The sequence below is a fragment of the Cohnella abietis genome (genome assembly GCF_004295585.1).
Classification (GTDB): Bacteria; Bacillota; Bacilli; order Paenibacillales; family Paenibacillaceae; genus Cohnella; species Cohnella abietis.
Genome location: NZ_AP019400.1, coordinates 2548330 through 2606000 on the forward strand (window position 1 = coordinate 2548330; position 57671 = coordinate 2606000).

Consider the following 57671-nt stretch of genomic DNA (forward strand, 5'->3'; position numbering starts at 1 on the left):
GAAGCAGCTATTGTTGACGGGGCGAGCCGTTGGCGGCAAATCTTTCATGTAACCTTGCCGGGGATGGCTCCCATAATCGTACTGCTAGCGACGCTCAGCATTGGTAGCGTTCTAAACGCAGGGTTTGAACAAGTCCTTGTGCTGACAAACAATAATTCTAATACGCTGGTTCTGAATAGTGGCGAAATTATTGATACCTTTGTCTACAGACTCGGAATTGCCAATGCCCAATACGGACTGGCTACTGCGGTGGGGTTATTCAAATCGTTTGTATCCTTTATTCTCGTTTCGCTGTCGTACTTCTTGGCTTATAAAGCGATCAACTACAGAATCTTCTGAAGAAGGAGGCGTGTGTATGGATGTTGGTCATTCAACTGGAAGGAAATTGTTCCTGATTGCAAATAATGTGTTTCTTCTTTTGCTGGCATTGAGCTGTTTACTTCCATTTATCCACATCTTGGCGGTCTCCTTCAGCTCGCCAGCAGCGTCGACTGCAGGAGAGGTTAAGCTGTGGCCGGTCGAATTCACGTGGAAAGCTTATGAATATGTCATCGCAAAGAAGGAGTATTTGCAATCCTTATCGGTGTCATTCAAAAGAGTCGTGCTCGGCACAGCTATTAATATGTTACTAACGGTACTTACAGCATATCCACTGTCCAAAACCATTAGGGCTTTCCCTATGAGAACGGTATTTGCATGGTTCTTTGTTTTTACGATCCTTTTCGGGGGCGGCCTCATTCCGTGGTATATCGTAGTTAAGTACACGGGACTAATGAATTCGCTATGGGCCTTGGTTGTACCTGGCGCTGTACAGGTGTACAGCATCATCATTCTCTTGAATTTTTTCAGGCAGCTGCCGCGAGAGCTAGAGGAATCCGCCTTCTTGGACGGTGCGGGACACATGAGCGTTTTATTACGCATCTATATTCCATTGTCTGGTCCAGCGCTTGCCACACTCTTGCTATTTTCCATAGTCGATCATTGGAACGCCTGGTTTGATGGTTTGATCCTGATGAACTCTCCCGCCAAGTATCCACTGCAATCTTACATGCAAACGATTGTCGTCAACATGTCTTCTCTCTTTCTGAATACAACCAATTCGGAAATGTTAAAAGAAATTAATGATCGAACGGTAAAGGCAGCACAGATTCTAGTTGGCGCACTTCCAGTACTGCTTGCCTATCCTTTTTTACAAAGACATTTTATTAAAGGAATCGTGTTAGGCAGCGTTAAGGAATAAGGCTTTTCATCGATTATTTATAACTCAACTAAGGAGAGATCATAAGATGGATCAACTTACAGCCGTTCTTATTGGGGCGGGTGGCAGAGGCTTTCACAGCTATGCTAGCTATGCGCTTGATTTCCCTCATGAATTGAAAATCGTAGCCGTTGCTGAGCCGAACGCTTCAAGAAGAGCAAGCTTCGCAGAAGCGCACGGTATTCCGGAACAAAGCTGCTATGAATCGTGGGAGCCACTGCTAGAGCAGTCGCCGGTGGCCGACATCGCCTTGATCTGTACGCAGGATCGCATGCACTTCGAGCCTGTAATGCTAGCGTTGAAACAAAAATATCATGTGTTACTAGAAAAGCCGATGTCGCCAAGCCCAATGGAATGTATTCAGATTGAACGTGCAGCGAAGGAGAATGGCCGTCTGTTAACTGTCTGCCATGTCATGCGATATGCCCCTTTATGGTCAGTAATCAAGAGATTTATAGACGAGGGCAAAATCGGACAGATCGTATCCATTCAATTAAACGAAAATGTCGGCTATTGGCATATTGCTCATAGCTTTGTCCGTGGACCATGGAACAATTCTGATACGTCAAGTCCGATGATTCTTGCCAAGTCATGCCATGACATGGACATGTTGGCTTGGTTAATGGACCAGCCTTGCACAAGGGTGAGCTCGTTCGGCTCCTTGATGCATTTTCATTCCGGCAACGCGCCGGAAGGATCGACGGATTTCTGCATTGACGGCTGTGCGGTAGAAGCGACCTGCCCATATTCTGCACCTCGGTTTTACTTGTCGGGGGAAGGCAAGTCATTTTACTCGAAGTATTTTACTAATGATTTCACTGGTGAACCTTCCCGCGACAAAATTGTTCAGGGGCTGCGAGAGTCCTCATACGGACGATGTGTGTACAAAAGCGACAACAACGTTGTTGATCATCAAGTGGTTAATATGGAATTCGCCAATGGGGCAACTGCGACATTCAGTATGTGTGGCTTCACGCTTGAGCCGCAGCGAGTCATTCAGATTATGGGGACAAAAGGTGAAATTCGGGGGCAAGACGACCAAATTGTGCTGCGTGATTTTCTAACACATGAGGAGACTCGGGTGGCGATTCCCCACCAAACCGGACACGATGGAGCTGACAAAGCGATCATGCGCAATTACCTTCATGAAGTACGACATTATCATGGTCAGGAAAGCCGATCCTCTGCATCTGCTTCCGTGCAAAGTCATATGATGGCTTTCGCTGCCGAGCAATCGCGTCTTCGCAAAGGAGCATCGATCGAGCTGGCAGAGTTCTATGATGAGATTGCGGAATCGTTTACTCAAGTTGGACGTTAATAGCAGAAGGGGGGAACGACAAATGGCAAATACACAAAAAACGTTGTCTTTATCGGTATGGACCGCATCGAGTCAGGAAAGAGTCAGACAGGACGATCCGGCGGGAGAAAGCTTAAATATAGAACTTTTCGCCGCAAGAGGTGAATATGAATCGTTTCAAGTTGCGCTCAAAGCGCCGGAGGGAGAACACCGCAATGTCCATTTTGTAGTCAGCGACCTGAAGGGGACCGGTGACTCCTTTATTTCTAAATCTAATCTTACCCTGTACAGGGAGCACTATGTCTATATCAGTGAATCCAGTCCGCAGAGGGGAACCGTATTACCAGAGGGACCTGGATGGTATCCCGATGCACTGATTCCTTTTATTGACCCGGCCACGAATGAACCTCCTTCTGGTGGCGAATTAATAGCCGTTCCTTTTGCGCTTGAGAATAATAGCAATCAAGTAATTTGGGTGGACATTCAAGTGCCGAGGGATGCCGAGGCAGGACACTATTCGGGTAGCTATATCGTTTCAAGCGAACATGGTGAGGTGACCGGCCAAATTTCCTTGACGGTGTGGAATTTCGAGCTTCCATTGAAACCTTCATTGAAATCTACCTTTTTAATCTGGAGCAGCAGAAAGAAAAGCACGGTAGAAGAGCTATTGAAGCATAAGCTCATGTGCCAGCAATGGAATTTGAGCGAGGAAGAGAAAGGTGCAGCTCCAACTAGTGAAGGGGAATGGATAGAGAAGTATGGAGTCAACTGCTCAGGACTCGGATTCTGGAGCAAGGCGGACACTTTCAACGGCGTTATGCCCCCGCCTCCGACTGTGGAAGAAATTCAAGCTGCCGCTAGCGCACATCCGTCGAACCTGTTTCTTTACAACTATACTGCCGACGAGATAGGACATTACACAAGCTTGTATGAGCCGATTAAAGCTTGGGCCAGAAATCTTCACGAGGCTGGGGTAGCTAACCTGATTACGATGGCGCCCGTTCCCGAGCTTTATGACGACGGTTCGGGAAGTGGCAGGTCTGCTGTTGATATTTGGGTCATCCTTCCTCTTCAGTACGATAAAGATCGCATACAAGAGGTGCTCGCCAAGGGGGATGAGGTATGGTCCTATAACTGCTGTGTTCAGGATGATTACTCTCCCAAATGGCAAATCGATTTTAATCCGATCGAATACCGGATTCAACCCGGGTTTATCAACCAAAGTCTTGGAATGACGGGTATTCTGTATTGGAGGGTCGACTTCTGGACGGAGGATCCCTGGCACGACGTTCTTACCTTAAGGGCGGACGGTATGGAGTTTAACGGCGAGGGGATGCTTGTTTATCCTGGAGAGCAGGTCGGCATTGACGGCGTCGTTCCGTCTATCAGGCTTAAAGCGATTAGAAAGGGAATCGAGGATTATGAATATATCGAGATTCTCAAAAACCTCGGACATGAACAATGGGCACTTGAAATATCTCAAAGTGTTGGCCCGGATTGGCACAATTGGACAAAGGATCATCACAAGCTTGAGTGGGCTAGAAAACAATTGGGGGAAAGAATCAACGATCTAATGACAAAGTGAAGGAAGCGAAGCGTATGCATGCATGGAGTTCATGGCGTCCGATGAATCGCGTTACATGACTGGCCATTGCTTGGTTGTTGATGGTGGGCAATTGATCAAACTATCCTGAAAAGTTGAAGGGAGTAGATGACAATGCGAATGATACCCACAACAAGACATTTTTCAAAAATGACGGCCCTTATATTAATCCTACAATTAATGATGACTACGATTTCAGTTCCCACGGGAGCTTGGGCGAAGGAGAATGAGCAAGCCTCGGTGTTAGGCAGCAATCCGAATCTTGTCCAGAATCCCGGCTTTGAAAATGATCTCAGCGATTGGGACGTTTCTTTTCCGGATTCCGTCGTGGAAGTCACATATGGAGCGCATAGTGGAAGCAAGGCGATCAGAGTTAACCAAAGCAGTCAAGAACAGACGGTGTCGGTTCAGTCAGGTAAAAGCTATAAATTAACTTTTTGGGCTAAAAGAGAAGGACCCACGGAGCTAAACGTGGTCGGCATCAATTTCTGGGATGTCCCAGGACTCGGACTTCAGGGAGCTCGTGTAACCGTTGATTCGAACGAATACAAAGAATACGAAATTTATTTCACTGCCCCGGTCGGTTTTTCAACATCGACGGTTGTCATCTGGAAAGAACCCGGAACCGGTTGGGTTTATGTAGATGATGTCATGCTGGTGGAGCTTCCTAATTACGTAGTAAACCCTGGCTTCGAGGATGGGCTTGCGGGTTGGGATTTGAGTTGGCCAGATACTGTTGAACAGCTCACCAGCGATGCTGCAAGTGGTAGTCAAGCTTTGAAGGTTAATGCTAGCAGCCGCGAGCAGACCGTCGATATAGAAGCGGGTCAAAGCTATAAGCTTACATTTAAGGGGAAAAGAGTCGGTCCGGCGGAGTTGAATGTGGTCGGAATTAACTTCTGGGATGTACCGGGGCTTGGATTGCAGGGCAGCCGCATAACGGTTGATTCCTCCAGCTATCAAGATTACACCGTATATTTCACTGCTCCGGTAGGCTTCTCGAAGGCGACAGTTGTCATTTGGAAAGAACCAGGAGCCGGTTGGGTCTTTGTGGATGACTTTACTGTTACGAAATGGAGTGCTCAGAGCACTGAAGAGGTTCCACAGCGAACGAATCGAACGATTTTGAACGAACCAACCAAAAAACAGCCCGATTTGTTGTTATTGGAGCATCCGGGTGCGGCTACCACATGGCCGGCTAAAGTGAAGGAAAATATTAATCATATCGAATCGTTGCCCTTCGATGGCATAACCATTACTCCAACATTCTCTTCCAAGCTTATGAGCCGGCAGTCAGTCTCTTATGAGACGATGTTTGAGGAGCTCAAGGTACTTAAAGGCTTATTTAAGAAGGTGAACAAAAACTACTTGGAGGTTTTCTCCAATCGCCCTTCTGATCCTGCGGATACGACTGGAAAATCAGGTGATCTATTTGACGACGAAGGCTGGGCGGTAGTCGAAAGCAACATGAAAAATTTCGCCCGTGCTGCTAAAAAGGTTGGAATTACACGCATTCTTTACGATAATGAGGAGTATTTCGGTAGATTCACTTCATATCCTCAAACGTCATTTTATAAGGAAAAGTCTCTGCAGGAATATCAAGATAAAGCCCGCGATAGAGGCAGGCAGATGATGAACGCCATAATGAGTGAAATACCCAATGCTTCCGTTCTGGTGCTGCATGGGCCGTATATTACAGACCCGAATAAGCCGGACTGGTTCGTTAAAAATGGGGTTGGAACAGTCAATCTGATGGGACCCTTTTTCATCGGGATGATGCAAGCGGCCGAAGCTTCCGTAAACCATCCGAAGGTGATTGACGGTGGCGAGCTCTATTTATTGCGTTCTCAGGGAGATTTTGAAGATGCATATCAATACCGTAAATATGAATTGGCTGACGAATACAGCAATAATACCTTTATTCCGGAGGATTTGAGAAGTAAATATGCCTCAAATTCCTATATCTCTTTTGGCGTATATAACGAGCATTGGATAAACAATTACCCGATGAACCCAACCATTATGAGAGACACTCTCGAGAATGCGCTCCGTTCAGCTGATGAAGTCGTCTGGTACTATAATGAACCTGCTGGCAGTGGTGACTGGATGATTCCTAATAGTGTAAGCAGTGTTTGGTTTGACGCTATCAATGGAGCAAAAGAAGCGGTGGCAGAGCTCAAAACAGGAACAAACCGGATATACAACGGAGGGTTTGAATTTGGCGATGTCAACTGGGAACGCTTTGGCAATGCTGAAGTAAAGCACGCTCTCGGCACAACGTTGGTGGCAAATTCCGATGCAAGTGCTCTTGTTCTTAGTCCTGATTCAGGAGGAGCACGGCAAACGATCACTGCTGAGTTAAACAAAGGAAGTGCCTATCAGCTTAGTGGATGGTCTAAGTCACTGACACAGGGGGATAACGCGGAAATCGGAATTGTGCTAAAGGGCGGAAGTGGCGAAGTGGTTGGACAGTATTCGTTTACGATGAACGATACCGCATATAGTAAAGGGAGCGTATCCTTCATTGTGCCTTCCAATTACAGTAGTGCACAGGTTTACGCAAAAAGGGAAGTCGGGAGCGATTCTGTTTTTGTAGATGATGTGGTTCTGCGGGAACTGATCAATGTGCCGACGCGTTTAGTACTTTCTGCGAACAAAACAGAAGTTAAATTAAACCAGAATGTGAAGCTGGACGTGAAGATTTTCAACGGTAAAGGAAAAAAAGTGCGTGTGAACGACGGGGCTGTCACCTATCTCAGTTCCAACCCTACCGTTGCGACGGTGAACACAGAGGGGAAGGTAACGATAGCGGGTATAGGGAATTCGACGATCACGGCTAGTGTAACCTTGAACGGCATCACTCTTAGTGACGCACTTGAGATTAAGGTGAGAGCTAAGGGGAATGGGCATTAATTGAGAGGCACTGCAGCTTGATAAGTAGGGGAGCCATGAAAATGGTTCCCCTACTTTATTGTGTCACGCATGGCGATTAAGGATTATGTTATGATTTAGGAACAAATAGCCGTAATTCATAGAAATAGTGTAATTGATAGGGGGTGCATGGGGGAATGAATCGCTATTTTAGTATTGGTGAGATGGCTAAGCTAAATAATATATCAGTGCAGACACTTAGGCTGTATGAAAAAATGGGTTTGTTTAAGCCTACCTACATCAATGCCAATAATAAATATCGTTATTATACTGAACAACAAATTATTTTTCTGAATGTGATCAAATACTTAAAAAATATCGGCACGCCGTTATTGGAAATCAAAAAAATTATAGAAGGCTCTTCAGAGAACATGTATGAATTCCTCCACAACCAAGAAGAGATTATTGATAACAAAATTAGAGAATTGGAAAAAGCAAAAACCCTCTTGCGACAACAAAAAATACAGCTAGGTGAACAATTGCAATTGAAGCAGCTAGATGTTGTCATAAAGCGCAGAATTACAGAAAGGCAAGTCATCGTGGTAAAATGCGAGGAGAAGCTTAGTCCCTACGATATGATAGATTTGTATATGAGGAAATTAGGTTCTGTTGTGGAAAGCAAAGGCGGTTTAATTCCCAGTCAATATGGTTGTATCTACGAGATGAAGGATTACGAGAAAACAGAGGACATTGAATATCGAGCTATGTTCTCACCTGTTGCTAAGAACAGTGTAATGCTGTCGGAAACAGATGAAATATCACATCTCACCATTCCCGAGGGTGAGTATATGACCATTGCCTTTCAATTTTCTCCTCGAAATTATATGAAACCCTATCACCAGTTATATCGCTATCTATTAGAGAATCAAATTAAAACGCAAGGAAAAATATATGAATTCTCTGCACCTAACCGGTTCAAATCCGAGGGTGAAGTGGATTTAATCGCAGAAATCCAAATTCTAATGGACTAGAATCAGAAGTCCAAGCGTTTGGATTTTTGTTTTTTCAATAGATGTATTGACTCTATACCTAGTATAGAGTTTATTCTGTATGTAGTTATAATTAACTCTTGTAGTTAGATTGGAGGTATAAAACCTTACATGTAATAATGTTTTAGGAATTGAAACAGGTACATTTTGTGGTTAGCTAACAAAATTCAGTTTCACTTGGGAGGTATAACAGATGGCGACACAAAAAATTGCTGTTATTTCAAAGGCCATCCTTATCATGGACATCCTCATGCCTCAAGGTAATGAAAAGGAGCTGGGTGTAACTGAAATAAGTAAAAAACTCCAAATGCCTGTTCAAAGTGTGTACCGCTTGTTAAGTACCTTGAGTGATCATGGGTTTGTATCACAAGATAAAAAAACAAAAAAATATAAGCTAGGCTTATCAGTAATGAAGTATGGATTTATGATGCATGACAGTTTGTATATGCGTTCGATTGCAAGGCCGTATATGGAACAATTGTACGATAAGACGAAGGTTACTATATATCTAGCTAAAGTGGAAAATGACGCGGGGGTGTATGTCGATCGAATTGATGCTTTGGAGAGTCTAATCATTTCCGAGCCCATCGGTTTAACGCTTCCTCTTATTGTTGGTGCCTCAAATCGTGCGATGTTAGCATTTTTGCCACAAAAGATACGGGAGGCCATTATCATTAATGGGGATAGAATGGTTGATCCGACATTAAAGACCCAAAGGCAGAGAGATCTATTGTTTGAAATAGAAGTCATTCGTAGTAAGGGTTATGCGGTATCTTACGGTGAAGTCACAAAGGGGACAATCGGGATCGGAGCTCCCATCTTTTCTTATGACAACTCGGTTATTGGATCTTTGAATTGTACATGTTCCTCTAATCTCGCTGCTACTTCAGTTGTTGAGAATTACGGTAGCTATGTGAAAAAATATGCAGAGCTCATTTCGAAGGAGTTAGGCTATAGAAATCGACATACAAACGTTCAATAAATCTTTGCTATAGGTAGTCTGGAATAAATTTGACTAGTGTTTAAGATAAATAGATTGAATATTCAATTAATATAAAGGGGGATTACTAGATGGGTAGAATTTGTACCAGAACCATTCCACCCGGAGGGAAATGGTCCGGCATAGTCGGGCAAGGGAAGCAGATTCGATTTACAGCGCTTGGTGAGGGGGCGAATGTTTCCATGCTGCTCTATAATGCGAACGATTTGGATGAACGCTATAACATGTCAGATACGATGAAGGCGCAGTTTATTTCCCGTTTTACCAAAGGTGATTTGCTTCTAGGAGATAACGGACGAGCTTTGGTGAGCTTCATTGATGACAGTGTTGGGTGGCATGATCCTATTGGTGGGTATACCAAACGGCAGAAAACAGAGATGAAGTATGGCGAAACTAATTTTCAAATACAGCGAAATGACAGGCTTCATAGCGGCGAAGAGAATTTGGGGATTGAGCTGGTAAGAAACGGCTTGGGTCAACGTGATTTAGGTCCAACCGTTAATTTATTCTCCAAAATCGTATGTGACGAGAATGGGGGCTTACACTTTCAAGAAGGACACTGCCCACAAGGGTCGACGGTAACTTTGCGTTCGGAAATGGATATTCTGCTTATTCTTTCTAATACTCCGAACCCGTATGACCCAAGATCCCAGTACCCGTCCGTACCTGTTCGATTTGAAGTGTTCGACGCAATGCCTATAGGTGAATTTGATTATTGTGTTAATCGCAGGCCGGAGAACAAGCGTGCATTCGAGAACACTTGGGAATACCTTTCCTTGCGTTAAGTGCAAATTTCGATAGGAGGAGTAAATATGAATGCTCTAAATAAAGTTGAAAGTCTGCGTAAAGTGGAGGATGCCATTTACAGTAAGGTCATCTTGTCAGGAGAGGGATGGACCTATGAGCTAGAGCCTGGTCAGGTGCTTCGGATTATTGATCTCGAAGGAAATCAAGCCGTGGATGCCCTGTTCTATGATGCCGATAATACTGAGGACCATTTCAGTGCGGTGGCGACAATGGAAGAGGAAGGCAGGATTTATGCGACGACAGGTTCAACTCTGCTAGCTGAGTCGGGTAAGGGGTTGGTGACAATTGTCGCGGATACGGTGGGCTACCATGATTTGTGGTTTGGTTATTGCTCCGCTCAGAGTAACACTGTTCGTTACGGCCATGATAAGCTTCACAACCAAAGCTGTAGAGATACTTATCTGCTTCAGATGGCGCAAAATAATTATGGTTTAACGAAAAGGGATTTGCCTCCCAACATCAACTTTTTCACGAAGGTCCCTTTAACACCTGAGGGTGGTATTACATTTGTAGATGGCATTTCCCCTCCAGGATCTTACGTAGAGGTTCAGGCGCAATGTCGGACTTTGGTGCTCATGAGCATCTGTTCGCAGCTACTTAATCCTTGTAATGACTATAATCCGACCCCAGTCCAGCTTTATATTTGGGATCGCTAGAGGAGAGATAACTATGTTTACAAAAGTATTGATCGCCAACAGGGGTGCTATTGCGGTTCGCATAGAAAGAACACTAAAAAAGCTTGGCATTTCCTCTGTCGCTTTATATACACAAGCTGATCAAGATAGTCTTCATGTAGAAAATGCCGATGAAGCTGTGTTAATCGGTGAGGGTTCTGCTAAAGAGAGCTATCTCAACGCGGACATCATCTTACAAACGGCGATTGATACAGGTGCGCAGGCTATTCATCCTGGCTATGGTTTCTTGAGTGAGAATGCCGAGTTTGCTCTGGCCTGCAAGGAGCATGGGATTGTATTTATTGGCCCTACATCTGAACAAATGCAAATGTTCGGGCTTAAGCATTCAGCTAGAGAGATTGCGGTAAAAGCTGGAGTTCCCCTACTGCCAGGGACAGAGCTTATTACAGAGTTAGTTGAGGCAGTTAGTCAAGCTGCGAGGATTGGGTACCCAGTCATTCTTAAAAGCACGGCTGGCGGCGGTGGGATTGGGATGCGTGTATGTGCCGATGAGGATGCGCTTCGAGCGGCGTTTGATTCCGTTCGTCACTTAGCTAAAACTAACTTTAAAAACGGTGGTGTGTTTCTCGAGAAATATATTACTAGAGCTCGGCATATCGAGGTTCAAATTTTCGGAAACCGCTTCGGAGAAATTGTTGCGTTAGGAGAGCGTGACTGCTCCGTACAGCGCCGCAATCAGAAGGTGATTGAAGAGAGTCCGGCACCTAACTTGCCTTCAGAAGTACGCGAGGAAATTCTGGAGGCTGCCAAACGCTTGGCGGCAGAAGCGGGATATCGCAGTGCTGGAACTGTAGAGTTTCTTTATGATCCATTAAGTGAAAATTTCTACTTTCTAGAGGTAAATACAAGACTGCAGGTAGAGCATGGCGTAACGGAAGAAGTGCTTGGGATAGATCTTGTAGAATGGATGGTTCGGGAAGCGGCGGATGAGCTGAGGGATCTGCAATCCCAGTTCTCGGAGCCGAGGGGTCATAGTATTCAAGCGCGTATTTACGCAGAAGATTGTCTACAAGATTTCCGCCCGAGTGCTGGGCAATTGGATCAAGCGAAATTCTCCGAGCATGCAAGGGTTGAAACGTGGGTGCGTGACGGAATGACGATTACGACGCTGTACGATCCGATGCTGGCTAAAATTATTGTACACGGTGGAACCCGAGAGGAAGCCATCGAAGGGCTAATTCGTGCAATTGACGAAACTCGATTGTACGGCATCACGACAAATCTTCAATATGTGCAAGCTTTACTTTCTGATAAGGAATGCAGGTCTGGGAACGTCTATACTCAAATGCTTAATGGCTTTGAGCCCGCTGAGAGGGCGTTAGAAGTTCTTGATGGAGGAGTTCAAACAACGGTGCAGGATTGGCCTGGTAGAATAGGCTTTTGGGATGTTGGGGTACCGCCTGGCGGTCCTATGGATCCACTGTCCTTCCGGATTGGGAATAAGCTGTTAGGGAATGAGGATACTGCTCCGGGTTTAGAATTGACTTTGCGCGGAGGTAGTTACCGTTTTAGAGATGATAGGTGGTTTTGTTTGACTGGAGCAGATATGCAGGCGGAGATTGATGGGCAGTCCGTTGCTATGTATAAACCCCGCCTAGCTAAGAGGGGTCAAACTATAACCTTTGGTGAAGCTAATGAAGGAATGCGTACTTATTTTCTCGTAGATGGCGGATTTGATATGCCCCAAATACTCGGGAGTGCCTCTACTTTTACACTCGGTATTTCAGTAGGATTTGGTGGTCATGGTGGTCGAGCGTTGCGCACAGGAGATGTTATCGGGATCAATAAAGTTGCTGAGCCTAAAGTGCTTAATGAGCTTACAGGGATCTATAGACCCACTATGCAGCGAGAATGGACCATAGGAATTATTCCGGGTCCGCACTGCACGGAGGAATTTTTGAGACCGGAGTATTTGGCTCAGCTTACAGAAACGAAATGGGAAGTCCATTTTAATAGCTCTCGTACTGGTGTTCGTCTTATTGGACCTGCGCCGCTTTGGGCCCGAGAAGACGGGGGAGAAGCAGGTTCTCATCCCTCTAATCTTCATGATAATGCTTATGCAATCGGTACGTTAGATCTTACGGGTGATATGCCCATACTTCTTGGTCCTGACGGACCTAGTCTTGGTGGATTTGTATGTCCGGCAACAACGGCTACTGCGGAATTCTGGAAGCTGGGGCAGCTTCATCCGGGAGATAAAATTTCTTTTCGATTACTGACTTTGGAACAATCTGAAGCAATGAGAAACGATCAAGAGAAATATATACGTGCAATAGGTGAAGGTCATCCGGTAGAGTTCGAGCGGGCTTTGCCGTTAGCGGATACATCGATAACACAGGCTTATCCGCTGCTCGTAAATGAAGTAGAAAATCGCAGATTCCCATTTACTATTCGTTGTGCTGGCGATCAAACCTTGCTGGTTGAATATGGGGTGATGGAGCTTGATTTAATTTTACGCTTTCAAGTTCAAGCTTTAATGCAGTCTATTCAGGCAAGTGTTATTCCTGTGGTTGATCTGACGCCTGGTGTTCGATCCTTGCAGGTCCACATTGACCCATCAAAAATGACGGTGAAAGAAGCTGCGAGGAGCATATTGGAATTAGATAGAAATCTGCCGCCGCTTGAATCGATTTCCGTGCCGTCACGTATTGTGCGTCTGCCTCTGTCTTGGGATGATCCGGCAACGAGGCTGGCTATTGAACGTTATCAAAACAATGTTCGGCCTGATGCACCTTGGTGCCCGAGTAATATCGATTTTATTAGACGAATGAATGGGTTGGACCATGTCGATGATGTCAAAAAAATTGTATTCGACGCTAATTATCTTGTTCTAGGTTTGGGTGATGTCTACTTGGGTGCTCCCTGTGCTGTGCCGACTGATCCGAGACATCGTCTTGTGGCGACGAAATACAATCCTGCACGTACTTGGACGCCGGAAAACGCTGTAGCTATCGGTGGTGCCTATATGGCGGTATATGGGATGGAAGGACCAGGGGGGTATCAGTTTGTTGGAAGAACTGTGCAAATGTGGAACAGACTTCGGGATACAAAAAGCTTTAAGCGAGGTAAGCCTTGGCTGCTGAGGTTTTTTGACCAAATCCAGTTCTACCCGGTGGAGCCAGATGAGCTGCTTAAGCTTCGTGAAGATATTTTAAGAGGAAGATATGAAGTAGATATTACTGAAACGACATTTGATTTAGGGGAATATTTGAATTTCTTGGAATCGATTAAGGAAAGTGCGGAAGTCTTTCGCTCTCGTCAGCAAGTCGCTTTTAAGGCGGAAAAAGATAATTGGAAGAAGCTTGGTCTAGATGAGTACATTTCTGAGCAAGAGGCTGTAGAGGCTTCCGAAGAGGAGGAGCTCCCAGAAGGGACGGTGCCGGTTCTCTGTTCGATGCCGGGAAGTGTTTGGAAGGTTATGGTTTCGCCAGGACAGTGGGTGAAGAAGGGGGAGGTCTTGGTTATCGAAGAGAGCATGAAGATGGAATTCTCTCAGCTGGCTCCTTGTGAGGGTGTGATTTACTCCGTGAATGTGAAGCCAGGAGATGGGGTTCAGGCAGGTCAAAGGCTAGCTGCGATTACAAAATAATGACTAAATTGAGGTGGGAGTCAAATGGAGAAAATGATAGATCTTAACTGTGATATGGGCGAAAGCTTTGGGTTATACAAATATGGGGCGGACACTGAGCTTATGCCTCTGATTAGCTCGGCGAATATAGCTACTGGTTTTCATGCGGGTGATCCGCATGTAATGCGTGAATCTGTGGCGTTGGCTGCTCACTATGGAGTGAGAGTTGGTGCTCATGTGGGATTGCCTGATAGGGTGGGGTTTGGGCGACGGGAAATGAATGTGAAAGCACAGGAGATTTATGATTACGTACTCTATCAGTTGGGTGCGCTTGATGGTTTTCTGAAGGCTGCGGGATTAACGATGTCTCATATTAAGCCTCATGGAGCTTGGTACATGATGGCTGCTGAGAAGAGGGAAGTCAGTGAGGCGACCGTCAAAGCTGTTCTGGCTTATAATCCGCAATTGGATATCTACACGCTTCCCGATTCCGAGCTTTATAAATCAGCAAAAGAAGCGAAGCTTAACGTAGTCAGTGAGTTTTTCGCAGATCGACCATACAATGATAAGAAGGTTAAAATGTTTGGGTGGACGCTGGAAGAAATAGGCCATCCAGATGAAATGGCTAAGAGGGCATTAAAAGTGGTTGAAGATGGTACGATAGAAACGGTATGTGTTCATAGTGACACACCGGGATCGCCGGCAATTATGAAAGCTGTGCGAGAGATATTAGTGGAATCGGGCTTGAAGATTGGATTAAACAAGTGAAATTATTCATAACTGAAAGGGGCTATCCCATAAGTGATAAACTTATGGGCTACTTCCTTTTTATATCGATTATGGTTTTGCGGGGATGTATCTCCTTCCGGTTGTTATTGAGATCGTGAAATCTGAATGGGTAAACTCTTTACAAGGAGATTTCACGATCTCAAAGACAAACGCTTCGCTCCTACAGGAGATACTTCCCCTCTTTTTATCATCGATTAAGACCAGAAAAAACAAAAAAGAAACCTCTCTTTGGTAAAATGGAAGTGTCGAGCAACCATTTTAGAGATGAGGTTTCTGCCAATGGATCTTGAGGATGACATTCCTGAAAATCATCTTACCCGTATCGTCAATGCAGCCGTCAATCGGTTAAGCGATGACATTTTCGACGCTGCCTATCCAGGTGGTGGCCGAGATAGCTATCATCCTAAAATGCTTACCAAGATTATCATTTACGCCTATACGCAGCGAATCTATTCTTCAAGGCAAATCGCTAAAGCCGTGCGTGAAAATGTCATTTTCATGTGGATTGCAGGCAGGCAACGTCCAGACTTTCGCACCATTAATCGGTTTCGCTCTGAACGGATGAAAGCCGTGCTGGAGAAGGTTTTTACCGCCGTTCTCAAGATTTTGGCAGAAGAGAAGTACGTGTCGTTGGAACATTATTTTGTAGATGGTACAAAAATAGAAGCAAATGCGAACCGTTACACCTTTGTGTGGGGAAAAGCCGTGGTAAAGCATAAAATGAAGCTACAAGAAAAAGTACAAACGTTATTTACGACGATTGAAACAGCGGAGAAACAAGAAGATAGCGCGCTTCACGGACAAGACCTTCTGGAGCTCGGTGATGCTGCAACCCTCACAAGCGAAAAGTTAGAAACGGCTGTCAAACAATTGGAGATCTCACTAGAAGAAAAACCCAAAGACAAACCACTGAAAAAAGCCATCCGTACAATCCGCCGAGATCTACTACCCCGTCTTCGGAAGTATGAGATGTCTGCAGTTGATCAAAAACGAAAGGTGTTGGCACAGGAATAACCTCCTGCACCAACACCTTTTTGTTCTAACGTCATTCTTGATCGAAGTGAACTATTTCTGAAGTGATCTTAAAATTCACTTATGGGACAGCCTCTTCTAGGAGTGAAGTGAAGGATCCCCGCGTTCTCCCGTACGAATTCGAATCGCGTCGAGAACTTCAGTTACAAATATCTTTCCGTCACCGATCTGTCCGGTTCGTGCGGATTCGATCACAGCTTCTATGGCTTTCTCGTATAGAGAATCACTAATGACGGTTTCAATTTTGCTCTTCTGTACGAAGTCTGTTTTGTATTCGACTCCCCGATAAAAGGTTCTTGTACCTTTTTGAATGCCTTGACCTCTTACGTCGGTTACAGTCATTCCGGTAACTCCGATTCCATGCAAGGCTACGGTTACACTGCTAACCATTTCAGGCCGTACAATAATGCTTAACATTTTCATTGTGTTCTCTCCTCAAAGATATCAGATATACAACGTGTGCGTACTTATACCTTTGAACTGGCTGGCTTAAGAAGCGTATGCTCCAAATTGGCGTTCATGACCGTTGGGTTATGAGGATAAGAGTCGCTTGTGCCAGGTTCAAAGCTGTTATAAGCCTTTTCACCGTGCTGGCTGAGATCTAATCCTTCCAATTCATCCTGTTCAGTAACGCGAAGTGGTGTAAACAGTTGAATGGCTTTGAGAATAATGAACGTACCTGCTACACCGAGAACTAGGCTTACACCGACATCTACTAGCTGATGATAAACCTGAATCGGATTACCGTGAATTAATCCATCGTTTCCATCGGGGTTGGCGGCCTTGCTTGCGAAGATGCCTGTAGCAATAGCACCCCAAATCCCTCCAATGCCATGTAGGGCAAAAACGTCCAAAGTATCATCGATTTTCAACTTTGTCTTAAAAATATGGATGGCCCAGTAGCAAATAATGGCGCCTAATCCGCCAACCAATAATGACGAAGGGACCGAGACGTAGCCAGCTGCTGGAGTGATAGCGACCATAGCTGCGATCGCGCCGGTGATTGCTCCGACAAGAGTTGGTTTTTTTCTAATCATCCATTCCATAGCTAGCCAGCCTATAACCCCGGCTACAGCAGCGAAATGTGTTGTAGAAACAGCGAGTGCAGCTAATGCTCCGGCTCCTAAAGCAGTTCCACCGTCAAAGCCCAACCATCCAATCCAAAGCAACATGCCACCAACCAAGAAGAACACCAAATTGTGAGGAGGGGAAGTGGAGTTTGTTTTGTAGCTCTTTCTTGGTCCGAGCACTAAGGCGGCAGTTAATGCGCTTGCCCCGGAAAGAATGTGGATGACAGATCCGCCGGCAAAATCGAGTGCTCCGATTGTAGAGAGCCAGCCACCGCCCCAAACCCAATGGGCCATCGGAACATAAATGAGGGTAGCCCAGACTGCGGAGAAGATAATCCAAACGGAGAAACGCATTCGTTCGACGACGGCACCCGCTATGATTGCGACTGTAATGGCGCAGAACAGAGACTGGAATATAGCGTAGGTAAGGTGAGGGATAGTTAATGAACCCAATGGATCAGCACCGACATTTTTGAACCCTAGATAGTCAAGTCCTCCAATGATTCCATTCAAGCTTGGTCCATATGTGAGTGTATAGCCCCAAAGCACCCATATAAAGGATACGGAAACTAAGCTTGCAAGGCACATCATCATGGTCGAAATAATACTCTTTTGCCCCAGCATGGATCCATAGAAAAGACCTAGACCAGGGAGGAACATCAACAGGACTAATGCGGTGGAAGCAAGCACCCATGCATTGTCTCCTGTATCAATGGCTGTAGCTTCGCTCGCTGCAAAAGCGGTGAATGGGAAGCACAACGATAGCAGTGTCAGGAAACCAATTGCTGTTATTCTCACTTTTTTAGCTTTGTGCATACGTGCACCTCCTGTGTGATTAAAATGACTAGCGATAGCGATCCACTCCCAAAGTTATGTTATTTAATCTAACACAATAATTTCATTATTTAAACAAAAAAGAAAGGTATTTATCCCGCATGGAGAGAAATTGATAAAAATATATAATTTAGTGTTATATTAAATAACATATACTGAATAGTGGGAAGATCGAAAAATAATTAGTAATTATCTCGTTATTCGGGAAAACATGATTTGAATATCGTGAAAATGGGTCTATTATGTGTCATATAAGTTAACATTAATTAAGGGAGGAAAAACGATATGACACAGAAAACCGTAAAGCTTGGTAATCATCCGTTGGAGCCGCTTAATGTTGATGAGGTTGTTGCAGCCGTCCAGATTCTAAAGAGCCAGCAGCAATTGACTGATGCTGACCGCTTTGTTTCAGTAGCACTGAAGGAGCCTAGAAAAGAAGAGGTATTGAACTTTAATCCTACAAAGACGTTTGACCGGGAAGCATTCATTACCGTATTGAATAGAGAAGATAACGCAGTCTACGAAGCAATAGTTTCTATAAACCGTAATGTCGTAGTGTCGTGGGAACACGTACCTGGTGTCCAGCCGACTATCATGTTGGATGAACAGCTCGAGTGTGAATTGGCGGTTAAGCAAAGCTTATTATTCCTTGATGCGTTAGATCGTTTGGGTATCAAGACACCGGAGCTTGTTATGGTTGATCTGTGGTCTCCTGGTAACTGGGGAAGTGAGGAGGACGCTACGCTGCGGCTGGCTCGTCCACTTTGTTTCCTCCGCAATGATGAGAAGGATAACGGTTATGCCCGTCCACTTCCTCTTATTCCGATTGTGGACTTAAATAAGATGGAGGTCATACGTGTAGAGGAATATGAGTATACAAAAATTCCTTCACAAGAAGCTAATTACACACCCGATAGAATAGGTTCGCTACGAACGGGTATCAAGCCGATAGAAATTACGCAACCCGAAGGTCCGAGCTTTACAATAAATGGTCATGAGGTGGAGTGGCAGGATTGGAAGCTAAGAATCGGCTTTAATGCTAGAGAAGGCCTAACCCTTCATACGGTTTCTTATAATGATCAAGGACGAGAGAGACCTATTCTTTATCGGGCGGCACTCTCGGAGATGGTCGTGCCTTATGGTGATCCGGGCCCCATTCAAAACCGGAAAAATGCATTCGACAGTGGGGAATACGGCATTGGTCAGCTTGCAAATAGCCTGCAGCTGGGGTGTGATTGCGTTGGATATATTAAATATTTTGATGGGGTTATGGCGAATAGCAAAGGGGAGCTGTTTGTCATTCCTAACGCCATCTGTATGCATGAGGAGGATTATGGGATTCTATGGAAGCATACGAATTGGCGGACAAACGATGTAGAGGTCAGACGCTCACGCCGACTGGTCATCTCTTCTATCTCAACTGTTGCCAATTATGAGTACGGCTTCTTTTGGTATCTATACCAAGACGGCAATATTCAATTCGAAGTTAAATTGACAGGCATTTTGTCTACGGCGGGCCTGCATCCGGGTGAAGTGCCTAAATATGGTACGATGATCGGCTCCGATTTGTATGCTCCTAATCATCAGCATTTCTTTAACGTTAGAATGGATATGACGATAGATGGCAATGAAAACTCCGTTTATGAAGTAAACGTGGTACCTGAAGAGATTGGTGAAGGGAATCCCCGTGAGAATGCATTTTATGCGAAATCTACATTGTTAGAAACGGAAAAACAAGCGGTTCGAGACATCAAGCTGGAAACGGCTCGTTACTGGAAAATTGTTAATGACAATGTGAAGAATGATTGGGGACAATCCGTTGGTTATAAAATTGTAACCGGTGAAAATGGCTTTCCGTTCGCCTCAGAAAATTCTAGCTTAATTAAACGAGCCGGCTTCATCAAACATCATCTTTGGGTTACGCCTTATAACGAAGATGAAATTTATGCAGCAGGAAATTATCCCAATCAGCATATCGGCGGGACCGGATTGTCCAATTGGGTGGAGCAGGACCGGCCCGTTGCGAATAAGGATATTGTCGTTTGGTATACGATGGGTCACACTCACATTCCGCGTCCTGAGGACTGGCCAGTGATGCCAGCAGCATACATTGGTTTTATGCTGAAGCCGGTGGGCTTCTTTAATCAAAGTCCTGCAATTAATCTTCCTCCTTCTTCAACTAAGAAAAAGGGTTGCAGCAGTGAATTAAAAACGAGCAGCTGTCATAGCTAAAGGAGCTGGTCTGATGGTTCAGCGTATTCGTCGGATGGGTAGCTCTATGAAGTTTTCGACATTATCGCTCATTTCCGTTGGGGCCGTCTTGCTTCTGCATCTTGCCCATTTAGTGTCAGCTTCTTTTCTTGCTGGGACCTCCGTAACTATGCACTCGCATCATGGAGAAGCTGGAGGCAATTCTCCAGTGATGGAGATGATTAAACTCGCCGTGTATGTCGGAAATGCGATTAGCATCTATTTTGCCGTTAGGCAGCTTGCTTTCGCTTGGAAAAACAGAGGAAGCAGCACGTTTCATACGTATCTATGCAGCGCGATATCCATACTCGTGCTGGTGATTGGAATCGGTTCTTTTTACATTCTGTAATTGGCTTCAGCCGGTCTCCACAATAGGCCGGCTTAAAGCTCGCTTGTGATAGATTAAGTAATCCAAATTGGGGTGATGATCTTGTCCGGTGTTATTACTAAAGCCATTCATATCTTAGATATTCTTGTCCCTCAAGGAAACGAGAAGGAGATGAGTGTAACTGAAATAAGCAGGGAGCTGGAGATGCCGGTTCAAAGCGTCCACCGAATATTGGCCTCCTTATCGCAGCATGGGTTCGTTTCACAGAATACAAAGAATAAGAAGTACAAGCTAGGCTTGTCAGTCATGAAATACGGCTTCCTGATGTGGGATAGTCTAATGCTTCGCTCGGTCGCAAAGCCTTTTATGGAGGAACTGTCTCGTAAAACGAATGAAACGGTATATTTGGCTACTAGAGAAAATGCAGAAGGTGTCTATATCGATAGTATTGATTCTCCGGAAATACTAAAAATATCGGAGCCGATCGGATTGCGTCTTCCTTTATTTGTTGGGGCTTCGAATAGAGTTATTTTGGCGTATCTCCCTCAAAAAACGAGGGATTTACTCCTTGCAAATGTAAACTGGCAAACGATTCCTTCATTAAAGCCGATGTCTCGCCAATATGTAGAACAGGAGCTTGAAATTATTCGTGAGCAGGGCTATGCGATTACATCGGGAGAGGCGACAGTAGGAACAACCGGAATAGGCGCTCCTATATTTTCTTATGAGAATACGGTAATAGGTTCACTGAATTGTGCAGGACCTGCGCTTAGGTTTACCGAGACTAACATCGAAAAATACAGCCAATATACGATGAAATATGCAAATATGCTTTCCAAAGAACTCGGCTACCGAAATCGGAACCGTTCTAGAATCTAATATCATACGGAATAAAATACGGATTAAAGCACGATGAGAGTTGTTGGGGGAAATTATCACATGAACATAATCGCTTTACAACACTTTGAATTCGACGATATAGACGTTTTCAAGGATTGGTCCCACAAGCACGGACATCAGCTCCACATTCATGACCCTTCTACAGGAATGCCTGAGGAGTTAATTAACTCTATGGATTTCCTGATTATTCTCGGTGGTCCGATGAGTGCATATGAAGAAGATCGATATCCGTGGTTAATCCAAGAAAAAGAATTTATTAGGCAGGCTATTCAACTTGAGAAGAAAATACTAGGAATCTGTCTCGGAGCCCAACTCCTTGCTGAATTGCTGGGGGGTAAGGTGTACCCAGCTGCTCATAAAGAAATCGGCTGGCATCAAGTCATTCGTACTGAAGATAGACATCATTGGTTTAATGAGATGCCCATGTATTTTCATTCGTTTCAATGGCATGGAGATACCTTTGATTTACCAAAAGGAGCCAAATTGCTGGCGTATTCAGAAGCTTGTGAGCATCAAGCATTCGGATATGGCGATAATATTCTAGGGCTACAATTTCATCTGGAGACCACTCCGGTATGCTTAACGACAATGCTGAAAGAGTGGTCTGACGAAATCGTTGAGGGTCGGTACATTCAAACACTAGAAACGATTAAACACCAAGTCGAACGCTGCCAAATGTCTTTTGTTATGCTTCGCGGCTTATTGGATAGGATGGCAGGGACATAGGCGGCTTGTCTTGTAGCTGGCAACAGGTTACTGATCTGCCTTTTCTGGCAGAGCAGTAACCTGTTATTGGTTCATATCTATTTAAGCGGGTGTTCAATTAATGATCTTGATTTTCTTTACCAATATAATATCGATCTGAACCTTATGTTAATCTATTTATATTCATTGCTAGACGGCTTACTAAGGAGGAAAACAATGGAGCAGGATACGACGAGTCAAATTACGCACGATTTTAAAAGGAATCAGGACGTACTTGTGGCCATTGGTAATGAAACACGGCAATCTATTTTAATTTCTCTGGCTCAGGGTGCACACAATCTGGGCATGCGAGTGGGGGAAATTGAACGGCACACCCATCTATCTCGTCCTGCTATATCTCATCATCTTAGTGTACTAAAGAATGCTGGCATTGTAAGTGTACATAAGGAGGGAACAAAAAACTATTATCGACTAAATGCTAGAAACTCAATGTTGAATTTACGTAGCTTGATTGATCAGGTCTTGTTACTATGCGAATAAAATGATTTGAACATAATTTATAGGAGGGTACAGATGAGTCGGTTCATTGAGGCTATCAATGGGGTTAAAATTCCTCAATTGGGATTTGGCGTATACCAAATCAAGCGAGATAAGAACGGGAGTTTTGAAAAAAACATTAATGAAGCGATTCATGCAGGATATCGCCATTTTGATACAGCTCGTATTTACGGCAATGAAGAAGCATTGGGCGATGTAATCAGTAATAGTGGTTTTGCTAGAAAAGATTTTTTTCTAACCTCCAAGGTGTGGACAACCGATTTAGGGTATGAACAAACCCAACGGGCTTTTGAAAAGAGCTGTAAAAAGCTGAATACGACATATCTTGATATGTTTCTTCTTCATTTTGCTGGTCCCCATTACGTTGAATCTTGGAAGGCATTAGAGAAATTATATTCAGAAGGTAGGATAAGAGTCATTGGTGTAGCAAACTTTGAGATCGAGCATTTCGAGCATTTAAGGAAAACGGCTAAGATTATGCCGATGATTAATCAAATTGAGACACATCCCAAATTCCAACAGCAAAAGCTGCGTGAGTATATGTCGCAAAATCAAATTTTGCATGAAGCATGGGGACCATTGGGGCAGGGGAATAAGTCACTGTTTGAAAATGATACGCTAAAAACGATTGCCCGTAGCCACCAAAAGACTGTTGGACAAGTTGTATTACGTTGGCATTTAAATCGTGATACAATCATCATTCCGAAATCTTCAAATCCTCAGCGAATAAAGGAAAATATGGATGTATTTGATTTCAATTTGAGTGATGAGGAAATGCAGCAAATTGCTAAATTAGATACAGGAAAAAGATCCTCTGTAGATCCAAAGGGGTATCAAGTCAATCCGATTTTTGTTAGACTATCAAAACTCTTTTTAAAGTAGTATAAGCAATAGTTGAGAAAACGATAGTTCTTACCAAGGCGCCTGAAAGAATGGCGTCTTATTTGTGCGTCAGAAAGTATAGCTCCCATCTTCCAAAAAAATGACACCAAACATGAAATATGACGACTTATGCCAGTTTTCGGCCTGCTCTATAATGAGTTATACATTCGAGATAAACAAGGAGGAAGCGGCAAAAGTGGATGCGGCGGTGGAGACTGCGAAGAAGCCGGGAAACAAACAGACAAACCGGAGATGGCTGCGCAGATTTTATAAACAAAGATATTTGCAAATCATGGCTCTTCTCGGAGTAGCTTGGATTATTGTATTCAACTATGTTCCCATGTACGGAATTATTATTGCTTTCAAGGATTACGACATCATCGGTTCCATCTCAAGCGCACCTTGGGTGGGGCTGGACAATTTTAAGGAGTTTTTTGAGGACGAGAATCTAGCGTATGTTGTCAAAAATACGTTGGGCATCAGCCTGCTGCGTCTCATTATAGGTTTCCCTCTTCCGATTTTGTTCGCTATTTTGCTCAACGAAATGCGTTCTGCCCGGTTAAAAAGAGGGGTGCAGACGATTTCCTACCTTCCCTATTTTCTTTCATGGGTAATCCTTGGTGGAATCTTGAGCACTTGGCTAGCCGATGTCGGTATTATCAATCAGTTGCTACTCAAGCTGCATTTTATCAATGAACCGATCAGCTTTTTAGCCGAGCCAAGTTATTTCTGGGCGATTTCCATCATATCGAGCATTTGGAAAGAGCTGGGGTGGTCGGCGATCATTTATCTCGCGGCTATTGCGAGCATATCTCCAGAATTGCACGAAGCGGCCAAAATTGATGGAGCCGGGAGATTCCAGCGTATCCGCCATATTACGCTTCCATCGATTGCCGGAACGATATCTATTTTGTTCATCTTGGCTGTCAGCGGACTACTGAACTCCAATTTCGACCAGATCATGGTGCTTCGCAATTCTCTTAACGAAAGTGCTAGCAATGTCATTGACATCTACATCTACCAGACCGGTTTGCAATCTGCTCGTTTCTCCTATTCAACGGCGGTCGGGCTCGTCAAGTCGGTAATCGCGCTTGTATTGCTACTTGTGAGCAACAGTGTCACGAAGAAAATCAATAACACGTCGCTGTTCTAGGTCAGCCAAAGGAGAGGTATTAAATGTTTCAACTCAAACGAAGGACCGTTCCCGAAGCATCGTTCGATCTAGGCAATAATCTGCTAATGTTATTGATCTGCTTCCTGACGTTGTATCCGGTATGGTATGTAATCGTCAATTCTTTTAACGATGGAAAGGACGCGATGCTCGGTAATCTGTACTGGTGGCCTCGTGTATTCAGTCTCGATAGCTATAAGGCGGTCTTCAACAGCAACGGTATTATGCTCGCTATGGGCGTTACTGTAGCCAAGACAGTCATTGGGACATTCGTTCATGTCTTCTTTACCGCCATGGTTGCTTACGCTTTGTCGAATAGGGATCTGCTCGGACGCAAGCTGTACATGACGCTTGGAACGATCACCCTCTTCTTTGGAGGCGGACTTATTCCTTCTTATTTGCTCATTCGAGATCTCGGACTTCTGGATAGCTTCTGGGTGTATATTCTGCCGGCGGCTTTCAGCTTCTATGATCTCATCATTTTTATGGCATTTTTCCGTGAAATTCCGACTGCATTAGAGGAAGCGGCCCAAATCGACGGAGCGAACGAGTTCAAAATCTTTATGAGAATCATTATTCCGGTATCTATGCCGGTCGTCGCTACGATCGCGCTGTTCCATGGCGTATATCAATGGAATGATTATTTTGCGGGCGTCATCTATATCAACAATTCTAACTTGCAGCCGATTCAAACGTTTCTATATCGGATTGTAGCAGAATCGAGTTCTAATCAGATGGTTTCGGCGATGGCTGGCAGCATTCAAAAGTCAGTGACTTCCCAATCCGTCAAGCTGGCAACGATGGTCGTGACGACTTTGCCGATCGTCCTCGTATATCCTTTCTTGCAAAAGTATTTTGTCAAAGGGATGATGATCGGCTCTATTAAAGGCTAACGATGCCTATTATGAGTTTGAGTAACTGGATTTTATTGGATCGCTTACAGCCCTTCAAATGAGAAGGTTTGATAAGATAAAATGATGAGAGAAATGGGGAAAGTACGATGGTCAAAACTAAAAAAAGCTTGTCAATTCTGATGTCGATTGCTCTCGTGTCTGCACTGTCGGCTTGTGGAGATTCTGGCAATGGGGGAAACGACGGCAATAAGTCGAATTCTACTGCAAGCGCCGCTCCTTCTAGTTCGGCGAAGGCGGTTAATGCTGATGAGCCGGGCTGGAAAAGCAGCGCGGATCCGATTACTTTTAATTGGTATTTGAATTATTCGTGGTTTGCGGACAAATGGGGCGTTGATAAAACGACGCAGTACATTACCAAAAAAACCGGCGTTAACATCAATTTCATCGTTCCGGCAGGGAACGAAAATGAAAAGATAAATACGATGATCGCATCCGGCAGTCTGCCAGATCTCATCACGCTAGACTGGAATTCCGATGCCGTTGACAAGATGATTAAGGGTGGCTTGGTGCTCCCTCTCAACGAACTGGCCGAGCAGTATGATCCGTACTTCTTCAAGATTGCCGATTCAGCCAAGCTTAATTGGTATAAGCAAGAAAACGGCAACGTATATGGCTATCCGAATCAGTCCAGCTCTCCGTCTGACTTCAAAAAATACGGGGATAACTTCACTTCCAATAACACTTTCCTAGTGCGTAAGGATATTTACGAAGCCATTGGAAGTCCCGACATGCGTACGCCGGAAGGGTTCCTGAATGCGCTAAAGGCTGCCAAGGAGAAATTCTCGGACGTCAATGGCCAACCGCTCATCCCGCTTGGTGCCCAAGAATTTACGAATACGGGGAATGGTTCGTTTGAAAATAGTCTATTGGACTTCTTGGCTATCCCGAATGAAAAAGACGGCAAGCTTTATGATCGTACCACAGATGCTGAATATATCCGTTGGTTGAAGGTTTTACGTGAAGCGAATTCACAAGGTCTAATTTCCAAGGACATCTTAATTGACAAGCGTCCGCAAGTCGAAGAAAAAATATTGCAGGGCAGATATTTCGCGATGATGTTCCCGCGTTCGGATATACAGAACCAGAACGTCACCCGTTACCAGCAGGATCCGAATTCGGTGTATATCGCGGTTGATGGACCGGCGAATTCAAAGCTGGATCAGCCTAAGCTGAGCGGACCATCCATAGCCGGCTGGACGCTGACTCTGATTTCCAAAAACGTGAAGGACAAGCAAAGAGCGATCCAATTCCTGACGTATTTGATTAGCGAGGAAGGCAACAAGGATCTTTTCTTCGGCGAGAAGGGCGTTACTTATGATACGATTGACGGCAAAGATCAATTTCTTCCCGACGCGCTCAATATGTACAACAATGATCGTTCTTCCTTTGCCAAAACATACGGCGCATCCTATACATTCTGGATGATGATGGACCCTTCGCTTAACTTGAAATGGGCTCCAGCTTCCGTTGAACCAATTAAGGAGCCGGAAGATTGGACTCGTGGCAAGGTGGTCGACAATACAATTTACTCGAACCTGAATCCAGCTGCCTCTTCGCCGGAAGGGATCGCGCTCGGCAAAATCAACAACCAGTGGGGCAAAATACTCCCTAAGCTGATTTTGTCAAAATCGGAAGCTGATTTTGATGATACGTGGAACGACTTCCAGAAGTATCGCACCCAGCATGATCTGGACAAAATCCAGGCTTTCCAGGACGCGGCGTTCAAGCGTAACGCAGAAAAGCTCAAAGAGTAGCACTGAAAGAAAGCCTCTTGATTGAACTGCCTGGACAAGTCCGGCCTTAGCGCCGGGCTTGTCTGGGTTTCTTCTTTATCATTCAACTTAGATGGAAGCGGGTAGAACATCGATGAGAAAACTTATTGTCAGTGCAAAAAGGTCTATAGACGGCCTTTTTGGTCAACTTTCTATTCGAGCAAAGCTGATTCTGATGTATGTTCTCGTCATTCTAATCCCGACCATCGTTTTTTCAAGCTATCTTCTTGGAGCCAACTATCGTGACAATATCACGAGTATCGTCAATAAAAACGCCTATTTTCTCGGCACGGAGAAGAACAATATTCTTAACAACATGGAGGGGATGGAGCGGACGGCACAGCTGACGCTGGCAGATCGCGACGTGCTGAATTATCTTCTCAACGATTATGACATCAGTGCAGAGGAACTACTTAATTTCAATGCTGGCCCGTATAACCATCTTCAACATATTTTGTACAACAATCCGAACATCAGCAATTTACGAATATTTACGGATAATAAGTTTGCACATGAGATCTGGCCTATTATTTTTAAGGAAAGTCGGATTGTCGGCGAAGAGTGGGTGAAGAAATATTATGCCCATCCTGAATCCTCTTGGTGGACGATTTATACGGGGGCGGATAATCCTCTCGTTACGGAATCGCGGGGAAATAGCGGGAATTACACTTTCGTCAGCTTAATTCAAGAAATCAAATATCCGCTTGAACGTCATCTGGGCCTGTTACAAGTTAATATGAGGTTGGATGTGTTCTTCTCCAAAATATACGGCGACCTCCAGGATAATTCTTCACAGCTGATGGCGATTGATCGCGAATCTCATTTGTATTACAACGGAACATCCCTTTTCTATGAGAAGATTACACCCGAAGAAATCAAGCGGGAGTTCAATCGAAAGACGCGGGGAGAGGAGGGCAGCTTCCAATTTAGTCATAACGGGATTCCTTATTTGTGCGTGTATACGAATCTGGATCGACTTGATAGCCACTTGCTGACCGTGGTTTCGCTAGAATCCTCCTATAACGACATGAACAAAACGAGGCTAGCCATCATAGGCTCCACACTGCTATTAGTTATCATTCTATCAATCATTACTTATAAGCTGCTGTCCGTTATTCTAAAACGACTTCATCTGCTGCGAGAATCGATGAAGAAGGTTCGCCAAGGGGACTTCAATGTGGAAATTCCTCATCTTGGGGGAGACGAGGTAGGGGAGCTGGGCAGTCAATTCCGTCAGATGCTGAAAAAAATGAACGAGCTGATCATCGTGGCGGTCAACAAGCAAGCGATATCGCAGGAAGCGGAGCTCAATTCCTTAAGGAATCAAATAGATGCTCACTTTCTGTATAATACGCTGGAAAATCTGAAGATGATGGCAGAAGTCGAGGGCCAGCTGGTCATCTCAGATACATTGACTTCGTTAGGCGGCATGATGCGTTACAATTTTCATTGGACCCATCATTATGTTCATCTCTATGAGGAAATTCAGCATATTCAAAACTATGTCTCTATCATGAATATCCGTTATAGCGGAAGACTGGATTTACGTATTAAGCTGTCTGAGCAGCTGCAGCAGCAGGAGATTCTAAAAATGTCGCTCCAGCCGATCGTGGAAAATGCAATTAAGCACGGGATGAACTCTTCGAGAATTCGTAAGCGCAGCTTGATTATCGAAATTACCGCTTATGAGAGAGATGGATTTATCCATATTGTCATCAGAGACAATGGGGCTGGCATTACGGACAAACGCGTGCAAGAAATTAATGATCTCTTCCAGCAGGACTCCATTAACGCGGAGGCATCCATTGGCGGCGGGAGCGGTTATGAGTTAATCGGTAAACGCGATGGTTCAGTTCATGCAGGCAGTGGCATCGGATTGCGCAATGTCAATTTACGTATTCGGCTTCACTATGGTCAGGGCAGTGGGATTCACATTGCCAGCATAGAGGGAGAGTATACGGAAGTCACGATTACAATCCCCTATTTAATCCTATCAGGAGGGCTGGCTGAATGAAACGAACTCTGTTGATCGTGGATGATGAGGAATTTATTCGGTTTGGGATTCGGGCGATGCTCGAGCGTGAGTTTCCCGACTGTTATGAATTTTATTTTGCAGAAGATGGCGAAGAAGCTTTGGAGATTCTTGGCTCGAATGTAATAGATATTATGATGACGGACATCCGGATGCCGATTATGGACGGAATTACGCTCATCGGGCTTTTGCAGCAGCTTGAACGAAGGCCGGCCGTCGTCATCGTTAGCGGCCACGATGATTTCGAATACGCCAAGCAAGCGATTCGGTATGAGGTTCGAGATTACTTGTTAAAGCCGATTGTAAGAGGTGAGCTTCATCAAACGTTCTCCCGTCTGGAGCATGAGCTGAAGCGAGACGAGGAAATACACGGCATGCTCAGTGCAGCAGTCTTAAAGGAAGAAGCATACCGGCAGAGTGAAATCCAATATGTGCTGTTAAACGATGGAATGAGCGGCCAAGAAGTAGCTGCAAGGCTGGAGAAATCCGGAATAACGGAGCTTCAAGCCGGCTATTGCCTAGGTCTTGTGCAGGCGGTGGAGCTGGAAGGACGCGCGGAGGGAAATGTCTTGCTGCAAACGCGCATAGATGAATTTCTACGTAGTACCGGCCGGCCCGGCGAATGGCGCTTTACGGACAAGGAGAATCGAAGCCTCGTTCTGTTCCGGGATGAGCGGCGACTAAACGAGCTGCTGGATCATCTTGGTCAAGGACGCTTGAAATCCTGCCAGATGGGGGTTAGCGATTGGACGGGGGATGCTGAACAGTTCAGGCAAGCCTACCTTCAAGCGCTTAAGGCGCTGAGGTATTTCTTCCTTAAATCAGCTCCAGGGATAATTCGTTATAGCCAGATCAAAGATAAGCCGCTTGGCGGGGAAATACCGAAGGAAGTAATCATCAAAATCGGTAATATGCTTGGAACTGGGCGAGAGCAGGAGATCAAATCTTTGCTCGTCAAGGTACTGGAATATCCGAAAATATTGCGGTACGACATCTCATATATGGAGGAAATCAGCAAAGCCATTAACGAGCTGATTTTTGACCGAGTGTTCTTCGTATATGGCGAGGAGGCTGTCGAAATTCTCAAGCTTTATCGGCAGATCGGCAGCTTATATCAATCGCCCAATTTTCACAGCTACTATCATGGTGTAGAAAATCTGTTGGAACGATTGAACGATTTTATCCGAGAAGTGAAATCGACTCATCTTAACCAAAAGGAAATGCGAGCAGCGATGGATTTTATAGATAGTAATTATGAACGTATGGATCTTAATCTGGCGATGGTCTCTAACCATGTCTCGTTTAACTACTCGTATTTTAGTTCCGTTTTCAAGGAGTATACGGGCATGAGCTTCATTCAATATATTAAGAAGCTTAGGCTGACCAAGGCTAAGGAATTACTAGATCACAGCTTGCTAAAAATTTATGAAATCAGTGCGAAGGTCGGTTTCGAGAACCCGAAGCATTTCAACAAAGTTTTCCGCGAGGCCGAGGGGATATCCCCGATGGAATACCGTACGCGGACGGTGATTGTACAGGCTCCAAGTGTTGTAAACAAGGAGGAGAATATCGATTGAAATTTATTATTAAGCCATCCTCGCGTATGCGCGAAATCGCAGAACATTGGGATTTTCGCAGATTGCTGAATCAAGTGTGCTGTCCGACCAACGTTCAAGCCGGAACATCGGCTTCGGAATTTGGGGCTATGTTTTTCTTTGCGGGGGAAGAGGAGCCCTTAAGCGCGGAAATATCCTCTTTTCGCTCTACCTGCGAGATTCCGCCTTTTATAGTCACAGATCTAGAGAATGGTCCGGGCGAAATGATTCACGGTTCGCAGCGGTTTCCCCAGATGATGGGGTTCGGTCAGGCCGATTCCACAGAGCTGGTTTATGAGATTGGGAAATCTACAGCCTTACTCGCCGGAGCATGCGGATTCAATTGGAATTTCTCCCCAGTCGTTGATCTTGCCGTCCATCCGGACAGTCCGGTCGTCTCCGGTCGCAGTGCGGGACAACGGTCGGAACAAGTGATCAAGATCGCCGGAGCTTATATGCGCGGGCTGCAAGACACTGGCATGATGGCTACGATTAAGCATTTCCCGGGTGACGGATCGGATACATATGACCAGCATTTGACAACGCCGGTTAACCCGCTATCAATGGAAGAGTGGCATGATGGGCCGGGACGGGTGTTCAAAGAGCTTATCGAGGCAGGGGCGATGGCAGTGATGCCGGGACATATTGCGTTGCCGGCCTACGACAAGCCTGATGAGCGGGGGCTCTATCCTCCGGCGACCGTATCACGGCCTCTTTTACAAGATCTTCTGCGCGGTGAGCTTGATTTCCAAGGCTTAATCGTTTCGGATGCAGTCAACATGGGCGGATTGGTTGGCTATATGAATTACTATGATGCTTGTGCCGCAGCGCTGGAGAGCGGATGCGACATGCTGTTGTTCCCCCACATTGATGAGCGCTTCTACGTGGAGATGGAACGCCGACATGCTGAAGGTAAGCTAAGCCGGGAGACGCTGCTGGATCGTGCCAGCCGGGTGCTATCCCTGAAGGAACAGATGGGGCTTATGGCAGGAAATTTACCCGAGCATACGCGACCAAACCGTGTAGAGATGGCTCAATTAGCTGAACGCGTAACTAAGGAAAGCTTGACACTGGTGCGAGATCGGGAGGGACTTGTTCCGTTTCCACTGCGTCGCGGAATGCGGGTTTTGCATGTCGTGATCATGAACAAGGCTGATCAATATAGAGACTTATATGCACGGATCCATGCGGAATTGGAGCGATATTGCGACAATGTCGATCAGTGGGTCGATCCGGGGCCTGACAAGCTATTCCATGCGGCGATATCTGGAACATATGACTTGATCCTCTGCTCCATAGGCAGCCGTCAGGATTATGGCCTTAATGTCGCACGGCTACATGGCGAGGTTGCCCGCAACATGATGGGAGGATGGATGAGATTGGGTACTCCAGTCATCTTCGTGTCCCATTTCCACCCATTTGTTCATAAAGAGTATGAGGCCCCTATCGATACGCTGATCAATACTTATGGCGATATTGAGTTTACCGCACGATTGCTAATCGATGCGATCGCCGGCCAATTTGAAATCCGTCGCCAACTATCGGCACATGACTAATTTGAAAGTTCATAAATTTGCTCTTGTAGCAATTTATGAACTTTTTTTGTGACAATAACGAACATTGTACTTTACGAACACTGTTCGTTATGATATAAATAAAGTGTCCTAGGGAAACGAATATCAATACTTACACGGAAAAGGAGAGTGAATTTTTTGACTGATCAAGCAAAGCCCATTCCATCGACGTTTTCGATCAGACAGATTCTTCCGACATTGTTGGCCATTGCCTGCGGAATGTTTCTGGTCATATTGGATAGCACAGTAATGAATGTTGCAATTCCCAAGCTTGTCTCCCATTTCGGAACCACGCTTGGAACCATTCAGTGGGTCATTACCGCATACACACTCGCCCTTGCGGCAGTCATTCCATTGGCTGGATGGTTTTCAGACCGATTCGGGGCGAAAAGAGTATTCTTGTCTAGCCTCGTGCTGTTTGTAATTGGTTCTTTATTGTGCACGCTTGCCCAAACTCCTGAGCAGCTCATTATTTATCGGATCATTCAGGGGTTAGGCGGAGGAATGATTGCTCCCATCGGTATTGCGACAACCTTTCGAATAGCTCCAGCTGAAAAACGGGGATCGATAATGGGGATATTAGGCATTCCGATGCTTCTTGCTCCTATCCTGGGTCCCATTTTATCCGGTTCATTGATTGAGTACGTTAATTGGCATTGGATCTTCATTATTAATCTGCCCGTCGGTATCCTTGCATTCTTCATGGCGTACAAGTTTCTTCCGGCAACAAGCCCTAGCAAGGAGATGAAATTGGATGTGAAAGGAGCGCTTCTTGCCCCTGTAGCATTTGCCTCGCTAGTATTCAGTATTCATCAAGCAGGCGAAAAGGGCTGGTCAGATGGGCTGGCCCTAGGTACGCTGGCGATTGGTGTTACGACGCTCATCCTTTTTATCATCGTTGAATTCAGACAAAAGCAGCCGCTGCTAGAGCTTCGTGTCTTCCGTTCAGTTCCGTTTTTTCACGGAGCGATTGTTGCCTGGCTCAATCAAATCGCCTTGTTCGGAAGCTTGCTTCTGTTCCCGTTGTATCTTCAGCAGGTTAAAGGATTGTCTCCATTCGAGGCTGGCTTGTACGTTATTCCTCAAGCCATTATGTCCACTATAGGGATTAATATTGGGGGCAAGCTGTTTGACAAATATGGCGCCCGTCCAGTAGTCATCGCGGGAATAACTTCATTGTTGGGAGCCTTACTCGCCCTGACGCAGATTTCAGCCGAAACCGGATCCATTTATATTTTGATTAGCTTTGCTTTTGTCGGTCTTGGTCAAGGCTTGACGCTGATGCAAATTAACTCCCATATTCTGAAGCTTGCACCGCGGGAGCTGGTCAGTCGTGTGACACCAATTACGACTTCGGCCCAGCAGATTATGTCCTCCTTTGGTATTACGATTACGATGGCGTTCTTGTCCAGGCAGCTCAAGCATCTGTCTAACGATGTATCGGCTGACCTAGGTATAGCATTCGGGAATACGTTTTGGATCACAGCCGGAGTAGCCGGACTGGCATTATTGTTAAGTTTTTTCATCCAAAAAGAAAAAAAGCGTTAAATTTCACATGCTTCAATATGCAGTGGGGAAAATAGAACAAACCAACTTTGGGAGTGATGACAAATGAACAATCTATCGAAACGAATTGCTATTATCGGCGCAGGACCTGGTGGACTTACACTTGCCCGTGTGTTACAAGAGGCTGGGTATAACCCTGTTGTATATGAAGGCGAAGCTTCTCGTAATGAGCGTCAGCAGGGAGGAACACTCGATCTAGAAACGGATTCCGGTCAAAAAGCGTTGCAATTAGCCGGACTGCTCGAATCGTTTTACCAAGTATGCCGGTTTGAAGGGCAAAGCACCAAAATCGTTGATAAGAGCGGCAAGGTCTATCAAGATGACACGGCGGATGAAGTTCCCGGTGAAGATCATTATTCTCGTCCCGAGATTGACCGCACTGTCCTCCGCGACTTATTGCTTGATTCACTGCGGCCAGATACGATTCAATGGGGATACAAATGTTTGGAAGCGACCCCTGTTGATGATCACCGATTTGAACTTCATTTTGAGAACGGAAAGACGGATGTCGTTGACCTGGTCGTGGCAGCAGATGGGGCATTCTCCCGCATTCGGCCGTTGGTGAGCGAGGAAAAGGCGGAATATTCCGGTGTCAGTATGATCGAACTGAACATTTTGGATGCGGCGAATGAGTCTCCAGAGCTTACTGCTTATAACGGCCCGGGTACTGTTTATGCATTGGATGACCATAAAGGAATCATGGCACAGATGAATGGAGACGGGCGGATTCGTGTGTATTTAGGCTTTCAAGCAGGACGCGATTTTTTGGAGAGCTTGGATATTCCATACGACGAGCCGGAGAAAGCGAAGCCTAAGCTGGTAGCCTTGTTTGCGGACTGGGCGGATGAGCTGCAAAAGTATATTACTAGTGCAAATGATGTCATCACGCCAAGGCGAATTTATATGTTACCCGTATCTCATACATGGGAGAGCAGAGCGGGTGTTACATTGATCGGAGACGCCGCGCATCTCATGTCGCCATTTGCCGGCGCCGGCGCCAATTTGGCGATGCTGGATGGTGCTGAGCTTGCGCTTTCCATAATTAACAATGACGATCTCGATACGGCTGTCCGGCAGTATGAACTGAAAATGTTCGAATACGCTGGAGCCACAGCAGCGGAAACGAAGGAGAACATGGAGCTCTTCTTTTCCGACAACGCCGCTGCTAGGCTGGGTGAGTTAATGAATTCCTTTGCAGAGCAATAATCGTTCATTAACCTTGTACGAAGAGGAGGGAAGCTGGCAGCATGCCCTGTGAAATAATTGCGGTTGCCGCCAGCGAAAAAAATGACAATGAAAACAAAATTGACAGCACTCAGCTTGAGTGTGCCTGTGCCTGGGATGCCCGGCGGAGGGCTATGGACCATTACGCCAACGTTGATCTCATCAGGAGATACCCATTACCTAGTTGATACGGGAATGCCGGGGATGATGGAAGATTTGGTAGCACAGCTGTCGTCTAACGGCGTTTCGCTGGAGATGCTGACTGGCATTATTATCACCCATCAAGACATCGATCATATCGGTAATCTCTCACGGATACTGGAGATAAATTCGCGAATCAAGGTTTTTGCTCATTCTGACGATGCACCTTATATTGAAGGAAAGATTCCGCTGCTCAAGCCTCTGCCCAAAATGATTGAAGCGTTCGGGGCTAACTTCTCAAGAAACGGTAATCGCATCGATCATTCGGTTGCTGATGGTGAACAATTAGATGTCGCCGGAAGATTCATAGTCATCCATACGCCAGGGCATACTGCCGGCCATATCAGTCTTTATCATCCAGATAGCAAGACGCTGATCGCTGGCGATGCGATGGTCGTTCGGGGCGATCAGTTACTAGGACCGAATGAAGCGCAAACGCCCGATTTGCCAGAAGCTTACCGTTCACTAGCGAAATTGACCTCATATGATATTCAGAAGATTATTTGTTTTCATGGCGGCATATTTGACACGGACGCCAACCAATGGATTTCCAAGCTCGCTTCGCATGTAGAGGATGACTAAATTGCTTGCTGGATTTGATTTTACTAATAAGAGCAAACATGGTATAAGAAAACTATGAACAATACTAATCGTACCATTATCAGCCGTCGTGCTCGGCCCGCGAAGGAGCCGCTCAGTCAGGAAGCCATTGTCGAACAAGCATTTCTTTTGTTAAGAGAGGAGGGTATCTCGGGTCTTACTATGCGTAAGGTGGCCAAAGCCTTAGACACCGGGGCGTCCTCACTTTATGTTTATGTAAAGGATTTGCAGGAATTAAGCTCCTATGTGCTGGACTATGGCCTGGCCAATGTCGAATTATCCGATTCGGATGACGGGACATGGAAGAGCAACCTGTTTGCAGCTCTTATCTCTTACCAGCAAGTGCTCTATAAGGACCCCGGTATAGCCGAGCTTGCCTTGACAACGATGCCACTTGGTCCCCATTCAATGGCTCTATCGGAGTACTTGCTGAAGCAGTTAACGGCCAGTGGCATCCAGCCCGTATCAGCAGCCTGGGGGATGGATTTGTTATTGATGCACGTTGCTTCCTCTGCTTTTGAGCATGTCTCGTGGTCCAAAAATGAGAAACGATCGTTCACGTTGATGAAAGAAGCTTATTTAGCTGCTGACGCTTCGCGGTTCCCGTTCATCCATTCGTATAAGAACGATTTGTTTTCCGGCGATGCTTCGAAGAATGAGCGTTTTCTTTGGGGCTTGGAGGCTATTTTGCAGGGGATATTAAAGCTGGATCATTGAATGGTTAACAAAAAGTGTTCAACCTATCGCAAGAAGACAAGCCTCTTTAAGACGAGCTTGTCTTCTTTTTATTTTCCTCAATAAGAATGAAGGTATACCAAAGTCGACCATTACTATACCTTCGGATAATAGGATGCGCGAAAAAGAGATGGTATTGTAAGGGTTATCATATGAAAGGCTTGGAGAAAGGAGGGAATATGGTAATGAAGTGGTTGGTGTTGGTTCATGTGTTATCGGCGCTTATCGGGATCGGTCCTACATTTTTCGGACACGTGCTGCTCAGAAACAACCAAACGCTAGAACAATTGAGGCACTCCATGAAGCTGGCAGGCAGGCTAGATTTTTTTCCGAAAATTGGGGGCACCATTGCGGTAATAACAGGTATTTTGCTCATTTGTCTAAACGACTACGGTCCTGTTACGCAGCTATGGCTGATCGGATCGCTTGTGCTCTATGTTCTGATTCAAATCGTCGTTATCGGGTTTATGGCTCCAACGCAAAAACGTCTCGCAAAATGGGTGTTTGATGCCTCGAACTTGAGCAAAGTCGAGCTTCCGCAGGAGCAGAGGGCCATTCTCTCAAGAGCGAATTCACTGTATTATGTTGCGTCAGCAATGGGCTTGTTATTATTTGTGTTTATGATTATTAAACCTAATTAATCGAGAAAATGAAGTGGAATAATTCCATTTATGAGGAGATTTGAAATGAAGAAAACTGCAACTGTATTGTTACTTACTTTTACCGCTGTTTGGATGTTAATAAGCTCCGTATTTGCCGCTGATAATGCAGCGACACCAGACACTTGGCAAGTGTCCGTTGGTAAAGAAACCCCGGCTGCTTCACTTGATTCCATGTTCCCTAAAGTCATATTTATTCATGAAGGAGATAAAGTCGTATTCACGAACGGTGCTATTGCAACCCCGCATACCGTAACGTTCCTAGCCGGCCAAACGCCTCTTACGACTCAAGATCCAACTCACGCGATTCCCACTGAACCAAGTGGTGGAAGCTGGGATGGCAAGGCGCTGCTGAACTCAGGCATTTTGGTTCCAAAGCAATCCTATGAAGTTACCTTTACGACTAGCGGGGCTTATTCCTATTATTGCGTACTCCATCCAATGATGGTCGGTACGGTAGTCGTGCTGCCGAAGGGCCAGCCGATTCCTTCGAAAGTAGAGCAAGCCGCAGCCGCAAAGGCACAGGAAAATGATCTGATATTCCAAGCGAGCTTGCTGGAAGGTTCTCATGAAGCCCAATATGCAGTAAACAAAGATGGTTCTTTGACCTATAAGATAGCACTTGGTTCGGGAAATTCCACTTTCTCTCATAACCGCATGGTCCCTGAGACGGTAATTGTAAACCAAGGAGATTCTATTACCTGGACCAACCTTAGCCCTTATGAGCCCCACTTTGTTACCTTTAACAAGCCCGCAGACCTGAATTTCTTCACAGAAAAAGGCGAGTTCAATCCTAAGTTTATGCCGCCGTCTGGCGCCAAGGAGTTTAACGGCACTGGCTTCACCAATTCGGGTATTCTCTTGAACACGCAGTCGTATAATCTGAAATTTACGAAGGTGGGAACCTTTACTTATGAATGCTACTTGCATTCGGGTTCCAAGATGAGGGGCACCGTAGTTGTTATTCCAAAGGGTGCAATCAAGCTGGTAGTAAACGGCAATGCAATTGCTAATTCTGCAGGCGCACAATGGAAAAATGAAGATCTGAACGTCGATGTTGTGTCCTTCACCAAAGCTTTGGGCGGTAAGCTCGTAATCGATAAAAAAACCAATAAATATACGATCACAGCAAACGGAAAATCGGTTGGAACGGTTGGAACTACGCTAAAAGGCACAGTGTATGTTTCTGCAGAAAAAATCGTACATGGTTTGGGTGGAACTTATACCTGGAATGGAGCAACACAATCCTTAACGGTTACGGTCGGTGCAAAAGCCGCTGCTGCTTCTACTAGTCACTCGCATTAAAGCTTGATGCTTATAAATTTCATACGACAATAGAAAGGGAGTTTAATGACTCCCTTTCTATTCATTTTTACCCCTCGAGAGGAAGAATACGATGATTAACAATACCTTTTTACAGCGTGGAATGAAAAAGCTTTTACTGGCGACATGGGTCATGACGATTATTTTAGCTATTCCTTTGTCCTCCGCAGCAGCCGAACCCACAACGATAAAGAAATTTCAGCTCTATGCGACCGATGGCTATATGACGCTGCCTGATGGTGTCCAATTATATATTTGGGGGTATAGCTTTACGAACGAGCCTGGGAGCGCGACCTTTCCCGCCCCTGCATTGGAAGTGAACGAAGGGGATCAGGTTGAAATTACCCTTACGAACATCGGACCCAAGAAATCGGGAATTAAACGGCTTGCCCATACGATTCATTTTCACGGATTGGATACCGACCAGCAGAACGACGGAGTTCCACATACTTCACCAGCTATTCAAGTTGGGGGAAGCTTCAAATACCAATTTACGGCCAAGCATGCGGGCTCTTATTTTTATCATTGCCATGTAGATACGATTGAGCATTTGCAAATGGGGATGTATGGAGCATTCATTGTGAAAGCCAAGAACGGCATTAATCAAGCTTGGACGGGTGGTCCGTCCTTTGATAAAGACTATGTGTTAGTGGTAAACGAAATCGATCCTGTATGGCATAAAGCGGTAGAGGAAGGAAAGCCGTATGACAGGACGGATTTCCGCCCTAAATACTGGACGATCAACGGTAAAGCTTACCCGGATACAGAAAAAGACCCCACGAGCTATATTGATGGAGTAGTCGGAGAGACAGTCCTCGTTCGGTTGATCAATTCGGGGTACGAGCCGCACAGCTTTCATATGCATGGCTATCACTTTCAGATCATTGCTTCAGATGGCAGGCCGCTGCCTGAGCCAGTGACGAAAGATACCGTATTGATCGGGCCCGGCGAGAGGTATGACCTTCTCGTTACCTTCGATCAGTCGGGGATGTTCCCTTTCCACAGCCATAATATCGTGGACAATACGAATAACGGCACATATCCTGGTGGTTTACACACGATGATCGATGTCAAGGAAAATACGCCTGATTCTTCGCCTATGCTGATGACCATTCGTTTGAAAGCGGGTCGTAATTCGGTAACGGTGAACGGCGAGTCCATGCAGCTACCTCATTCGCCTGTCGTGTTGAAAGGAACAACCTATATTCCCGCCCGGTTTATCGGGGAGATGTTAGGTGCAGAGGTGAAATGGCTGCCAAAGGAGAAGTCGATTATTTATGCAACGGATAAAACGACGATTCAGTTATGGGTGAACAGCAGCCAGGCTAAAGTGAACGGCAGACTTGTTTCCTTGCTCGCTCCTCCCAAGGAGATCAAGGGAACAACAATGGTGCCTCTCCGTTTTATTGCCGACCAATTAGGAGCAAAGCTCAGTAAGGATAGCAAGACGGGAGAGATCATCTTTACGGGGGCGATGAGTGCTGCACCAGCGCCGTCACACCAATCTCATACCGAGGGGGGAACCTCGGGCGGTGAGACCAACGGGAACAGCGAGAACAGCGGTACGGACAGTGTGGATCAGCCAACGAACTCCGATCCGTTGACCGTCAATATCACCACCTCTTTCATGCCTACGAAGCTGACGATCAAGAAGGGGCAAACTGTCAAATGGGTGAATAAGGATACACAAATCCATACGGTTTACGATCTTGAGGACAAATTCAATAGTCCCAACATCCTTCCTAATGCCGAATTTTCTTATACCTTTAAGGAAACGGGAACTTACACGTATTATTGCTCCACCCATCCGAGCATGGTGGGAGAAATTACTGTGACTGACTAGTTCTTGCTATGTCTATCGATTATAGTTTTTGCGGGGAAGTATCTCCTTACGGTTGTTTGCTCCACCCCGTAAAGTGAAGATAAGCTTTGTAGTCAATTCCGATTACTTTACGGGGACCCCGGGTTGAGATCGTGAAATCTGAATGGGTAAACTCGTAACAAGGAAATTTCACGATCTCAAAGACAAACGCTTCGCTCCTACAGGAGATACTTCCCCTCTTTTTCTCATCGATTACGGTTAGTAAAAATACAAAAAGAAACCTCTCTTTGTTAAATGGAAGTGTCGAGCAACCATTTAAGAGATGAGGTTTCTTTGTACATTCAGGCGATTAACGATGTGGCTACTCAGTCTACAAACGCCAAGTAAGCAACCAGCAATAACAATACTCCACTGATAAGTGTTCCAAATTGTCCAACATTGAATTTTCCGATGCGGATATGACTCATTTTTGCTCCAAAGACAACACCAGCCCAAACCGTTACAAAGCTACCTATTGCAGCTAATACGGATAATAAGAGTGGCGAAAATCCAAGCAGACCTGCTCCAATTCCATTCGTTAAAGCATTTGCCGAAAGAGCGACTCCTAGAACAATGGACTCAAGCAAACTAATACTTATAACCTGGTCTGACATGGCGATTCCTTGCGCCTGGTTTTTTCGTGGAACGGCCAACAAAATAATACGAAGACCAATAATGACCAAGATGAAGGCACTAAGTACCACGGGAAATATCCCAGGTAGTATTTTGGAAATCCACATCCCGAAATAGATACCGCACACGCTGAAGAGAACACAAATTACCGAAATCAACATGTTTGAATAATGACTGATGCGGATATTACGTATGCCATAAGACAATCCTACACCCAAATTATCAATGCTCGATGAAAATGTTAAAGCTGCAATAATAAGCCATGATGCCATAATACTCAACACCTCCAAAGTTTTAATTTATCTCAAAGCATTATATTAGGTATGTTGAAGAAAGTGCTTGCCCTTAACTAATTTTGTTGAAAAAAATGAAACATTCGAATTCATTCCGTTGAGGTTCTTTAAGTGGGGCACTTAATGTGTTGATATTTCATCAACGTTTTGATGAATAAATGGCACACCTCCTCAACAGTTGAATAAAGTGTTAGAAAATCTAAGACTTTCATTCAGCTTAGGGCGGAGGCCATAATATGGAGTATGTTAAAGCTTTCTTTGAATAATGGAAAAATCTAATCCTAACCCGGATTAGATTTTTTTTGCTCATTGACTATGACGACCGTCATAATATATGATTATGACGGTCATCATAATTGTGTTCAGAAAAAGGAGAATTAACTATGCCAATGATCGATGTGTACACACCAGAAAATCTCTTCCCTGCAGATGCAGAAAAGGAATTAGGAACAGCTTTGGCTCATGCCGTTCTTAGGGCAGAAGGCGTTGCTTCACCTAGTCCATTTCATCTGGACAATACAGCAGTTTTTATTCATCGGCTTAAAGCAACGGACATTCATACTGGAAGTACAAACTCAGCGAATAATGTACGAATACAAATTATTACACCACCTGGTGCACTTAATCGGGAGGGACAGAAGCAAATTACGAAGGAAGCGACAGAAATTGTCGCGCGGATTTCTGGTGATGAGACGCTTTTCAAGCGTACCTGGGTCATACTTACCGAAGCTTCCGAAGGTGGGTGGGGATTGCAGGGAACCGCTTTTGGGGTTGAAGAATTTAGTGCGCTGGCCGCTCGTGCAGCCGCTGCTAAGGCGGCACAAGAAGCCATAAAGGAGTAAGGGATTCAAATAAAATATCGTGGCCTGTAAAACTGCGTGTTCCTTTATGGAACTGTAGAGATTACAGGCTATGTTTCTTTTAGAGCAGGAGAGACCTACATTATTTGGTTTCCTGATGTGGGTTAGATACGCTCTTTATCATTATAAGTAATTGCTCCGCTACCATATCGAACGTATCGAACGATTTTTGCGCTCGACTGATGGCTACTGCGCCCTCGCAGGAAGCGATAATGACATTCGCTAGCCCCTTTGCTTTTGCTAGGTCCAGACCACCAGCATTAAGCAGTGCGGTTAAATGGTCACTCCATTGCTGGAACACAGCTGCGGCTTGTTCCAACAAGTCTGACGAGTCCGATTCTACAGTCACCGCAAGCACAGAGCAGCCCATTTCAAAATTAGAGTGACTTAACAGCATTCTCCATAGCGAGATGAACTTCTCAGCGACGATTTCAGCGGGTTGACCTTCAAGGGTGTTTAGAAAGCTTATAGCACGTTTTCCAGCTAGTTCAACTGCTTCTTTGACAAGCTGATCTTTACCTTCAGGAAAGTGGTGGTAGATTGAACCTCTAGGTGCTCCAGTGGCTTTCATAATTTCAGTAAATGAGGCGGCATGCACCCCTCGTTGGCCGAGGAGCTTTACGGCACCTTCGATCATTAGCTCTCGAGATTTTAGAGTCATATTTACACCTTCCTATTGCCTAAGCGCATCTGGCTTACAAGATTCTATAGTAACGATTGTACATTTCAAATATGCAAACGTACAGATAAAAGCTCGTAAATTTGCTCTCGTGGCAGTTTGCGAGTTTTTTATATGTAATTGCAATCTCTACGCTACCTATCTCCAAACTAGGCTGTTCGCTTTACTTCTCAGCTGTTGGATTGTAGAATTCAATTAATCATATGTAAATTATGCGCATTTACTTCATATACTTACCAAAAAGGGAGTGTACTTGTGAACACCGAGAATTGCGTTACAACTGACCTGAATCTTAAAAACACAGGCTTTGGATACACTTTATCACTAATAGGTGGTAAATATAAAATAGTTATTATTTATTGGTTAGCGGAACATAAAGTTATGCGGCACAATGAGCTCAAAAGATGTATAGGAACGATTTCATTCAAAACGTTAAGCATTATGCTCAAAGAACTTGAAGCTGACGGTATCATTCACCGTGAGGAGTATCCGCAAATTCCTCCCAAGGTGGAATATTCATTGTCTGAAAGGGGACGCTCCCTTGTCCCTGTACTCGATATGATGTGTCAGTGGGGAGAAAATAATCGTCCAGTCCTCGCGTTTAAGTAACCTTTTATTTATATTGACTCACCTATGCGACCCCGAGCAGGTCGCTTTTTTTATTCTCATATCATCAATAACACTCTCTTATACGTTCATTACTTACCTAAATGTGCGTACTTACTTAATTAAAGTTTGTAATATATACTCGATCTCAGAAGAAAAATAGATAAAGAGAGTGGTTGATTCCATGAAAACATTAATCGTTGCTGCACATCCAACTATAGAAAGTTCATTTATTCACAAAAGATGGTTGGAAGAGCTGAGGAAGTATCCGGAAGAGTTTACGGTTCATGAGTTATATAAAGAATATCCTGATGAAAAGATCGATGTTAAGAGGGAACAAGAGCTGGTCGATGCTCATGATCATTTAATTTTACAGTTCCCCATTTTCTGGTTTAATTCCCCACCGTTTCTTAAGAAATGGTTAGACGATGTATTTTTAAGTGGATGGGCTTTCGGTAAGGGTGGAGACAAGCTAAAGGATAAGAAAATCAGTTTTGCTGTTTCTGCTGGCATTAAATCCGAAGATTTTTCTTCCACGGGCAAATATAAGTACACTTTAGAGGAGATATTACGTCCTTTTGAAGTGACTTGCCATTATATTGAAGCAGACTATAGACCGTTCTATGCATTCTATGGAGCGGAGCATAATCCATCAGTTGAAGAAGTTGGCGTAAGTGCTGAAGAATATGTTCAGTTTGTTAGATCTTTGTGATTTCCTGCTTGAGTGAAAATTAAACCTCCAAACATCCATTTTCTTAGTGGGTTTGGAGGTTTTTTTACTTGTCTCTTATGAGTTTTCGTTTTTCTTTTCTGAGAGAAGGGAAACAATATCAGCCATGATCACTTCATTGTTCATTTCATCGCCCATACTGTAAACTTTGCGCACTTTTTGCTCAGAATCAATCAAATTAAGCGAAGTAACGGTATGTACGAATTGACCATCGCCCATATTTTGAACCATAACACCGTATTGCTTGGCAATCTCCTTCGTCGCTTCTTCTTCTCCCCGAAGCACATGCCAGCCGGACATATCCATTTTCATCCTATCCGCGTACTTCTTCAACATTTCAGGTGTATCCTGCTTAGGATCGAAGGTGATTGCGACGAACTGTACTTCATTCCCAAACAAACCTTGCTCCTTTAATTGCTCCTGAAGCTGCACCATTTTATACGTCGTTAGAGGACAGATATCGGGACAGCTTGTAAACATAAACTCCATCAGAACGATTTTGCCCTTGTTATCGCTTGCGTTCACCTGCTGGCCGTCCAAATTCGTTAATGCAAATTCAGGTGCAGACTGTACTACTGGTAACGCGGTTTCTCTATCCTTTGAGCTGTACAAGAAATAAACAATTAGCACTAACATAAGGACAGACAGCAGTAATGGAAAAAAATAGCTCTTTAATTTTGTGCTCAGTGAAGGGCACCTCCTGAATCCATTTCCTTGGTAGGACGTTATTGATGAGATGCTAGCCAGGTTGTGACTGTAATAAGCTCATCCTCAGATAGACGTTTCTCAAAAGAAGGCATTCCTCTTCTACCATTTTTAATCGTTTTGAAAAGCTGCTCTTTCGTCAGAGATGACCCGATGTGGGCTAGCTCAGGTCCGATTGCGCCTTGCAATTCGGCTCCGTGGCATGAAATACACATGCTTTGATAAATCTGTTCGGAAGTCGCGGCATCCACTGCTCGCTCTGGAACGGTAAATGCAGTGCCTTCTTTAGCCTGCTCTTCCTTGTCTGGCAATCCTGTCAACAATAAATAGACTCCAAATATACACGCACAGGCAACCAATCCGGACATCATCCACTTCGACATGTTGTTCCTCCTCACAATTAATTTCATCCTCCATATTAACAAGGGATAATTCCACTCGCTATAGCTCTTAAGAGTCAGACCCGTAGAAATCACATTCACATAGTTGTCATTCGTATGCCACGGATCGGACACGTTAATGACTCGTTGGAGTCATTATTCCCGAAAGGGACTTAGATATAATAATGGCATGAATGTGATTAATTTCACATTAAGAAAGAAGGGATAACGCAATGGATATTGTTGATTTGGCCAGACTCCAATTTGCTCTTACCACCGTTTTACACTTTGTATTTGTTCCTATTTCGATTGGTTTATCGCTGCTTATTGCCATTATGGAAACCTTGTATGTAGTTAAAAAGAATGAGCTGTACAAAAAAATGGCGAGGTTCTGGGGGAATTTTCTCCTTATTAATTTTGCTGTAGGAATCGTAACCGGCATTTTACAGGAATTTCAATTCGGAATGAACTGGTCCGATTTCTCCAGATTTGTCGGAGATGTGTTTGGAGCACCATTGGCTATTGAAGCGCTGCTGGCTTTTTTCCTAGAATCTACTTTTATTGGTTTATGGGTCTTCGGTTGGGAACGATTGTCGAAAAGGGTGCATCTCGCGTGTATGTGGCTAGTATCTATCGGTACGATGCTGTCTGCCCTCTGGATTCTGGCAGCCAACTCGTTCATGCAGCGACCTGTTGGATATGTAATCAATAACGGTCGGGCCGAGATGACGGATATTATGGCATTGCTTACGAATGGGCAGCTGCTATGGGAATTTCCACATACATTGTTTGCAGCATTTGCAACAGGTGCTTTTCTGGTCACAGGAATCAGTGCATGGAAGCTGGTGCGTAAGCAGGAAGTCGCATTTTTCACTTCCTCCTTCAAGATCGGTATAACGGTTGCGCTAATTTCCTCGCTTGCAATTGCGCAGTTTGGGCATGGGCAGGCGCAGTACTTGGTGGAAACGCAGCCGATGAAGATGGCGGCTAGTGAAGGTTTATGGGAAACAAGCGATGATCCAGCTGCATGGACGGTAATTGCCTCAATTAATCCTGAGGATCAGACCAACAGCTATGAATTAAAGATTCCATATATTCTAAGCTTCTTATCTTATAGCAAGTTTTCGGGAGCTGTGCCTGGTATGAAGGATTTGCAGGCAGAATACGAGCAGACATATGGACCGGGCAACTACATTCCACCTGTACGGACGACATTTTGGAGCTTCCGCATTATGATCGCAAGCGGAAGTATGATGATTGTGTTGGGGCTGTACGGTGCATATTTGGCAATCCGTCGAAAGCTCGGAAATCCGAACAAGCTGTTTATGCGACTTATGTTTGCAGCCATTGCTCTGCCGTTCATCGGCAATACGGCAGGATGGGTGATGACGGAAGTGGGACGACAGCCATGGACGGTATTTGGTTTGCTGCGTACGGAGGATTCCGTATCTCTGAATGTGTCTTCAGGGCAGCTGTTGTTTTCAGTCATTTCGTTCACAACGGTCTATCTTCTACTGCTCTGCCTGACAGCATATTTATTCGCTCGTGTTGCCCGTAAAGGTACGATTGAAGAACATCAAGAGCGGGATAAAGACGATCCGTTCGATCAAGGAGATGATTCCATTGCCCTTAAATGAACTGTGGTTTGTGCTGATTGCAGTATTGTTCACCGGTTTTTTCTTTCTGGAAGGGTTTGATTTTGGCGTAGGCATGGCTACCCTTTTACTCCCGCGGAGCGATGGGGAGAAGCGAATCCTGATCAATTCGATTGGTCCATTCTGGGATGCTAATGAGGTATGGCTTATTACAGCGGCAGGTGCGATGTTCGCCGCATTCCCGCATTGGTATGCGACCTTGTTTAGCGGATACTATGTCCTGCTTACCTTCCTATTACTAGCCCTCATTTTTCGTGGAGTGGCCTTTGAATTCCGGGGTAAAGTGGATAAGCAAAGCTGGCGGAAAATGTGGGATGCGGCTATTGTGATCGGGAGCGCCGTGCCTCCATTGTTGTTTGGCTTATTGTTTGCCAGCATGATCAAAGGTGTCCCAATCGGACCCGATATGGAGATGACAGCTGGCTTTACTGATATTGTAAATGGTTATTCGATTGCAGGAGGTGTGACCTTGGTAGGGCTTTGTTTGCTACATGGGTTCACCTTTATCACCCTGAGGGTCGAAGGAGAAATGCGCGTGCAAGCTCGGAGATGGGCTGAAAGGCTTTTACCCATCGTAGCGGGACTCCTGGCTTTATTTACAGGATGGACATTTGTAGTAACGGACCTATTCGAGCATCGTGGCAATATGCTTCTTCCTTTGGTCATCCTCGGTTCGATTGTTTGTGTGCTGGCTGCTATCTTTCTCAGAAAAGGCAGGGAAGGATGGGCTTTCGGCATGACAGGCTCGCTTATTGTTCTCACCTTTGTATCGATGTTCGTTGGCTTGGCTCCGAGATTGATGGTGAGCTCGATTCAAAGTGCTTATGCTTTAACGATTCAGAATGCTGCTTCAAGCGAATATACGCTCAAAGTCATGACGGTAGTTGCAGCAGCGCTACTGCCGTTCGTACTGGCCTACCAGGCATGGAGCTATTTTATCTTTCATAAACGAATTACTAACAAGGATCATCTGGAATACTGATGGACAAAAACTGGTTTCAACTAAAGGGATTCCGTCCCGCTATGCTGCTACTGAGCGGGATGTCTCTCCTTCAGGGAGTGCTGATTGCTTTACAGGCGGTATTGCTGGCCCGGGCTATTGCCTTGTTATTCGAAGGAAAGGCTGTCCATCAATCTTACGATTTCCTTGCCTTGTTCTTACTAGCATTTGGAGCGAGACATACCGTAGTTTGGTTGCAGCGCAAAATTGCCGGTCGTTTCGCAGAAACAGAAAGCATATCGGCAAGGCAGCTACTGGTGGAACAACTGTTCGAACGTGGACCGACCTTTGCTGCTAAGGAAGGAAGCGGAAAGCTAGTTACGCTGGCTCTGGAAGGCATCGACCGATTTCGCAGCTATCTTGAACTGTCAATTCCTCGAACATTGGATATGCTGTTCGTCACATTAATTCTCCTAGTCGTCGTGTATTGTCTTGACGTTGTATCAGGGTTGATTTTGACCGTTGCTATGCCTGTACTGATCGGTTTTTTTATTCTACTTGGCTTGGCAGCCAGAAAAAAGGCGGACAAGCAGTGGCAATCCTACCGTATGCTTTCGCAGCATTTTGTGGATTCCTTGCGCGGACTGGAAACGCTGAAATTTCTAGGGCGTAGCCGTGCGCATGGGAAAACGGTGGAGCAGGTTGCAGATCGTTACCGCATCTCTACAATGCGCACGTTGCGGGTCGCATTCTTGTCTTCTCTCTCACTCGATATGTTCAGCATGCTATCCATAGCATCTGTGGCAGTTGGCTTAGGGCTTCGGCTAATTAACGGCGGGATTGGGCTGGAGGCTGCGTTGGTTGTTTTACTTCTAGCACCAGAATATTTTCTTCCCGTAAGGATGCTTGGGACTGACTATCATGCTTCCCTTGATGGGAAGGAGGCGTGGGACACAATTCGTAAGGTAAGCAGTGAACAACCAGTTCCTGAGTCTCAGGAAACGGAGAGTTATAAGTGTTCGGAGATAGGCTCTGATATTCGCTTAGTACCTATAGAATTGTCCCGTGTGCAGGTGAATGGCGAGGATGGGAAACAGTTGCTCAAAAATATATCGGTGCAACTCAAACCGCATCATAACCTTATCGGCATTGTTGGCGCAAGCGGAGCAGGGAAATCGACGTTGCTTGGTGTACTGGGCGGATTTATTAGACCCGACAGGGGCGAACTTAACCTCGATGCCGTACGAATAGAAGAAAGTAATCAAACAAAAATTCAGCAGCAGATCGCGTATATTCCGCAGCATCCGTATCTTTTTAGTTCGACTCTGTTGGAAAATGTCCGGTTTTATGAACCGGATGCTACGGAGGCGGAGGCAGTTCTGGCTATTGAAATGGCAGGATTAAGCGAGGTTGTAAGGGACCTTCCGCATGGCATCTTTGAAAGGATAGGAGAAGGAGGTCGGGCGCTTAGTGGCGGACAAGCTCAGCGAGTCGCTTTAGCTCGTGCGCTTCTAGGCAAACGGCCGATTATGCTACTGGACGAGCCAACCGCACATCTCGATATTGAGACGGAATGGGAATTAAAGCAAACGATACAGTCGATCTGGCGCGACAAGAGAGTATTTTTGGCGACCCATCGGTTGCATTGGATGAAGGAAATGGATGTCATTTGGGTTCTGCACGAGGGCTGTCTTGTGGAGGTCGGGACGCATGAGGAGCTTGTTGCTCAAAAAGGCGTATACAATGAGCTTTTAATGGCAGGCAGCGGGGGAAGGGGAGGCAATTATGCTGGATACGAGGAATAAAGGTTGGATTGCGCCCTACTGCAGGAAGTATGCCGGGCTTCTCGGAGCTGCAGCATTGCTAGGGATAGCTGCTGTGTTAAGTGCGGCTGCGCTGCTGTTCACATCTGGCTATTTGATCTCTCGATCCGCGTTACGACCGGAAAATGTGCTGATGGTCTATGTCCCGATCGTGCTTGTACGGGCGTTCGGATTCGGAAAAGCTGCCTTGCAGTATGCAGAACGATTGGTTGGGCATCACGCCGTTCTGCGGATTTTGTCGACGATGCGTGCAAGATTATATCGCCAGCTTGAGCCTCAAGCGCTGTGGCTGAGAAGCCGGTTTCGAAGTGGGGATCTGCTGGGGCTTGTAGCCGAGGATATCGAACAATTACAGAACGTGTACCTTCGGATCGTATTGCCTGCCGTGTCTGCGCTGTTTGTTTATGCGTTAAGTATTACTCTATTAGTAAGAATAGATGCTACGTTTGCCGGGTTGATGGCGCTCTATGCAGGATTTTGGCTATTTGTCGTCCCGATCATATCTTTACGGATTTCTGCTTCAAGGAGACGTCACTTCAAACTACTGAAGAAAAGCCATTATCAAGAGCTAACGGATGCGATCTTCGGCTTGGAGGATTGGGTGCTAAGCGGTCGGCTCGGAAAATGGTTAGAAAATTATCGACAACAGCAGGCTGTGACCGCGCAAATCGAAAAAAAGCTGCGCCGCAGAGAGTGGCGTATGCAATGGTTCTCGCGCTGTGCTACAGGAGGAGCAGTCGTTATGCTGGTGATTTGGGCCGGAGGGCTTGCAGATCAAGGTAGAATCGACGTTACCTGGATTGCGGCGCTTGGGCTGGTAGCTTTTCCACTAATGGAGTCGATCGTCCGCGTAACAGAGGTAATGAACAGAATACCGGATTACGAGGATTCCATTGAAAGGCTCAATGAGATCGGGGATATTGTGGAACCGCAGCAAGCAGCTTCGAGTCAGTGTTTGGAAGCTGCTGCGCTAATGCTAGAGAAGCCCCCCATCGATTTAAAGATGGATTCCGTTAATTTTAGTTATCCTGGGGCCCTGAATCCGGCCGTTCATAATCTTTCCTTGCATGTTCCGCAGGGAGGCAAGCTCGCAGTACTCGGTAGAAGCGGCGCTGGAAAGTCCACGCTACTGCACTTAATTTTGGGCGAGCTGCAGCCGGATCAAGGGCAGGTGACGGTCAATGGCCAGTCTATTCAAGAGAACACCGCTCTTTTTTCGGTATTGAACCAGAAGCCCTATTTATTCAATACAACGGTAGCGAACAATATAAGGCTCGGAAGAAGCGAAGCCTCCGATGAGGAAGTCCGTTATGCGGCAGAACAGGTGGGATTGCATGCGATGATTGAATCACTGTCGGGCGGCTACGATACTCGTATGGAGGAAGCAGGCCGACGGTTCTCAGGCGGAGAGCGACAGCGTATTGCGCTGGCGCGTGTCCTTCTGCAGAACCTTCCCATTGTTGTGCTTGATGAGCCGGCTGTTGGTTTGGATCCGATTACTGAAGCCAAGCTACTGGAGACGATATTTCGTGTGCTGAAAGGAAAAACGCTTATCTGGGTTACGCATCATTTGCTTGGTGTAGAGCAAATGGATGAGATCATTTTTATGAATAAAGGTGCTGTGAGTATGCGGGGAACGCATACTGAACTGCTACGTCATCATGAAGCGTATCGGCGGCTGTATGAGCTAGATCATATTGAGTAACTATACGTGATTATGGAGTATGTTGACGTGACTTTGTTATAGATTCAAAAGGGGGACGAACTGTGATTACGTCGAGTTTCCGTGTGCTTATCGTCGATGACAATGATCAGGCGAGGGAAGGTATTCGCACCATCCTCAGCGCAGATCCAGTATTTGAAGTTGTGGCTGAAGGGAAAAGCGGGATGGAGGCTCTTGCTTTAACGGAGCAATGGATGCCGGATTTGATTTTAATGGATATTCGTATGCCTGGGATGGATGGTCTGGAAGCAACGAAACAAGTCAAAGAAAAGTACCCCTATGTGAAAATAGTGATGGTTACGGTTTCGGATGACATTGCTCATTTGTTCGAGGCACTTAAGAAAGGCGCTCAGGGGTATTTGTTGAAAAATTTGACTCCCAAGTCATGGCGCGAATATTTGAAAGCGATCGCTGTAGACGAAGCCCCCATGACAAGGGAGCTGGCTTTTCGAATTCTTAAAGAATTCTCACAAGTCGATAAACCTCCAACAGGATCTGATCCTTTAACCGCACGTGAAAGGGAGATCCTTGGTCTTGTTGCCAAGGGACTGTCAAATCGTGATATTTCTTCAGGATTGGATATATCGGAGCATACGGTAAAAAACCATTTGAAAAACATTCTACAAAAGCTTCATCTGGAAAATCGGGTGCAGCTAGCTCGCTATGCATTCGAGCATGGCTGGATGGGGAAGAAATAAAGCACTGAGGGCTACTAAGGGAGCCGCAAAAACTGGTCCACGGTCGAAATAACGCACTGAGGGCTACTAAGGGAGCCGCAAAAATTCGTCCGCGCTCGAATAACGCACTGAGGGCTACTAAGGGAGCCGCAAAAACTCGTCCTCGGTCGAATAACGCACTGAGGGCTACTAAGGGAGCCGTAAAAACTCGTCCGCGGTCGAATAACGCACTGAGGGCTACTAAGGGAGCCGCAAAAACTCGTTCGCGCTCGAATAACGCACTGAGGGCTACTAAGGAAGCCGCAAAAACTCGTCCGCGGCCGAATAACGCACTGAGGGCTACTAAGGGAGCCGCAAAAACTCGTTCGCGCTCGAATAACGCACTGAGGGCTACTAAGGGAGCCGCAAAAACTCGTCCGCGCTCGAATAACGCACTGAGGGCTACTAAGAGAAGCGAAATCGGCTACCTGCGTCGAAATAACGCACTGAGGGCTACTAAGAGAAGCGAATTCGGCCATCTGCGCCGAAATAACGCAATGGATGTGAAACAATTTTTGCATTTAATTCGTTTATTTACCAAGATAGGAAAGAGTGGGTTGGTTAAAACAGCAATCATTCGGTTGATTTTAGTTTCGTAACAACGTAATTAACTGAACAGGGGATGTTTTGAATTGAGGATTAAAGTGACATTAATTTTAATGTTGTGTCTTTCGTTCACAGCTTTAACTGCTTGCGGGAAAAGAAATACGCCTGAGAATAGTTCAATTGCTCCTGCATCACAAGACAACAGTGAAACGAGCATAATCGAGGTGAAAAAAGAAGAAATAGTAACACAACTCTACTCGATCAATCTAAAGGATTATGACAATGGAGATGTAAGCCTGATTCCTCAATATCATAGGGGAGCAATTGCGCACATAACGCAAGAAAATATTCATTCTTATCACGGAGGGCATCATCCATGGCTCGGAGATTCCGAGTCGTACATTGCAACTGAAGCTTCCAACTTGGTTCCAGACGAATACAAGAGGGAGGATGGAATAAAGATAGAATATCTTAAAGTTTTTAAAAAATCAGACACTCTCGGCATAGCAACAATCAAGTTTAATGACGATTTCTTTTATGAAGTAAAGGTTGAGAGCTCAGATCTTACTGGGGGCATCTTCATAATAACCCAAATTGACCTGCACACGTTTGTAAAGAAATAATAGCAATAAATGATTATGTTAATGATTGATGCCCCTTCACAGATCACTCTGCGGAGGGGCATTCTTAGTCAGCTAGTAAGGCAAAGCTTTTCACGATTTCTGCAAAATTCTCAACCTGTGCAGCCTCATTGCTACGAAGTCGGCAAATAGCGAATTGTATAGTAAACATCGAATCCATCAGCGGAATATAGGTGATGTCATTAGCGAACAGCTTGCTCATGCAGCTGACCACGAGGGCAATTCCAACTCCGGCAGCTACGAGACCGATTACGGCCTGGTCATTGGCGACCTCTTGTACGATATGCGGACTAAAGCCGGCTTGTCGGCACGAGAGGACGAAATAGTCGAACAGAACAGGCGAATTGTTGCGGTTTAGGATGACAAAGGGCTCATTGGCCAAATCAGACAAGATAAGCTCCTTTTTTCCAGACAGGTGATGTTGTTTGGGCAGAGCGACGACGATAGACTCTGTTGAGAAAGGAAGCCAATTCATACTCAATTCACTATGCTTATCGTTCAAATAAACGGAAAAGCCAATATCGATTTCCCCTTGCTGTAGCTTATTCTCCAGCTGGTGGGGATCCAACTCTTGTAACACGATCTCAACTTCGGGATAACGCTCGCGATAAAGGCGAACAGCACTCGGAAGAATACTGTACAGCATAATGCCGAAATAACCGATAGTAAGCCGGCCTCTTCCTCCGCATTCTGCTCGGATCGCTTCATCCACTCCTTTTTGCAAATGCTTGAATACAAGGTGAACCTGCTCTAACAAAGCCTCACCTGCCAAAGTCAATTCAACCTTGCGCGTCGTTCGCTTGAATAATCGAACGCCAAGCTCTCCCTCCAATTGGCCAATCTGATGGCTTACCGATTGCTGAGAGGCATGTAGACGCTCAGCAGCTCGGCCGAAATGCAAGTGATTGGCTACTTCTGCAAAGTATTTAAGCTGCTGAAGCTCCATATTGTTTATCTCCTCATAGGCTTGTATCGTTTATGTATTTCCGTATTATACATTTCTGATTGTTAATCGACAAATTATTAGCTCTTTTTATAGTAAATCATCCTCACCTATACTTTGTTAAGGACAACAAGATATTTCGTATAGGGGGGACAGCAAAGTGATCGCAGGAGGAAGTACACAAGCAAAAGTAGATTTAAGCGCAATAAAGAGAGGCCCTATCATAGTGGCTTTGATCATCGGTGCTTTTGTAGCGATTCTGAATGAAACGCTAATCGGCATTGCATTTCCGGATTTAATGAAGGAGTTTGGGGTAGAAACCTCAACTATTCAATGGCTGTCAACCGTCTATTTGTTGGTTATCGGCATACTAGTTCCAGTGACGGCATTGCTTCAGCAATGGTTTACGACAAGACAGATGTTTTTATCCGCGATGCTTCTATTCCTTGTTGGGACGGTTACATGTGGATTTTCTGGTTCATTTGAGCTTTTGTTAATTGGAAGAATCGTACAAGCAGCAGGAACTGGATTGTTAATTCCTGTCATGATGAACACGATTCTTATCGTGTATCCACCTAATAACCGTGGAGCGGCGATGGGGATGATTGGTCTTGTACTGATGTTTGGTCCGGCAATCGGTCCAACCTTATCTGGGCTCATTATTGATTCGTTGTCATGGCATTGGCTGTTTTTTCTCGTCATACCGTTAGTGTTGCTCTCCATTGTATTTGGTTTTATCTATTTAAGAAATGTTTCTGATATTACAAAACCAAAGGTAGATGTGCTGTCGATCATTCTATCAACCATCGGGTTTGGTGGAATTGTGTTTGGTTTCAGCAAGGCGGGTGAGGTCTCGTGGTCGGAGCAAGAGGTCATCTGGTCAATTGTCGCAGGAGGGGTGTCTATCTTACTATTCATCTGGCGCCAATTGGTTGTTAAGGAGCCGATGATGGATTTGCGGGCCTTCAAGTATCCCATGTTTGCGCTGACGATCGGGCTTATGATTGTAATGACAATGACGTTGTTCTCGACGACAATGATACTGCCCCTATATATGCAAAATGCTTTAATGATGACGGCATTCTCGGCAGGATTGACCTTAATGCCAGGAGGCATCGTTAACGGAATCATGTCTCCAGTGTCAGGCAAGCTCTTCGATAAATTTGGTCCTAGAGTGCTCATCTTACCAGGGCTCATCATAATGGCGATTGCACTCTTTTTCATTTCCGAAGTCGATCTTGATACAACGAAAGGTACATTAATTACGCTGCATGTCATTCTGATGTTCGGAATTTCAATGATTATGATGCCAGCGCAAACGACGGGATTGAATCAGCTACCCAAGAGGTTATATCCTCACGGGACGGCTATCATGAATACGATGCAGCAGGTTTCGGGCGCAATTGGAATGGCATTGTTTATTAGTATTTTTTCAAATGGGACAAAAAAATATTTGCAATCGTCTGTGGATCCTTCAGTGTTGGAGGAATCGGCGAAGGGGCTTGTATTCGGGATGCAGGGGGCTTTCCAAATTGCCTTTTACATTAGTCTCCTTGCTATAGTGCTAGGTATTTTCGTCAAGCGGACCAAAGCGCCAGAAGAAGGACGGAGTTAGGTGTTATACCCTAAAGCCGTCCGAAGGCTTGGGTGGACAAGGGGCTAGTGATCTTCTCCAATTAAACGATTACGCCCAGCAGCGACACCAAACATAAGCATCAGGATGACTATGACAAGAAGTACAATTAGTGGTACATTCCACCCGTTGGTCAAATCATGCAAATAACCGAAGAGTATGGGGCCTAACGCAGCCAGTAGATATCCTACGGATTGAGACATCCCGGATAGCTCGGCTGCGTCTTGTCCGCTTGTTGTTCGTAGTCCGAATAATATCATAGCAAGACTGAATGAACATCCTGAACCAATCCCTATTAAAATCGTCCATAGAAGAACCAGATGATTTCCGGAAAGTAGCCCTCCAATCCCAATGAAGAAAAAGAGAGACGTTATAATCATAAGAGAAATTTGATTTTTCATGCGCCCAGCTAGAATAGGTACGATGAAGGTAACTGGAAGTATAGCGAGCTGCATAAGGGAAAGTGTCCAGCCCGCTAAATCTGAGCTTATTCCTTGAGTTTTGAGAATATCTGGGAGCCATGAAATGACTACATAAAAAAGCATGGATTGAAGCCCCATAAATAGGGTCACTTGCCAAGCGAGAGAGGATTTCCACAAATTCGTACGTTTTTCATTAAGCATGGCTGTTTTCGCTTTTTGTTGCTGGCGTCCCAATTGAGGAATCCAAATGAGAAGGGCTATAACTGCCAATCCCCCCCACAGACTCAAAGCGCCCTTCCAGCCTAAACCTGGTTGATTAGCCAACGGTACACTGATTCCTGATGCAATAGCACCGCTAAGATTCATCGCGACGGAATAAAGGCCAATCATAATTCCGATTTTCAAAGGATACTTTTCTTTGATCAGGCTTGGCATCAATACATTGCAAATGGATATCGCAAGACCCAGAACGACCGTTCCGATTAGCAGTGAACCGATATTCCAAGATGAACGTAATGCAATGCCGATGACCAGCAGGAGTAGCGACCCAAATAGAACCGGTGACATTCCATATCTGCGAGCTAGCTTCGGCGCTAGCGGCGACAATAAAGCAAATGCAATTAAAGGAAGAGTGGTTATTAAGCCTGCTAATGTATTCGAAATGCCTAAATCTTCCCGAATGGTCCCTATTAAAGGACCTACCGAAGTTAAAGGGGCACGTAAATTAGCCGCAATCAAAATAATGCCAAGGAGAAGTAGCCAGCCTGTAGAGTTAGAACCCGCTTTTGTTGAGTTGATTCTAAGTTGCTCGGGTTCCATTTACATTTCCTCCATCTCGATGACCATAACTATTTTTAGGTAAATTAATAAGCACATTGAATTGATCCCCATGAACTTCGATTTTGATATTCCCGCCATGCAGCTCAACAATACTTTTAACAATGGCTAGACCTAGCCCAGAGCCTTCGGTGTGACGTGATTCGTCTGCTCTTTTGAATCGCTCGAACAACTCTTCCGCTG

At 45.2% G+C, this 57671-nt stretch carries 49 protein-coding genes and 1 pseudogene (2 of these 50 only partly in view); 41 read left to right on the forward strand and 9 right to left on the reverse strand.

The features are described 5' to 3' along the window. From KCTCHS21_RS10700 to KCTCHS21_RS10760, 12 genes and pseudogenes are all read left to right on the forward strand, one after another. Nucleotides 1-339: the 3' portion of an ABC transporter permease gene (locus KCTCHS21_RS10700; protein WP_130607545.1), read on the forward strand. The gene continues 573 nt to the left of window position 1, outside the view; the window shows 339 of its 912 coding nt (coding positions 574-912); the start codon falls outside the window, past its left edge; its stop codon occupies nt 337-339. 16 nt (nt 340-355) lie between these two features. After that, complete coding sequence (locus KCTCHS21_RS10705; RefSeq protein ID WP_130607547.1) at nt 356-1240, forward strand: carbohydrate ABC transporter permease; 885 nt, start codon at nt 356-358, stop codon at nt 1238-1240. Nucleotides 1241-1286: 46 nt separating this feature from the next. Then, on the forward strand, nt 1287-2576 hold the full coding sequence (locus KCTCHS21_RS10710) for a Gfo/Idh/MocA family protein (RefSeq protein ID WP_130607549.1): 1290 nt from the start codon (nt 1287-1289) through the stop codon (nt 2574-2576). Between the two features lie 22 nt (nt 2577-2598). After that, nucleotides 2599-4140, forward strand: a complete 1542-nt coding sequence (locus KCTCHS21_RS10715; RefSeq protein WP_157994015.1) for a DUF4091 domain-containing protein — start codon at nt 2599-2601, stop codon at nt 4138-4140. Nucleotides 4141-4272: 132 nt separating this feature from the next. Further along, complete coding sequence (locus tag KCTCHS21_RS10725; RefSeq protein WP_162309310.1) at nt 4273-7071, forward strand: carbohydrate binding domain-containing protein; 2799 nt, start codon at nt 4273-4275, stop codon at nt 7069-7071. A gap of 155 nt (nt 7072-7226) precedes the next feature. Beyond that, nucleotides 7227-8060: a MerR family transcriptional regulator gene (locus KCTCHS21_RS10730; protein WP_130607555.1), complete on the forward strand. Its 834-nt coding sequence runs from the start codon at nt 7227-7229 to the stop codon at nt 8058-8060. 211 nt (nt 8061-8271) lie between these two features. After that, a complete protein-coding gene (locus KCTCHS21_RS10735; RefSeq protein WP_130607557.1) occupies nt 8272-9060 on the forward strand; it encodes an IclR family transcriptional regulator in 789 nt (262 codons plus the stop codon). Nucleotides 9061-9149: 89 nt separating this feature from the next. Further along, nucleotides 9150-9863 carry an urea amidolyase associated protein UAAP1 gene (locus KCTCHS21_RS10740; RefSeq protein WP_130607559.1) on the forward strand — a complete coding sequence of 238 codons (714 nt, stop codon included), beginning with the start codon at nt 9150-9152 and terminating at the stop codon, nt 9861-9863. Nucleotides 9864-9890: 27 nt separating this feature from the next. Next, a complete protein-coding gene (locus tag KCTCHS21_RS10745; protein ID WP_130607561.1) occupies nt 9891-10541 on the forward strand; it encodes a DUF1989 domain-containing protein in 651 nt (216 codons plus the stop codon). Between the two features lie 13 nt (nt 10542-10554). After that, a complete protein-coding gene (gene uca / locus KCTCHS21_RS10750) occupies nt 10555-14169 on the forward strand; it encodes an urea carboxylase (protein WP_130607563.1) in 3615 nt (1204 codons plus the stop codon). Between the two features lie 24 nt (nt 14170-14193). After that, nucleotides 14194-14916, forward strand: coding sequence for a LamB/YcsF family protein (locus tag KCTCHS21_RS10755; RefSeq protein WP_130607565.1), 723 nt, complete (start codon nt 14194-14196; stop codon nt 14914-14916). Nucleotides 14917-15201: 285 nt separating this feature from the next. Continuing rightward, nucleotides 15202-15906 (forward strand): annotated as a pseudogene (locus KCTCHS21_RS10760) (transposase); the annotation flags it as partial. Between the two features lie 141 nt (nt 15907-16047). On the opposite strand, the gene KCTCHS21_RS10765 reads toward KCTCHS21_RS10760, so the two are convergent. Continuing rightward, nucleotides 16048-16392, reverse strand: a complete 345-nt coding sequence (locus tag KCTCHS21_RS10765; RefSeq protein WP_130607567.1) for a P-II family nitrogen regulator — start codon at nt 16390-16392, stop codon at nt 16048-16050. A 44-nt stretch (nt 16393-16436) separates the two neighbouring features. Beyond that, nucleotides 16437-17855, reverse strand: a complete 1419-nt coding sequence (locus KCTCHS21_RS10770; protein ID WP_130607569.1) for an ammonium transporter — start codon at nt 17853-17855, stop codon at nt 16437-16439. A 303-nt stretch (nt 17856-18158) separates the two neighbouring features. On the opposite strand from KCTCHS21_RS10770, the gene KCTCHS21_RS10775 reads away from it, so the two are divergent. The 19 genes from KCTCHS21_RS10775 (at nt 18159) to KCTCHS21_RS10865 (ending at nt 40705) form a co-directional block, all read left to right on the forward strand. Beyond that, complete coding sequence (locus KCTCHS21_RS10775; protein WP_130607571.1) at nt 18159-20105, forward strand: primary-amine oxidase; 1947 nt, start codon at nt 18159-18161, stop codon at nt 20103-20105. Between the two features lie 13 nt (nt 20106-20118). Then, nucleotides 20119-20472, forward strand: coding sequence for a hypothetical protein (locus KCTCHS21_RS10780; protein WP_130607573.1), 354 nt, complete (start codon nt 20119-20121; stop codon nt 20470-20472). Between the two features lie 75 nt (nt 20473-20547). Continuing rightward, a complete protein-coding gene (locus KCTCHS21_RS10785; protein WP_232058236.1) occupies nt 20548-21330 on the forward strand; it encodes an IclR family transcriptional regulator in 783 nt (260 codons plus the stop codon). A gap of 60 nt (nt 21331-21390) precedes the next feature. Next, nucleotides 21391-22077: a type 1 glutamine amidotransferase gene (locus tag KCTCHS21_RS10790; protein ID WP_130607578.1), complete on the forward strand. Its 687-nt coding sequence runs from the start codon at nt 21391-21393 to the stop codon at nt 22075-22077. Nucleotides 22078-22272: 195 nt separating this feature from the next. Then, the gene (locus KCTCHS21_RS10795; protein ID WP_130607580.1) at nt 22273-22596 is read left to right on the forward strand and encodes an ArsR/SmtB family transcription factor; all 324 of its coding nucleotides are present in this window, start codon (nt 22273-22275) and stop codon (nt 22594-22596) included. 33 nt (nt 22597-22629) lie between these two features. Then, complete coding sequence (locus tag KCTCHS21_RS10800) at nt 22630-23496, forward strand: aldo/keto reductase (RefSeq protein WP_130607582.1); 867 nt, start codon at nt 22630-22632, stop codon at nt 23494-23496. A gap of 154 nt (nt 23497-23650) precedes the next feature. Then, complete coding sequence (locus tag KCTCHS21_RS10805; RefSeq protein ID WP_130607584.1) at nt 23651-24649, forward strand: ABC transporter permease; 999 nt, start codon at nt 23651-23653, stop codon at nt 24647-24649. Between the two features lie 23 nt (nt 24650-24672). Continuing rightward, nucleotides 24673-25560: a carbohydrate ABC transporter permease gene (locus KCTCHS21_RS10810; protein WP_130607586.1), complete on the forward strand. Its 888-nt coding sequence runs from the start codon at nt 24673-24675 to the stop codon at nt 25558-25560. A gap of 107 nt (nt 25561-25667) precedes the next feature. After that, on the forward strand, nt 25668-27335 hold the full coding sequence (locus KCTCHS21_RS10815) for a type 2 periplasmic-binding domain-containing protein (RefSeq protein ID WP_130607588.1): 1668 nt from the start codon (nt 25668-25670) through the stop codon (nt 27333-27335). A 112-nt stretch (nt 27336-27447) separates the two neighbouring features. Continuing rightward, nucleotides 27448-29367 (forward strand): sensor histidine kinase, encoded by a 1920-nt coding sequence (locus KCTCHS21_RS10820; protein ID WP_162309311.1) that lies wholly within the window; start codon nt 27448-27450, stop codon nt 29365-29367. Next, a complete protein-coding gene (locus KCTCHS21_RS10825; protein ID WP_130607592.1) occupies nt 29364-30962 on the forward strand; it encodes a response regulator in 1599 nt (532 codons plus the stop codon). Before KCTCHS21_RS10820 ends, KCTCHS21_RS10825 begins: the two co-directional genes overlap by 4 nt. Then, nucleotides 30959-32536, forward strand: coding sequence for a glycoside hydrolase family 3 protein (locus tag KCTCHS21_RS10830; RefSeq protein ID WP_130607594.1), 1578 nt, complete (start codon nt 30959-30961; stop codon nt 32534-32536). The genes KCTCHS21_RS10825 and KCTCHS21_RS10830 overlap by 4 nt, the downstream gene beginning before the upstream one ends. Before the next feature lie 156 nt (nt 32537-32692). Further along, a complete protein-coding gene (locus KCTCHS21_RS10835) occupies nt 32693-34102 on the forward strand; it encodes an MDR family MFS transporter (protein WP_157994016.1) in 1410 nt (469 codons plus the stop codon). 63 nt (nt 34103-34165) lie between these two features. Continuing rightward, a complete protein-coding gene (locus KCTCHS21_RS10840; protein ID WP_130607596.1) occupies nt 34166-35326 on the forward strand; it encodes an FAD-dependent oxidoreductase in 1161 nt (386 codons plus the stop codon). Nucleotides 35327-35413: 87 nt separating this feature from the next. After that, nucleotides 35414-36127 carry an MBL fold metallo-hydrolase gene (locus KCTCHS21_RS10845; protein ID WP_232058160.1) on the forward strand — a complete coding sequence of 238 codons (714 nt, stop codon included), beginning with the start codon at nt 35414-35416 and terminating at the stop codon, nt 36125-36127. A 54-nt stretch (nt 36128-36181) separates the two neighbouring features. Beyond that, entirely contained in the window at nt 36182-36862 is a 681-nt protein-coding gene (locus KCTCHS21_RS10850) for a TetR/AcrR family transcriptional regulator (protein ID WP_130607600.1), read from the forward strand. Nucleotides 36863-37065: 203 nt separating this feature from the next. Further along, nucleotides 37066-37521, forward strand: coding sequence for a DUF2269 family protein (locus KCTCHS21_RS10855; RefSeq protein WP_130607602.1), 456 nt, complete (start codon nt 37066-37068; stop codon nt 37519-37521). 45 nt (nt 37522-37566) lie between these two features. Continuing rightward, nucleotides 37567-38844, forward strand: coding sequence for a cupredoxin domain-containing protein (locus tag KCTCHS21_RS10860; RefSeq protein WP_162309312.1), 1278 nt, complete (start codon nt 37567-37569; stop codon nt 38842-38844). 91 nt (nt 38845-38935) lie between these two features. Beyond that, a complete protein-coding gene (locus tag KCTCHS21_RS10865; RefSeq protein WP_130607606.1) occupies nt 38936-40705 on the forward strand; it encodes a stalk domain-containing protein in 1770 nt (589 codons plus the stop codon). 344 nt (nt 40706-41049) lie between these two features. On the opposite strand, the gene KCTCHS21_RS10870 is transcribed toward KCTCHS21_RS10865, so the two are convergent. Next, nucleotides 41050-41628, reverse strand: a complete 579-nt coding sequence (locus KCTCHS21_RS10870) for a manganese efflux pump (RefSeq protein WP_130607608.1) — start codon at nt 41626-41628, stop codon at nt 41050-41052. A gap of 404 nt (nt 41629-42032) precedes the next feature. Between KCTCHS21_RS10870 and KCTCHS21_RS10875 the strand changes: the two genes are divergently transcribed. Further along, complete coding sequence (locus tag KCTCHS21_RS10875) at nt 42033-42491, forward strand: tautomerase family protein (RefSeq protein WP_130607610.1); 459 nt, start codon at nt 42033-42035, stop codon at nt 42489-42491. 100 nt (nt 42492-42591) lie between these two features. On the opposite strand, the gene KCTCHS21_RS10880 is transcribed toward KCTCHS21_RS10875, so the two are convergent. Then, complete coding sequence (locus tag KCTCHS21_RS10880) at nt 42592-43170, reverse strand: TetR/AcrR family transcriptional regulator (protein ID WP_130607612.1); 579 nt, start codon at nt 43168-43170, stop codon at nt 42592-42594. A 273-nt stretch (nt 43171-43443) separates the two neighbouring features. Here KCTCHS21_RS10880 and KCTCHS21_RS10885 point away from each other — a divergent pair, with 273 nt between their 5' ends. Both KCTCHS21_RS10885 and KCTCHS21_RS10890 read left to right on the forward strand, forming a co-directional pair. Beyond that, a complete protein-coding gene (locus KCTCHS21_RS10885) occupies nt 43444-43797 on the forward strand; it encodes a winged helix-turn-helix transcriptional regulator (protein ID WP_130607614.1) in 354 nt (117 codons plus the stop codon). 181 nt (nt 43798-43978) lie between these two features. Further along, nucleotides 43979-44506, forward strand: a complete 528-nt coding sequence (locus KCTCHS21_RS10890) for an NAD(P)H-dependent oxidoreductase (protein ID WP_130607616.1) — start codon at nt 43979-43981, stop codon at nt 44504-44506. A 75-nt stretch (nt 44507-44581) separates the two neighbouring features. Here the strand turns inward: KCTCHS21_RS10890 and KCTCHS21_RS10895 are convergent, their stop codons facing one another. Both KCTCHS21_RS10895 and KCTCHS21_RS10900 read right to left on the reverse strand, forming a co-directional pair. Next, nucleotides 44582-45160, reverse strand: a complete 579-nt coding sequence (locus tag KCTCHS21_RS10895) for an SCO family protein (RefSeq protein WP_130607618.1) — start codon at nt 45158-45160, stop codon at nt 44582-44584. Between the two features lie 89 nt (nt 45161-45249). Next, nucleotides 45250-45612: a c-type cytochrome gene (locus KCTCHS21_RS10900; RefSeq protein ID WP_157994017.1), complete on the reverse strand. Its 363-nt coding sequence runs from the start codon at nt 45610-45612 to the stop codon at nt 45250-45252. Nucleotides 45613-45842: 230 nt separating this feature from the next. Here KCTCHS21_RS10900 and KCTCHS21_RS10905 point away from each other — a divergent pair, with 230 nt between their 5' ends. From KCTCHS21_RS10905 to KCTCHS21_RS10930, 6 genes are all read left to right on the forward strand, one after another. Next, nucleotides 45843-47246, forward strand: a complete 1404-nt coding sequence (locus tag KCTCHS21_RS10905) for a cytochrome ubiquinol oxidase subunit I (protein ID WP_130607622.1) — start codon at nt 45843-45845, stop codon at nt 47244-47246. After that, the gene (gene cydB / locus KCTCHS21_RS10910; RefSeq protein WP_179952669.1) at nt 47233-48246 is read left to right on the forward strand and encodes a cytochrome d ubiquinol oxidase subunit II; all 1014 of its coding nucleotides are present in this window, start codon (nt 47233-47235) and stop codon (nt 48244-48246) included. The genes KCTCHS21_RS10905 and cydB overlap by 14 nt, the downstream gene beginning before the upstream one ends. After that, complete coding sequence (gene cydD, locus KCTCHS21_RS10915) at nt 48246-50009, forward strand: thiol reductant ABC exporter subunit CydD (protein WP_130607624.1); 1764 nt, start codon at nt 48246-48248, stop codon at nt 50007-50009. Before cydB ends, cydD begins: the two co-directional genes overlap by 1 nt. Then, entirely contained in the window at nt 49990-51732 is a 1743-nt protein-coding gene (gene cydC, locus KCTCHS21_RS10920; RefSeq protein WP_130607626.1) for a thiol reductant ABC exporter subunit CydC, read from the forward strand. Before cydD ends, cydC begins: the two co-directional genes overlap by 20 nt. A 65-nt stretch (nt 51733-51797) precedes the next feature. Further along, a complete protein-coding gene (locus tag KCTCHS21_RS10925; RefSeq protein WP_408621800.1) occupies nt 51798-52448 on the forward strand; it encodes a response regulator in 651 nt (216 codons plus the stop codon). 650 nt (nt 52449-53098) lie between these two features. Next, nucleotides 53099-53635 (forward strand): hypothetical protein, encoded by a 537-nt coding sequence (locus tag KCTCHS21_RS10930; protein ID WP_130607628.1) that lies wholly within the window; start codon nt 53099-53101, stop codon nt 53633-53635. Between the two features lie 64 nt (nt 53636-53699). On the opposite strand, the gene KCTCHS21_RS10935 is transcribed toward KCTCHS21_RS10930, so the two are convergent. Beyond that, a complete protein-coding gene (locus tag KCTCHS21_RS10935; RefSeq protein WP_130607630.1) occupies nt 53700-54599 on the reverse strand; it encodes a LysR family transcriptional regulator in 900 nt (299 codons plus the stop codon). Between the two features lie 202 nt (nt 54600-54801). On the opposite strand from KCTCHS21_RS10935, the gene KCTCHS21_RS10940 reads away from it, so the two are divergent. Further along, nucleotides 54802-56211, forward strand: a complete 1410-nt coding sequence (locus KCTCHS21_RS10940) for an MDR family MFS transporter (protein WP_408621802.1) — start codon at nt 54802-54804, stop codon at nt 56209-56211. Between the two features lie 44 nt (nt 56212-56255). Here KCTCHS21_RS10940 and KCTCHS21_RS10945 read toward each other — a convergent pair whose 3' ends face one another. Together KCTCHS21_RS10945 and KCTCHS21_RS10950 are read right to left on the reverse strand one after the other, a co-directional pair. Continuing rightward, the gene (locus KCTCHS21_RS10945; RefSeq protein ID WP_130607634.1) at nt 56256-57470 is read right to left on the reverse strand and encodes a CynX/NimT family MFS transporter; all 1215 of its coding nucleotides are present in this window, start codon (nt 57468-57470) and stop codon (nt 56256-56258) included. Continuing rightward, nucleotides 57451-57671: the final stretch of a sensor histidine kinase gene (locus tag KCTCHS21_RS10950; protein WP_197726519.1), read on the reverse strand. 1129 nt of this gene lie beyond the right edge of the window; the window shows 221 of its 1350 coding nt (coding positions 1130-1350); the start codon falls outside the window, past its right edge — the gene reads right to left on this strand; its stop codon occupies nt 57451-57453. The genes KCTCHS21_RS10945 and KCTCHS21_RS10950 overlap by 20 nt, the downstream gene beginning before the upstream one ends.

What these genes read in the sequence shown, in the direction of transcription:
- KCTCHS21_RS10705 (WP_130607547.1), top strand. Translation starts at nt 356, where the DNA reads ATGGATGTTGGTCATTCAACTGGAAGGAAATTGTTCCTGATTGCAAAT.
- KCTCHS21_RS10710 (WP_130607549.1), top strand. Translation starts at nt 1,287, where the DNA reads ATGGATCAACTTACAGCCGTTCTTATTGGGGCGGGTGGCAGAGGCTTT.
- KCTCHS21_RS10715 (WP_157994015.1), top strand. Translation starts at nt 2,599, where the DNA reads ATGGCAAATACACAAAAAACGTTGTCTTTATCGGTATGGACCGCATCG.
- KCTCHS21_RS10725 (WP_162309310.1), top strand. Translation starts at nt 4,273, where the DNA reads ATGCGAATGATACCCACAACAAGACATTTTTCAAAAATGACGGCCCTT.
- KCTCHS21_RS10730 (WP_130607555.1), top strand. Translation starts at nt 7,227, where the DNA reads ATGAATCGCTATTTTAGTATTGGTGAGATGGCTAAGCTAAATAATATA.
- KCTCHS21_RS10735 (WP_130607557.1), top strand. Translation starts at nt 8,272, where the DNA reads ATGGCGACACAAAAAATTGCTGTTATTTCAAAGGCCATCCTTATCATG.
- KCTCHS21_RS10740 (WP_130607559.1), top strand. Translation starts at nt 9,150, where the DNA reads ATGGGTAGAATTTGTACCAGAACCATTCCACCCGGAGGGAAATGGTCC.
- KCTCHS21_RS10745 (WP_130607561.1), top strand. Translation starts at nt 9,891, where the DNA reads ATGAATGCTCTAAATAAAGTTGAAAGTCTGCGTAAAGTGGAGGATGCC.
- uca (WP_130607563.1), top strand. Translation starts at nt 10,555, where the DNA reads ATGTTTACAAAAGTATTGATCGCCAACAGGGGTGCTATTGCGGTTCGC.
- KCTCHS21_RS10755 (WP_130607565.1), top strand. Translation starts at nt 14,194, where the DNA reads ATGGAGAAAATGATAGATCTTAACTGTGATATGGGCGAAAGCTTTGGG.
- KCTCHS21_RS10765 (WP_130607567.1), bottom strand. Translation starts at nt 16,392, where the DNA reads ATGAAAATGTTAAGCATTATTGTACGGCCTGAAATGGTTAGCAGTGTA.
- KCTCHS21_RS10770 (WP_130607569.1), bottom strand. Translation starts at nt 17,855, where the DNA reads ATGCACAAAGCTAAAAAAGTGAGAATAACAGCAATTGGTTTCCTGACA.
- KCTCHS21_RS10775 (WP_130607571.1), top strand. Translation starts at nt 18,159, where the DNA reads ATGACACAGAAAACCGTAAAGCTTGGTAATCATCCGTTGGAGCCGCTT.
- KCTCHS21_RS10780 (WP_130607573.1), top strand. Translation starts at nt 20,119, where the DNA reads ATGGTTCAGCGTATTCGTCGGATGGGTAGCTCTATGAAGTTTTCGACA.
- KCTCHS21_RS10785 (WP_232058236.1), top strand. Translation starts at nt 20,548, where the DNA reads ATGATCTTGTCCGGTGTTATTACTAAAGCCATTCATATCTTAGATATT.
- KCTCHS21_RS10790 (WP_130607578.1), top strand. Translation starts at nt 21,391, where the DNA reads ATGAACATAATCGCTTTACAACACTTTGAATTCGACGATATAGACGTT.
- KCTCHS21_RS10795 (WP_130607580.1), top strand. Translation starts at nt 22,273, where the DNA reads ATGGAGCAGGATACGACGAGTCAAATTACGCACGATTTTAAAAGGAAT.
- KCTCHS21_RS10800 (WP_130607582.1), top strand. Translation starts at nt 22,630, where the DNA reads ATGAGTCGGTTCATTGAGGCTATCAATGGGGTTAAAATTCCTCAATTG.
- KCTCHS21_RS10805 (WP_130607584.1), top strand. Translation starts at nt 23,651, where the DNA reads ATGAGTTATACATTCGAGATAAACAAGGAGGAAGCGGCAAAAGTGGAT.
- KCTCHS21_RS10810 (WP_130607586.1), top strand. Translation starts at nt 24,673, where the DNA reads ATGTTTCAACTCAAACGAAGGACCGTTCCCGAAGCATCGTTCGATCTA.
- KCTCHS21_RS10815 (WP_130607588.1), top strand. Translation starts at nt 25,668, where the DNA reads ATGGTCAAAACTAAAAAAAGCTTGTCAATTCTGATGTCGATTGCTCTC.
- KCTCHS21_RS10820 (WP_162309311.1), top strand. Translation starts at nt 27,448, where the DNA reads ATGAGAAAACTTATTGTCAGTGCAAAAAGGTCTATAGACGGCCTTTTT.
- KCTCHS21_RS10825 (WP_130607592.1), top strand. Translation starts at nt 29,364, where the DNA reads ATGAAACGAACTCTGTTGATCGTGGATGATGAGGAATTTATTCGGTTT.
- KCTCHS21_RS10840 (WP_130607596.1), top strand. Translation starts at nt 34,166, where the DNA reads ATGAACAATCTATCGAAACGAATTGCTATTATCGGCGCAGGACCTGGT.
- KCTCHS21_RS10845 (WP_232058160.1), top strand. Translation starts at nt 35,414, where the DNA reads ATGAAAACAAAATTGACAGCACTCAGCTTGAGTGTGCCTGTGCCTGGG.
- KCTCHS21_RS10850 (WP_130607600.1), top strand. Translation starts at nt 36,182, where the DNA reads ATGAACAATACTAATCGTACCATTATCAGCCGTCGTGCTCGGCCCGCG.
- KCTCHS21_RS10855 (WP_130607602.1), top strand. Translation starts at nt 37,066, where the DNA reads ATGAAGTGGTTGGTGTTGGTTCATGTGTTATCGGCGCTTATCGGGATC.
- KCTCHS21_RS10860 (WP_162309312.1), top strand. Translation starts at nt 37,567, where the DNA reads ATGAAGAAAACTGCAACTGTATTGTTACTTACTTTTACCGCTGTTTGG.
- KCTCHS21_RS10865 (WP_130607606.1), top strand. Translation starts at nt 38,936, where the DNA reads ATGATTAACAATACCTTTTTACAGCGTGGAATGAAAAAGCTTTTACTG.
- KCTCHS21_RS10870 (WP_130607608.1), bottom strand. Translation starts at nt 41,628, where the DNA reads ATGGCATCATGGCTTATTATTGCAGCTTTAACATTTTCATCGAGCATT.
- KCTCHS21_RS10875 (WP_130607610.1), top strand. Translation starts at nt 42,033, where the DNA reads ATGCCAATGATCGATGTGTACACACCAGAAAATCTCTTCCCTGCAGAT.
- KCTCHS21_RS10880 (WP_130607612.1), bottom strand. Translation starts at nt 43,170, where the DNA reads ATGACTCTAAAATCTCGAGAGCTAATGATCGAAGGTGCCGTAAAGCTC.
- KCTCHS21_RS10890 (WP_130607616.1), top strand. Translation starts at nt 43,979, where the DNA reads ATGAAAACATTAATCGTTGCTGCACATCCAACTATAGAAAGTTCATTT.
- KCTCHS21_RS10895 (WP_130607618.1), bottom strand. Translation starts at nt 45,160, where the DNA reads ATGTTAGTGCTAATTGTTTATTTCTTGTACAGCTCAAAGGATAGAGAA.
- KCTCHS21_RS10900 (WP_157994017.1), bottom strand. Translation starts at nt 45,612, where the DNA reads ATGTCGAAGTGGATGATGTCCGGATTGGTTGCCTGTGCGTGTATATTT.
- KCTCHS21_RS10905 (WP_130607622.1), top strand. Translation starts at nt 45,843, where the DNA reads ATGGATATTGTTGATTTGGCCAGACTCCAATTTGCTCTTACCACCGTT.
- cydD (WP_130607624.1), top strand. Translation starts at nt 48,246, where the DNA reads ATGGACAAAAACTGGTTTCAACTAAAGGGATTCCGTCCCGCTATGCTG.
- cydC (WP_130607626.1), top strand. Translation starts at nt 49,990, where the DNA reads ATGCTGGATACGAGGAATAAAGGTTGGATTGCGCCCTACTGCAGGAAG.
- KCTCHS21_RS10935 (WP_130607630.1), bottom strand. Translation starts at nt 54,599, where the DNA reads ATGGAGCTTCAGCAGCTTAAATACTTTGCAGAAGTAGCCAATCACTTG.
- KCTCHS21_RS10945 (WP_130607634.1), bottom strand. Translation starts at nt 57,470, where the DNA reads ATGGAACCCGAGCAACTTAGAATCAACTCAACAAAAGCGGGTTCTAAC.